The following is a 57,153-nucleotide window of genomic DNA, read 5'->3' as shown; positions in this document are numbered from 1 at the left end:
GCTTAATGAGCAAGCATCATGAAATAGCGCCAAAATAACAGGAAAAATTCCTGCTATTCTCTCAAAAAATGCTAAAATAAACGATTTTGCTCTCCATAAGCGGAAAATCTTCCGTTATTTCTCCTAAAAGGGACTCCATCGAGGAGATAACAGGAAAAATTCCGCTTAAGGGGGAGAGATGGTTGGATCGAATGAGACAAATCGGAAGCTTCCTACATTTTGTAGGAGGAATGTTCTAAGTTCTTCCTATGTTGTTTTGGTAGAGAATAAACAACTATCAACAATCATACTTTTCTTTACATCAAAGAAGTATATGAACCCCAGCTGGAATTTGGATTATCTGTTGCTATTTTAGCAGAAGCAGCTACACGGGAAGAAGTCGTAGATTCGGCTGTCTTAGAAGCCCTTACTTCCCCTGCATGTTTGAGCCAATCTCGCTAAATGATGTACTACCAACCGCCTAAATAGCTTCGTTGATATTATATAGCGCACTGGTGCCACTCATTTTATACGATGAATTTGTTACCCAACTACTAGTTCTTTCTTTTCATTTTTGTCGTTGCAGATTAAGGCTCAGATGGAGAACCTAAAATACCAAACCCTAGCCCAAACAACAGACTTGATGTAAGCGCAGATGATAGTAATTTTTTTTTGAAAAGCCCTCTTTGTTTCCATAATTTCCATTACATGTTAATTACAGTATAATATCAAAAATAAATCTAGTAATATTTATTTTTGAAAATTGAAACAAGAGGAGAAATGAAAGTATAGGGTGTTTGGGGATTATTCGAAACATGATTTTATTTTATGCTATACTAAGGGCTCTAAGAATTATCGGACTTTGAATGAACAAAGATTTGCTATAATTTTATCTTTAGCTCCAAGCCGTCCAAACTTCTATTTGAGTATATTTTTTGAGGTGGTTAAATGGGAAACTTATTTAATAAAAACATCGTGATTACTGGTGCTTCTTCAGGCATTGGTGAAAAAGTGGCTCTTTTAGCTGCGGAAATGGGTGCGAGACCGATCCTTCTCGCTCGATCTACAGAAAAATTAGCAGATATTTGTGAGAAGATAAATCAAAAATCAGCTGTTGATGCTGTCTATTATCAGTTAGACGTCAGTAATTATGAACAGGTGAAAGTTGTGTTTCAAAGAATTCTTCGAGAAGTGGGTCAGATCGATATTCTTTTAAATAATGCAGGCTTCGGTGTTTTTGATTCTTTTCATGAAGCTAGCTTTGAGGATATTGAACAGATGTTTCATGTCAATGTGTTGGGACTGATTGCTTGCACACAGGAGGTTCTTCCTTCCATGCTTGCGAAAAACAGCGGGCATATCATCAATGTCGCTTCACAAGCAGGAAAGCTTGCTACTCCCAAATCGAGTGGGTATGCCGCCACGAAGCATGCCGTTCTTGGGTTCACGAATAGCTTGCGAATGGAGTTATCAAAAACCAACATCTCCGTGTCTGCCGTTAATCCAGGTCCGATTGAAACGAACTTTTTTACGATTGCTGATAAATCAGGGGGGTATGTCGATAATGTGAAGAAGTTCATGCTCTCATCTGATTATGTCGCCGAAAAAATCGTTCAGCTTATGATTCGTCCTAAGAGGGAATTGAATTTGCCTAGATGGATGAATATGGGAAGCGTTTTGTATCATCTCTTTCCTAGTGTGGCGGATAAACTATTCGGGGGAGTGTTGAATAAAAAATAAGAAGACACCGATTAGAGTAGGTGTCTTCTCAACACAATGGTTAGCTGATTTCCACTGCTAATATTTTTTTAAAGGGGAGGTTTAAAATGTCCTCATCATTTACAACTTTTAAGTATCCTTCCATGGTATCTACTTTTTGAATCCATCCCCAGAATGTTGTAGGTCCATATTTCTCCGCATAGGTAATCGTAACTGCTCGTGTTTGTTCAATGGATCTAACGATGACATGATTCATTTCTTCAAGCTGATCAGGTTCTAGCAAAGGCAGGATAAACTCTTGTTGTTTTCGTTTTTCCTCTAATAATTGTTCTCGATGTTCAGGTAGCATCATTCGACTCGATTCCCATCGTAAATTATAGCCCTTGCTTAATTTATTTACTTTCATTTTCTTCACATCCTTATTTATAGTGGCCACCTATTTTTCTGGCCCGCTCAGAGGCTTGCCCTGCTTGCGTTAGGGAAGAGGCGCGGAAAATCGCTGTTCGTCCATATTTCTCCCATATTGTATCTAAAGCATGATTTAATTGTTCTCTGTCCAAATAGTTATCGAATAAATCGATTTGATAGCAGTCAGATGTCTGCAAATTGGTTAATGAAACGCCGAGGCTTCTTACGGGCTGTCGATCCCAATGCCTTAAAAACAATTCATAGGCAGCTTTAAAAATATCCATATCAAAATTAGTGGGGATGGGCAATGTTATCTGTCTATGGAAGCCAGTGGGGGCATCAAAATCAGCGCCTCTAACTCCGCAAGTTACGGTGATTCCCATATAGCCCTTATTTCTACATCTTCTAGCTACTTCGGTACAAAGCTCCAATAATACAATTTTAATTTCTTCGAGCTCAGTATAATCTCTTGGTAATGTCATATGATGACCAACTGCTTTTTGTTGGTCATGTGTTTTGACGGAAACAGGGGAGTGGTCAATTCCGTTTGCTGTTTGCCAAAGGACTTCTCCGTTAATCCCCCAGCGTTTTTTAAGGATATCAACAGGAAACGTGGCTAACTGTCCAATCGTAAAAATTCCCATGCCTTGTAAATTTATCGCCATTCTTTTTCCGACTCCGAACATTTTTCCAATCGGCAATTTCCAAAGCTTCTCCATATTGGTGTCATTGAGCTTAAATATGCCATTCTCATTATTCTTTGCAAAGTTATCGCAGGCCATTTTAGCAAGAATTTTATTTTTGCCGATGCCGATTCTCGCATATACCCCGATATCATTGAGAATCTGCTGCTGGAGTTGACGAGCAATTTCATATTCATCTCCTAAGATACTTAGACTTCCAGAAACGTCTAAAAACTGCTCGTCAATTGAAAAGGGTTCGACTAAGTCGGTAAATTGCTCAAGAATCTTACTAATAGCGATTGAGACATTTATATAATCTTGCATATGGGGTTTTACAACAACTAAATTGGGACATTTCATTTGTGCTTGCCATAATAACTCCGCCGTTTTAATCCCAAATTTCTTTGCAATAGGACACGCAGCGAGGATGATTCCTGATCTTCTTTCTGGATCACCAGCTACTACTAGCGGTTGATTCTCATAATCAGGATTTCTAACTTTTTCAACAGAAGCATAAAACGATTGAATATCTGCAAGAAAAATCACTTTATCCTTCATTAAGGTTCTCTTCCTTTCTAAAAAACGAACATACTTTCGTAATTATTATATACGAAAGTATGTTCGTTTATCACTAGAAAAAAATGGTTAATGAAAAAATCCTTTAAGGAAGACCATTATAAAAGGGGAAATGATTAAAAAAATCCTTAAGAAAAAAAGGTGATCTTTCTGAAGTGATGAAGCTTAATTTCTTAGATGTTACGAGTGAGGGTAAGTAGCTAAGCACCGAACTGTTTCAAGTGATGATCAAGATGTTTGTAAATGCCTTTTCCCCATTGTTCAGGGGTAAGTTTTCCGAAAAAAGGGTGGGGATGAGTCGTGCAGTTCTCTGGACCATTCAGTTGGAAAGCGATAATTTTTTGCTTGAGTCTTTCCTTTTCTGTTTCAAACTCTTTGTCATCGTCAATCAAAATAGTTGGAATGGTAGACATATTTTTGGTGAAGGGCTTGTCATTATAAAAAACAGTCTTCGCAAAGTTTCCCACCAGTATACCTAATAAGCCTCTAGGAGGAAGAGAATTCCCCATCGCAATATCTTGAAAGGATGAGCAATGTGCGAGCATTTGGGCCACATTCATTTTCCCCCATTGAGGTGTTGAATTTGGGTTTAAGTTGTCAATCCGATTTAAAATCTCCTCTGAATACAATTGGTTGAAGATATTTTTCATTTGAGTATGTCACTCCCTTCACGACTATAATTATAACATAATAATCTGATTTTTCTGTTAAAAATTATGATAAAGAAGCACACATCAAAAGGACATGTGCTTCTAACATTCAATTAGGCTCTACATGAACATTCACTTCATATACATGGTAGTCGTGAATTAGGACGTTTTCAATAGCGGTGGCAATATCATGAGCTTGTTTAATATCTAATGTTGAATTGACAAAAATGACGACATCTAGTACTTCGTTGTTTCCGTAATTTCTGCCTTTAATTTCTTTTAATCCTTTCACTCCGTAGATATTTGAAATGACATCTTGATATAGCTGCAGCTTTTTTTCATCAAAACCATCTGAAAGTTCATGGGCAGCCTGCTTAAAAATATCCCAAGCTGTTTTACAAATTAAAAGTCCAACGACGAAAGCGGTTAATACATCTAACCATGGCATATTTAATTGAGAACCAAAAATACCAATAGCTGTTCCAATACTGACCCATGCATCAGAAAGATTATCCTTTGCGGCAGCCATCACGGCTTTGCTATTAATTTTTGTCGCTAACTTTTTATTGTAGCGATAAACAAAATACATCGCTATGGCACTAAAAATCCCTGTATAGGCGGCGATAATGTCAGGTGATTGTGTCCCGCCTTCAAACAAGGAGGTGATAGCATCAACTAATACCTGAATCCCAACGGCAAGCATAATAAAGGATGCGATCATGGAGGCGATGGTTTCACTTTTCCAATGGCCATAGCGATGGTTCTTATCTGGTGGTTTTCGTGCCAGTTTAAGTCCAATGAGAACAGCAATAGAGGCGATGATATCGGTTGTATTATTTAGGCCGTCTGCTTTTAAAGCAGCAGAATCACTCATATGGCCAACCATTAATTTGATGATGGACAGAACAAGATAAGCAATAATGCTCATCATTGCTCCTCGTTCGCCTAACTTAAGATTATGATATTTTTCAGTATCCATTTTGTAACCTCTCAATACTTAATAAAACTAGAATAGCAATTAGTTCATGGGTGGGTCTACAGCAATCTTATTGGTGCATCCTATATTAATAGGTATAGAGAAAAAATGTTTCTCCAGGGAAAGTTGGTGTCTACTAGAATTTAGAATGTTACCTCTTCTAAAGCTTTGAGAACGTATATGGTGGAAGAAGAGGAGAGTTATGCTACAATATCAGCAGTGGAGGGGATGACAGAATGGAAATTACCATTACAGATATAGCAGCAAAGAAGATTGAAGAGAAGAAGGGACAGCAAGAAGGCTTCCTAAAGCTGAAATATGATACAGAAGGCTGCGGTTGTGTTGTTAGTGGTGTGACAGCACTTTGGTTAGTTGACGAAATTGATGAGGATGATCGTGAAATCGAAACATCCATCGGTTCGATCTATGTGGAAAAATCAAAAGAAGTATTTTTAAACGAAAATCTTAAAATTGATTTTTCTCCACTTTCAAATAGCTTTCAGTTAAAGAGCCCGAATGAATTTTTGAACCCGAGAATGAGTTTCTTAAATAAGCTTGGTTAATAGATGAATGAACAAAAAGGCGCTAAAGACAATGAAGTCTATAGCGCCTATAAAATTTATAGTAGCGGCTTTCAAACTTTATCAATCTGTGACGAGTCCTTTTCTGATTTAGCTGGCTCATCGTCTAAGAGGGAACGAGTAGATTTTTTAAATTCCCGTAATGTCTGCCCAAATGCTCTGCCTATTTCGGGCAATTTTTTTGGACCAAAAATAATTAAGGCGAGGATTAAAATGAGAATTAAACCTGGTACTCCAATATTTGATAGCATTCTTTCACCTCAAATGATAGTTAATTAAGTAAATTGCTTTTGATTATTCGCTTGCACTAATAGTCCGCCTTCTTGTAAATATTTAATCATGCCTTCCGTTGCGTGATAAGTCAGAGCCGCTGCTGTGGTTGTGGGGTTCGAAACTCCAAAATGAGGAAAGGCACTAGAACCACAAACAAATAAATTTTCGCAATCCCACATTTGAAGATATTTATTGACAGCACTTGTTTTAGGATCAGCTCCCATAATTGCTCCACCTGCATTGTGTTCGAAAGAAGAAACACCTGAAAAATGTTCTGTAATCGGATATTCATCTATGATATCAGCGCCCATTTCTTCAGCAATTTCTTTACACTTGCCAAGAACATACGTTAAAAGGTTTTTGTCATTTTCAGATACATCCCATGTCAGGCGAATAAGTGGGTCTCCAAGGTCATCTTTATATGTAGGATCAAGGTCAAGGTAATAGTCTTTATAAGGTAAGGTCGCTTTTTGAACTGATACAGTTAAGGAGCGATTGTGGTAATAGAGTGATTGTTTCTTATATTCTCGTCCCCATGAAGGTGTCCCCATTGGTGTGTTACTAGTCATAATTGGAGAGTTCCCATAAATAGACATCCTCATTTCAATCTGACCACCGTGTAGGAAATCAAGAGCAGAATGGTCGAAAATATCCCCCGTAAAATCTGTAATGGTTTCCCCTAAACAACCTGTGGATACATAACTATTGAATTTTTTATCTTTGAAAAATGCGCCGACTGCACCTGAAACATGGTGATCGGTGAAGTTTCTTCCGATAACCCCTTCGCCCGTTTCTGGATTATAAGGTACTCCGATTTGTGATAACAGCAACAAACGAACATTATTGAAAACAAAACTCGTTAACACGACAAGATCGGCAGGTTGTTCAAACTCTTCGCCTGTTTGAGTATCAACATAAATAACCCCGGTTGCTTTTTTTCCATCGTATAACACGCGAATAACACGAGCATGGTTACGTAATTCAAATTTCCCTGTTTTCTGAGCAGTTGGAATCACGGTAATCACGGGGTCTGCTTTTGCTCCGTATTCACACCCATTATAAACACAAAAAGCGCAATACTGACATGGATTTAACTTTTCCCCATCAGGATTTGTATATGATTGTGAGACCGTACCAGATGGCGTGACAAATGGTTTATATCCAAGTTTGCTGGTGGTTTCGTGAAACATTCGCATTGCTTCTGTTTTGACCAATGGGGGATTAGGATAGTCACTTGAACGTTCCGGATAATTCGGATCAGGTTCACCTGAAACTCCTGCCATTTTTTCAAACTTATCGTAATAGGGTTCAAGTTCCTCGTACGTGATTCCCCAATCTTGAAGAGACATGTTTTTAGGGATTTTATCTTCCCCATATCGCTCGACCGTTTTGGAACGGATTTCAAAATCATAGGGATAATAGCGATGTGTCTGCGCACCCCAGTGACTTCCGCCTCCGCCTGTTCCCGTACCCATTCTAATGGTCGCCTTATCACGTACAGGAATGGCTTCTTCACCCAAATTTCTTCGAAAAGTATATGTCTCCTTTGTTAACTTGCTTTCCATTTCTCCTCTTATGGTATATCTTAATTCATCGTGAGTATGCAAATAATCTTCTCTCGTCCGTTCGGAACCTTTTTCCAATCCGACGACATTAAACCCTGCCTTGGTTAGTTCAGCAGCGACAATTCCACCCATCCAACCAACTCCAACGGTTACTACGTCTACTTTGTTTAACTTTTTTGCCATGATAAATTCCCCCTGTTAATTAAGTTACATATGGTGGCTTAGACTCATCGGATCTTTTTTGACAAATTCTTTTGATTCTGCTGCATCAAGGTGAGACATATAAGCTCCAGGGAACTCTTTCATTTTCCAACCTTCTAGATTTTTATTTCCACCGTAAAGAGGGTCGCAAAAACAACCTTCAAGTGTTAATTGTCTTAATAGGGCAAAGAACGAAGCGGATGATATTAATTTCATTTCCACTTTGTCCCCTTCAAATTCTTGCAAAATTTCAATTTGCACTTCTTCATTCAATTTATTGAATGAGGCATCATGTTTTGCAAGACTTACTTCGTTTATCTTTCTCACACCTTGAATCATAATATCTCCACGAGTTAATGGTGTTTGCCCGTCTTTAAATGGTCTAGCCATATAATCATCCGCATTCCTTCCCCATGGTGATGCTAGTTGTTTATCGATATAGTAAGGAGCACCTAATCCAATGGCGCCGGGACCATGTTCGTCCTCGGGAAAAATCACTTCAGTTGCTGCTTGAAGAGTCTCGAAATCTTCTTTTCGGGTAAAAAAAAGCATCGCTTCATTGTGATTTGTTGTCATGTGATGAGAGTCAGTTGGTTGTGAGGTAGTAGGTGTTGAACCAGGTTTCATTCCAAAGATGCTGCCAATTGCACCCCCTAAAATAAGACCACCAACTGTTAAACCAGAACTACGTAGAAAGTTTCGCCTGGATTGATTATGGATTTGTTGATTTTCTTTTTCTGACATATGGACCCTCCTATTCGTTTAGTGAAAAATGGTCGCCCATTCATAAGCGAGCGTGAATATAGCAGTAGTTGCCATTAATCCAAAAATAAACAAAAAACATCGCTTTCCAAGCCAGCAGGAAAGAATAACGGTAATGCCAACTCCTATCCCTAAATAACTTAAACCTGGAAAGGAATGGGTCGTTAAAGATAGATAAAATGCTACATTCCCCGCAATAAAAATCCCTAGAATCATTTGATTTAAGAGTTTTAGCTCAGAAAGGGCATGATTTTCCAATGAATTTCCCCTCCTTTACAATTTGAAAACGATTACAATACGCAGTTGACAGAATAGTTACAATATTATTAAAATTATTGTAAGATTCAAAATACGGAAACTCAATATACAATTTTGGGAGAAGTGTACAGAAACGTACAAATTATCCATTTTTGTTGGTTAAAAATGGGGAAGGTGGGCCATATGGGAAATTATCATCCTGATAAACGCGTGAGAAGAACGAAGCAACATTTTAAAAATGTATTGTTTACATTAATGGAAAAAAAGAAATTTCGGGATATAACCATTTCTGAAATTGTCAGAGAAGCCAATTTTAATCGAGGTACTTTCTACGCCCATTATGATAAAAAAGAGGATTTATTAGATGAAATGATCGAGGAAGTTTTTCAAAAAGCAACAGAGGCCTATCGGGAACCATATTTGAATCAAACTATAATCGATTTTAACAAGGTACAACCAGAATCTATTAAATTCTTTGACCATTTTTTAGAGAATAAATCATTTTATACAGTAATGTTAAGTGAAAATGACTATTTTAGGGAAAGGTTAATCAAGCATTTGGAGCCCTTATTCAGACAAGATTTTGATTATACGGCTTCAATCGATGATGTGAAGATAGATATTCATCTATTTACGACTTACCGTATATATGGGGCTATTGGTTTGCTGCTAGAATGGATGGAAAATGATTTTGAACATACGCCGCTCTATATGGCTGATCAGCTACTTCGCATCTATCGTTCCTATACACCGAAAATCCATGTGAAGAGTCTAATTAGGAAGGGAGCCAATTTTTAATGAGTTTTTTTATAAGCGTGTTAAAAAATGGTTGACACAGATATTTTCTCTATGTCAACCATTCATCTATTTCGCATCTTCTGTCACAAACACATAGTCCTCTAAAAACTCATCTACTACTTTCGCATAGTCTTCTTTATTCTCATTCAATGATTGGGCATGAACCCCTTTTTCGGCGATAAAAAGCTTTTTTGGTCCTTGTTTTTGTTCGTAAAGAGCTTTTGTCATCGTCGGCAAAATAAAATCATCTTTTTTACTATGGATAAAAAGGATTGGCTTTTCGATGTTATCGATAACAGCAATAGGGGAAACATCCTTCAAAGAGTATCTTTGCCGCATTTTAATAAAGAGGTCAGCTACTGGCAAAAGAAGTTTTGCTGGCAATCGCAGTTCTGCTTTCAGCCGATAAGCGAGTTGTTGTTGGAAATCAGAAAAAGGACAATCGGCAATATAAAAATCAGCCGCATCTTCAATCATCCCTGCATACAGAAGCATCGTGGCAGCTCCCATTGATTCTCCATGAATGCCTAAAAGTAAATCAGGTCCTCGATCGAGCCTTAGCCAATCAACAATCGTTTTTAAATCAAATTTCTCGTAATAGCCGTAACTCGTTGTCTTTCCACCAGATTCACCATGCCGTCTATGATCATAAATTATGCCATTAAATCCTCTTTCCAAAAAAAGATTCATATACTTAATGGAATTGAATTTATTCTCTGTCACTCCATGACAAAAAATCACATATTTATTCGTACGGTGAGGCTCGACAACTAGCGCTTTTAAATGGTAGCCAAAGTGGGAGGGAATCAGAATCTCTCGTTTCGGTAACTGTTCAAAGGCATTTGTATCAAGTCTTCCAGCGGACTTTTCGCGGTCGAGGATAAATTCATCATCCTTCTTTTTCATATACATAATGCGATTGGAAAAATACAAGCCAACAGTCACAAAGGCAAATAGAAATGACACGATGAATCGCAATGCTCGTTTCATGCCCATCCCTCCAAAATCAGAATTGATATATGATCAATTTACTCCATTTTACCATTTTAGAAACATTGAAAACTAATTAACATTTAAAATTTTCCGGTCTTGTTGACCAAGTAGTAACGACGCCAATAAATTTCGGTCTTTTGAAGGGGGAATCATCATACATGAAATCTCGATTATTTCTTTGTATTGAAATGAATAAATACTGCATAAGAATGTTCCCCCATCTTTTTGTAAGCAAATTTCTAAATTTCTTCTAAGCAACTTAGAGCATTTTTTAGAATAAATTTTTGAGTTTGTTTAAATATATTTAAAATAGAAGGAATCCATTTTAGTTATCCAGAATATTACTAAATGACTAAAATTCAGGAGGTTACTATGGGACTATTAGATGGTTTGATGGGGAATGTATCAGAGGTTGATGTTCAGTCAGTAGAGAAAGAATTAGAGGTGATTGTTACCCCTAATGAACGAGTTGAAAAAGCTTATAAATTAATACGTGATTTAATTGTCTTTACCAATACTCGACTAATCTTAATTGATAAGCAAGGTATGACAGGTAAAAAAGTTGAATATCACTCTGTACCTTACAAAAGTATTACTCATTTTAGTGTAGAAACAGCAGGTACGTTTGATATGGATGCTGAATTGAAAATTTGGATCTCAAGCACAGCTAATCCAATATCAAAACAATTTAAAAAAGATAAAAGTATTTACGATGTGCAAAAGTCATTAGCTACCTATGTTGCAAGATAATTTAACCAGAGGTTTGGGTTATGCCAAGCTTCTTTTTCTTTAAGAGGCTAATAAAATAAGTCAACAATCAATTATTCGGTTAATCGATACTAGAAAAGAATCGTAATCTACTCAGCAAAACCACTGGATAGAAGTCCACATAATACATCAAGAGACTTGGCATAAAACCAAGTCTCTCATATTTCTATTGTTTCGAGTTCTGTCTTTTTGTAGGGTGAATGGCTTTTTCTAAGTCTTCTGCAGCAATGTTTTGTTTGACATTTTCAGCATGAGGTTGTCCTTTTTGACTATTCCCTTTTTCGCGCTTCTGACTCATACTTGATCCCTCCTTCTAATAACATCTTCCATAGAATGAGTTAAAAGTGAGGAGGTTATACGTTGTTTGACGTTCGAGGTGGCATAACGGAAAAACACAAGGGTTCGTGCTATACTATTTTTATGAAAAATGAGTGAGGGATAGACATGAAGAAAAAGAAACAGAAGACACAACCAAAACAAAAAAATGATGATAAACCAGTAACACTTGGGGATATGCTTAATGCTGACTTGCTGAAGCAATTAAAGGACCAAAAGCAGCAGTTAAAAGATGCAGAAGAAAAAAAGCAACTTGAAGAAGAGGAAAGAAAAAGAGAAGAGCGCCGCTTACGAGAAAAAAATAAATCGTTTGAAGAGTTACTAAATGAAAGCCCGATGGATTGGAAAAAATTCAAATAAAACCGGATACTCTAACGAAAACAGCCTCTTTCGAGATGAAGAGGCTATTTACTATTTATAACATCATGGATTGATATATTTCTCCGATAAGTCCTTTAAGCTGATGCATCCCTAAATCTCCATTCGTCATAATGATGGCACCTTTTTCTAGGTGTGGGTATGCGACCATCATACACTGAAATCCTACACCCCAACCCATAGAAGAAATTTCTATGTCTTTATCCGCTCCTTCAAGAAATACTCCTAATCCGGTCCAAGATTTTCCTATTTGAGGGGTTATCATCTCTTGAGCGAAATGTTTAGACAGACCTATTTTACTTTTGTCTTTTAGGGCATTTATTAATTCAAGAACTAATGTGGCTAAATCTAATGAAGTCGTCCATAATCCAGCAGCTGCCGGATAAGGATATATAGGATATTTTCTATCTACCAAATTACCGTATTTGTCATGCCCACAAGAAAATTCTTTTTTATCCATTTCTAACAAATCTGGCAACAAAAGAAAACTGTTATCCATTTCTAATGGATTAAATAAGTACTCAGTTGCAACTTGATGATATGGCTTTCTAGTCACATCTTCGATTAATAGCTGAATCACACAATAGCCAGCATCTGAGTAATGGAATTCACTTTCTGGCTCACACTGTATCTTAATAGGAACATTACAGTAAGGAGTTTTCCCCTCAAGCAATTCAAGCATTGAAGGAGTTCCTTTTTCTGAATCTAGTTCGGAAAAACTACTTTCAGGATCCTTGATTCCAGATTGATGGCTAAGCAAGTTTTTTAATGTTACTTTTTTATTTTTTGAGAATTCATTTTCTGGTATTTTCCAAGTTAAAAGGTACTCATTCACACTTTCATCTAATTTTAGTAACCCTTCCTCTACAAGCCTTAAAGCCATTATTCCAGTTAAGAATTTACTGATGGAGCAAGCACTGAATATTGAATCTTGATTTACATGTCTATTATTTTCGACTTCGATAAATCCAACATTTTCCATTCCGCTAATTTGGCTGTTTTCAATCAATGCAATACTTAATCCGTTTACATGATAATGCTTCATTCTTTCTTCAAGGTTTATGTTTTTTAATCTCATTTTTAACCTCCGTAGAAATATTATGAATAAAGTTTACACGAACAATAGTTCTGTATAAATGATTTTTGTTAAAAAAAGAAACAAAAATTCTCTACTAGATCAAAAATAGTATAGTGAACAACTCTCCGTCAATAGACTCAAGACTTTAGTCCTCGTTGTTAAAAAATGGAATTTTTGTTATCTTGAGTAGTGCGAGTGCATTAAAGGTGGAGGTAGTTTATGGATAAAGTAAAACCGCTTAAATTCTTAGTACTGATTCTATTTCTTTTAAATTTGGCTGGTTGTAGTTTAGTAGCTTTAGATAATAAAGATGATTTAGTCGTTCAACTGAAGGAAAAGTATGGAATTGATGTGGAAGTGACACATGCAAGTCACAATAATGGCCAATATACATATAAAGTTCAATATCCAGAAAAAGAAGTGGTATTCGGTGCCACAACAGATAAAAATGGGGATATGCTTTCAGATAGTTTGATTCCTGAATTAATGAGTATCAAGGTTGAAGAAATCCTTAAAGCAGAGTTTGAAAAAAACAGTATCGATGTAGAAGCCCATACCTATATGATGAGAACAAATAGCGCAAAAGAGACAAATATTGATATCACATTGGAAGAGTATCTGAATAATTATCAACCTGAATATCTATCAGGTAAGATGCTATTAAAAGAGCAGCCGAATGTCACGCTAGAAACAATTGAACATGTCTATCAGGCAGTCTACATGGAGTTAAAGGAGACTAATTTTCAAGCACATATTGTTATAGCAAATGATGATGAAACGTATGATATTTTAGCGGAAGCAATGAATGAAAGAGGAGATATTAATCAAGGTGAGATGTTTGAGTATGAACAAGATATCAGATTGATAAAAGCCTATATTGATCAAGATGGCTTCCATGTATTAGGGAATCAATAGGGGAGAATGGTGTGTTGTCTCCAAAAAGATATCGATCAGGAATATCTCGATTAAACACTTGAACAAGTTTTGTTTGGGTGTTTTTTGTTATGGAGCGTTTTAGGAAACGTTCAAGCGGCTGGTTTTAAAATCCACTTACTTTAACATATAATGAATGATAAAATAACTTGTTAGCTTTAATAATATATAGACTATGATATTAATAGAATTTGGTGGTGTGGATAAATTGAAGGGAAATAAAGTATGGGTTGTCGCAGCGATTGTTATCATCGGATGTTTCCTTCTTTATAAATTTCTTCCAGGACCAACTGAAACTGTGTCTGAGGAAGAAAACGTGAGTGTTGTATCAAATATGAATGATGAGCAAATAGAGGCTCAGGTAGATGAGCCTGATGGCGAGAAAGAGCAAGACGTAGATACTGAGGAAGAACAATCAGTGGCAGTGCAGATTAAAGAGAAGGTTAGGGAAATAATCGAAGGAGCGATTCGTTTTTTTAAAGATGATAAAAAAATCGTAGCGATTGGTGATTCACTTACTGAGGGTGTTGGAGATGAAACAGAAAGTGGCGGATATGTCGGAATTTTAAACCATACGTTTGAAGCTCAGAATATTAACATTTCGATTGAGAACTTAGGGAAGAGAGGCAATCGAACGGATCAATTATTACTCAGATTGGAAAATGAAGAGATTGCAGCATCGATTCGAAAAGCAGATATTGTCCTTATCACGATTGGAGCAAATGATATTATGAAAGTGGTTCGAAGTAATTACACGAATCTTAATATCGAACCATTTGAGGAAGAAAGAGTAGATTATGTTGAAAGGCTAAGGGCCATTTTTACGAAAATGAATGAGCTCAATCCAGACATGCATATCTATTTGATTGGTTTTTATAACCCATTTGAGCGTGTCTTTGGTGACATTGAACAATTAGAGATTATTCTTGATAATTGGAATCATGCAGGCGAATTAGTCACAGCGGAATTTGATAACGTATCTTACATTCCTACTAAAGATTTATTCACCAATTCAACGATCGACCTATTATCTGAAGATCATTTCCATCCTAATACAAGCGGTTATAAATTGATGGCTGAGCGTGTACTTGAGTCTTTGGATGACGTTGTTAATGAAGAAACAGATCTATCGAGTGAGGATACAGAAGAGTAGGTGAAAAAATGGGTGTACAGTTTAACAAAAAGCCATCATGGAAGCATTTATTTCTAGGTTTAGCTGGAGCGAATGGTATTTTATTAATCCTTTTCTTCGTTCTATTGCTTTGGCCAGTTTCTGATTCAGAGATGCCAGAGAAAGCTTTTATTGAAGAGGAGCCAGGGGCCGAGTTTACGGTCAACTCAAGCAAACAGAATTTGAATGAATTAGTGAATGAATATGTCGATAAATTTATGAACGATCAAGGGGATAAATATACTGTTGACTTTGGTGGTGAAAATGTTAGATTGCTAGGGTCAATCGATGCTTTTCAAACTGAAATTCCAATCTCCATCACCTTGGAGCCATTGGTACAGGAAAATGGCGACCTTGTTTTATATACTTCGGAAATGTCGCTTGGATTACTGCAATTGCCAGAAAAAAAGATTCTCGAATACGTGAAAAAAGAATTAGAAACACCAGATTGGGTGAATATTGACCCGAGTAGCCAATCGATTTATATCGGAGTGACAGAAATGGAAGTTAAAAGTAACTTCAAGGTCAAGGTTCAGAGCTTTGATTTAAAGAATGACCAGATCACATTCAGAATAAAAGTACCGAATAAAACGTTAGGGTTATAGAAGAGGACGGTTCTTGTGCTGCTGATGGAGAATTAGCAGCGAGAGAATCGTCTTTTTTCAGGATATCAGTTGGGGAATTGAGACTAAGCAAGAGAGTGCTAATAAATAGTCGGAGGAATTCCGCTTAATTAGGGAATTTCATTAAGAAGGGCTTTAATAGACGGAGAATTTCCGCCTATTAGACCCGAAATATTCAAAAAGAATGATATTTCACTTCATAAGCGGAAAATTTCCACTTCGAATAATTTTGCTAGCCACAAAAAGGAAACTCACTAATCCTGTTTTTATGCAAAAACGGTGACGCTCATTTTCGGAACGTATCATTTCATCGATGAGCTTGATATGTATGTGAGGGCACAATTTTTTGAATCAGGGCGACTTCTTCTATCGTCAATGGTAGAGAATTCACAGCTTTTACATTGTCTTTCAGCTGCTCAACGGAGCTTGCTCCAACAATGACAGATGCTACAGCAGGATTTGCTAGATTGTAACGTAAAGCAATCTCAGTTAAAGAACGAGAATGTGCAACTTTTTCCTGTAACTCTGAAATGCTCTGTTGGAGGTCTTCATAGCTATGTTCTAAATAACCGGATGCTGAAGCTTTTTCAAGACCTTTTTCACTTAATAGCCCCTTTGCGACAGATCCACGTGTGACGACACTGATATTATGTTTGTGAAGGAAGGGAAGCGCCTCTTCTTCAGGTTTACGATCAAGAATGCTATATTGCATCATGACCGAAACAATATTTGCTTTTTTTACATATTCTCGAATGACATTTGGACGGATGGAAGAAATCCCGTAATAACGAATGAATCCTTCTGTTCGTAATTCTTCGAAAGCTTCAATCGTTTCATCCATATGATCTTCAATCGTCCCGCCATGAAGTTGATACAAATCAATATAGTCAGTATCCAATCTCTTTAAACTTTGTTTGACTGCTTCTTTTATATACGTTTTTGAAGGGTCCCAGTTCCAGCCCTCTTTTTTCTCATTCCAACGATTTCCCACTTTTGTCGCAATAATAACTTGGTCACGTACATGCTTTAAAGCCTGACCGACAATTTCTTCATTTACCCCGAAGTCGTATAAATCAGCCGTATCAAAGTAGTTGATCCCTTCGTCCAGGGCGGCTTCTACTATTTTTTGAGCATGAGCTTTGTCTGTTCCAAGGGACATACATCCAAGACCTAATTCTGTCACTAGCAAATCCGATTTTCCTAATTTATTTTTCTTCATTCTTTTTCACCTCTCTCCCTATTTTATTAAAAGATGAAGGAAAAGAACAAACTATGTGTCTGACTTTTTACTTTCTTGCTTTTGAATGAATTGAATCCAGTCTTGAAGACGATCATAATGTTGATTGTATTCTTTTAATTTCGTTCGAATCTCCCATCCCTTGCCGACGAGAATTACGCCTTTTTCATGCACGTACACCTTCATTCATACTCCTCCAATTTAAGTATGCTACACTATATGTACCAATCATTTAGAATTAGAACTGGAGTGAACAATAATGAAAAGTCTAGAGGAAAAAACGATAAAGACTGAACCAATTTTTTCAGGAAGAATCATACGTGTCCAAGTGGATGAAGTACAGTTACCAAACGGAAAAACGTCAACGCGCGAAATTGTGAAGCATCCAGGTGCTGTAGCGATTCTACCCATCACAGACGATGGAAAAATCGTCATGGTGGAGCAATATCGTAAGCCAATGGACAAAGTGTTGGTGGAAGTCCCTGCTGGAAAGCTAGAAAAAGGGGAGGAACCTGCTTATACGGCAGAAAGAGAACTTGAGGAGGAAACGGGTTATGAGTGTCAATCTCTTGAGTGGCTCATTTCTTTTTATACGTCTCCCGGTTTTGCTGATGAAATTGTCCATTTATATGTAGCAAAAGGATTAACGAAAAAAGAAAATGCAGCAAGTCTCGATGAGGATGAGTTTGTTAATGTACTAGAAGTGACGTTGGAAGAGGCTATCGAATTAGTGAAGGAACAAAGGATTTATGATGCCAAAACGGCATACGCAATCCAATACTTACAACTTCAAGAGGCGTTGAAAAAGTGAACGATTATTTTGTCGATTTACATATCCATATCGGGAGAACGGAGACGGGAAGAGCAGTCAAAATTACCGGTGCGAAAACGTTAACGTTTTCCCATATTATCGCCCATGCGAGAGATTTAAAAGGATTGAATATGATTGGCATTATTGATTGCCATTCCCCTGAAGTACTCATGGAAATGGAAAGGCTTTTACAGGAAGGGAAATTGTGCGAGTTAGAAGAAGGTGGTCTTTTTTATGAAGGACTCACGATCATCCCAGGTTCTGAACTCGAAATATATGATGAAGGAACAAATGGGCCGATCCATGTTCTTTGTTATTTCCCCAACCTTAAAACGATGAAAACTTTTTCAGAGTGGCTTGAGGGCCATTTGAAAAATATCCATTTAAGTTCACAACGTGTCTATGTCACAGGACGAGTGCTACAAGAAAAAGTAAAGGAATTGAATGGTTTGTTCATCCCAGCGCATGTCTTCACTCCATTTAAAAGCTTGTATGGAAAAGGCGTAAAGGAATCGTTAAAAGAGGTATTTGAGCCTTCTTTAATTGATGGCATTGAACTGGGATTAAGTGCCGATACCGAGATGGCATACAAAATAAAGGAACTTCATAATTATCCGTTTTTAACGAATTCTGATGCTCATTCTTTAGGGAAAATCGCCAGAGAATATCAAAAAATTCGCATGAAAAACGCAACCTTTACTCATTTAGAAGAAGCGCTAAAAGGGAAGGGTGGTCAAAAAATAGTAGAAAATTACGGACTGGATCCTCTTTTAGGAAAATACCATCAAACAGTATGTGCGAAATGTTTTTCGAAAGCAGATGAAGATCAGAAAGAATGTCAACAATGTGGCCACGGAAAAGCGATTAAAGGGGTAGCAGAGAGAATTCAGGAGTTAAAAACAACAGATGAGCATCCGGTCAATCGTCCACCGTACATTCACCAAGTCCCACTGCAATTTATTCCTGGGCTTGGCCCTAAATGGTTTGAGAAACTACTAGCTCATTTTGGAACAGAAATGGCGATTTTGCACAGCGTGCCTGAATTTGCACTATATGAGGTAGTGCCTGAAAAAATCGCAAAGTTCATTATTCAAGCCAGAAAAGGAATGTTATCCCTTGATGCTGGTGGCGGGGGGAAATACGGAAAAGTTTCTGCAAACTAGAACTAGTTGATAGAGTAGATTTCTTATTATTAATAGATTCTCATGTCATATAGAGGCTAGGACAGGCATACATATTACTGTAAGTCTATTTAGAACTCTAGGAGGCCATGGCATGAAGAAAAAGAAGTACCAGGATATCATCTCTAATCATTTTCGCGAACATTCGTCCATATATTTGTTTGTGGTCGTCCTCTTTCTTATGGGAGTGATTTTTGGGGCCATAGTGGTAAATAGTTTAAGTCTAACGCAAAAAGAAGATTTATTTTATTATTTATCGCAGTTTTTCGGCCAAGTATCTGATGGAAAAGTGGCAGAGCCCTATGATTTGCTGTTACAGAGTTTTTTCCATAATAGTAAATTTGTTGGTTTGATGTGGATATTGGGAGTGTCCGTTATTGGACTACCAGTCATTCTTGTATTATTGTTTATTAAAGGAATGGTTGTCGGATTTACCGTAGGTTTTTTAGTTAATCAGATGAAATGGAATGGGTTTCTCCTTTCCTTTGTGTCGATATTGCCACAGAATCTAATCATCATTCCTATCTTTATTTTTGGAGCTACTTTATCGGTTGCATTTTCGATCAAAATGATTAGAAAGCAATTTATGAAGAAGATGGGACAACCGGTCTTACCGTTACTGGGTCGCTATGTCCTTGCCTATTTAGGGGCTCTTGTGATCTTAATGATGGCTGCAAGTGTGGAGGCCTATATATCCCCAGCCTTAATGAAGTTTGTAATAAATGCAGTTCAATAAAAGGCTTAGAAATGTTCAGATGATAATTATTATTATATAAAAATCATTTTCTTTACTTAATTGTAATGATTTTATTTTGAAATTACTCGGCTCTCTGTTATAATAAAATCGTGACAGTGGCGAGGAGGACAAACGTAATGGAAACAAGAATTGAGAGAATTAAGAAACATTTACATTCATCTAGCTATAAGCTAACACCTCAGCGTGAGGCTACAGTAAGAGTTTTGCTAGAACACGAAGAGGATCATTTAAGCGCTGAAGATGTTTACCTCCTTGTTAAAGAAAAGTCACCTGAAATTGGTCTAGCAACTGTTTATAGAACACTAGAGTTATTAACTGAATTGAAAATAGTAGATAAAATAAATTTTGGGGATGGCGTTTCCCGCTATGATTTAAGACAAGAAGGAGCAGCGCATTTCCATCATCATCTAGTCTGTATCGAATGTGGGGCAGTGGATGAAATTCAAGAAGATTTATTAGAAGATGTCGAAGCGGTTGTGGAACAAAGATGGAACTTTAAGATCAAAGATCATCGTCTAACCTTCCATGGCATTTGCTATCGTTGTCAAGATAATGAAGAATAGAACGAAAGCCTTTTTCAACTTAAGAAAAAGGCTTTTTTTACATTTGAGGGATTGTTGGAACAAACAAGTATGTATAACAGGTATATTTCTTGTCCTACTTGGCATATCTTTACTATGAGGATGGTTTTCTCTAGAAATTCGCAAAAAATGAAAGAGAGTTTCTAGAATAAACAACCATACATATATGATATGTTATGGAGGAAACGAAAAATGAAATCATGGATCAAACTAATATTAAATACATTTAAAGTATTTTTACTTTTCACGGCATGCACAATTCTTTTTTACTATGGTATTATGTGGGTAAACGAAGAATATCAGGATTATCACCGCTATGATGAGCCGAATGGTACGGCGATAAAAGTATCGGCGAATGTCAATGAACAAGAGCCATCGTGGTTCAATCGGTTAATTTTGTTTTATTTAGATGGGGAGTAATGTGAATGGAGCTTCAACTAAAGGACTTTATGCACTTTTTATTGGTCGAAAAGGGACTAGCCCAAAATACACTTATCTCATATGAACGAGATTTGAAAAGCTATATTAAATTTCTGCAAACAAATGAAGAGATTTCAAACTTTCAAGACGTTCAGAGAACGCAGATAGTTCAATTTTTAGGACATCTGAAAGAGCAGGGGAAATCATCAAAAACACTGGCACGCCATACGGCTTCAATTCGTGCTTTTCATCAATTTATGTTACGAGAACGTGTCGTTGACCATGACCCATCGGTTCATATCGATACACCAAGGCTTGAGAGGAGTCTTCCTAAAGTTCTCAGCATGAATGAGGTCGAGCGATTACTAGAATCACCTAAAGCCGACGACCATTATGGAAAAAGGGATAAAGCGATGCTTGAGCTCTTATATGCCACAGGGATTCGGGTGAGTGAATTAATCAACTTAAATATGGATGATGCTCATTTAACGATGGGGTTTGTTCGTTGCATTGGAAAGGGGAATAAGGAAAGAATCATTCCTCTAGGAAAAACGGCTACAAATGCCATTCAGCAATATTTAGATGAGGGCCGCCCACAATTTGTTTCTAAGAAACATAAAGATGATGCCTTGTTTTTAAATCATCACGGGAGAAGATTAACAAGACAAGGCTTTTGGAAAATTTTGAAGCGACTCACAAATGAGGCGGGGATTCAAAAAGAATTAACACCCCATACGTTACGTCATTCTTTTGCCACTCATTTATTGGAAAATGGGGCAGATTTGAGAGCTGTTCAAGAAATGCTCGGACATGCTGATATTTCAACAACACAAATTTATACCCATGTAACAAAGACGCGCTTGAAAGATGTATATAGTAAATTCCATCCACGAGCTTAATAGAATAAGAGCGTTATTGGGCGAAAGCTACTTATGAATTTATAGGTAGCTTTTTCTTGTTTTTTCTTGGTACTTTTTAGTAAACTATAGATGTCAGACTTCTGACAAATTAAAGTTGATTGTATTCTATGTTCATACAGGGAAATGTAAGCATCATAGATGTCCATAAAAAATTTAGGTTTATGTCTAGGGATGAAAGAGTGCCCAAGGAGGAGATTGAATGACTTATCAGTATAAACGAATTTTCTTAGTTGTGATGGATTCTGTAGGAATCGGTGAGGCTCCAGACGCTGAACAATTTGGTGATTTAGGGGCAGATACATTAGGTCATATTGCAGAAAAAATGAGCGGCCTAAACATGCCAAACATGGGAAAATTAGGTTTGAGCAATATTCGTGAAATTAAAGGAATAGAAAAGGCTGAGAAGCCACTTGCTTTTTATACAAAAATGCAAGAGGCGTCAAGTGGAAAAGATACAATGACAGGCCATTGGGAAATCATGGGTTTACATATTGATACCCCGTTTCGAGTATTCCCAGAAGGATTTCCTGAGGAATTAATTTCTAAGCTAGAATCAAGAACAGGCCGAAAGATCATCGGTAACAAACCGGCAAGTGGTACAGAAATTCTCGTCGAGCTAGGCGAAGAACATTTGAAAACAGGAAACTTAATTGTCTATACATCAGCAGATTCTGTGCTTCAAATTGCGGCACATGAAGAGATTGTGCCAATCGAAGAACAGTATGAAATTTGTAAAATTGCTCGTGAGCTAACGTTAGATGAGAAATATATGGTTGGACGTGTCATTGCTAGGCCGTTTGTAGGGGAACCGGGATCATTTAAAAGAACAGCAAATCGACATGATTATGCCCTGAAACCATTTGAACGTACGGTTATGAATGAATTGAAAGATGCTAATCTTGATGTGATTGCGATTGGGAAAATCTCCGATATTTATGATGGAGAAGGGGTAACTGAATCGTTACGAACAGTGTCCAATATGGATGGCATGGATAAGCTTGTGCAAACATTTGAGATGGATTTTACCGGTATAAGCTTCTTAAATTTAGTGGACTTTGATGCTCTTTTCGGCCATCGCAGAGATCCAGAAGGATATGGAAAGGCACTAGAAGAATATGATGCAAGACTTCCAGAGGTTTTTGCAAAAATGGAGGAAGATGATTTGCTCATCATCACAGCTGATCATGGGAATGACCCTATACATCACGGGACAGACCATACACGTGAATACGTCCCACTCCTCGTTTATGCGAAGAATTTAGAAGGAAAATCATTGCCGCTAAGAGAAACTTTTGCCGATATTGGGGCAACCGTTGCGGACAATTTTAATGTTAAGCTTCCAAAATACGGACAGAGCTTTCTTAGTGATTTAAAGTAATGGAGGAGAATTTGAATGGAATTTGAAAAAATTGTAGCTGCAGCTTCGTATTTACAAGAAAAGATTGACGTAAAACCTGTGGTAGGACTTATTCTTGGTTCTGGCTTAGGAGTTCTTGCAGATGAAATTGAAAACCCTGTCCGAACTCCATACGAGGAAATTCCGGATTTCCCTGTGTCAACAGTAGAAGGACATGCGGGCCAGCTCGTTTTTGGTCAATTAAATGGAGTACCCGTTGTCGCCATGCAAGGCCGCTTTCATTTTTATGAGGGCTACAGCTTTGAGCAGGTGACATTTCCAGTTCGTGTCATGAAAGAGTTAGGCGTCAAATCTCTAATTGTGACAAATGCTGCTGGCGGGGTTAATGAATCATTTTCTGCGGGGGATCTCATGCTAATTACTGATCACATAAATAATATGGGCTCTAATCCGTTAATCGGAAAAAATGATTCGAGATTAGGCGTAAGATTTCCTGATATGTCAGAAGCGTATTCAAAAGAATTTATTGAAAAAGCAAAATCAGTTGCTTCTGAGTTAAAGATCAAACTTCAAGAAGGTGTTTACGTTGGTAACACAGGTCCTACATATGAAACGCCTGCTGAAGTAAGAATGCTGCGAGTAATGGGCGGAGATGCTGTTGGAATGTCGACAGTACCAGAGGTAATTATAGCCCGTCACAGCGGTCTTAATGTACTAGGGATATCTTGTATTTCTAATATGGCATCAGGCATTTTGGATCAACCGTTGAATCATGAAGAAGTGATTGAAACAACGGAAAGGGTGAAAGAAAACTTCCTTCGCTTCGTTAAAGCGATGATCAAGGAATTGAAGTAATCTATTTCTGAAAAAAGTGGTGAATAGTCTATGAGAATGGTCGATTTAATTGAGAAAAAGAGAGACGGAGAAGAACTAACCACAGAAGAAATTCAGTTTATTATTAAAGGCTATACGGATGGTGAAATTCCAGATTATCAAGTTAGCGCATGGACAATGGCGATTTATTTTCAAGGCATGACGGAAAAAGAACGAGCAGATCTGACAATGGCTATGGTGCAATCTGGTGAACAAATTGATCTTTCTGGGATAGAAGGCGTTAAGGTCGATAAACATTCAACTGGAGGAGTTGGTGATACGACTACTCTCGTATTAGGTCCCCTTGTCGCCTCAGTTGGAGTTCCTGTGGCGAAAATGTCCGGACGTGGTCTCGGTCATACTGGAGGAACGATTGATAAATTAGAATCCATTTCGGGATTCCATGTTGAAATCACAAAAGAAGAATTTATTCGCTTAGTGAATAAGAATAAGCTTGCTGTCATCGGTCAAAGTGGCAATCTAACACCAGCAGATAAAAAACTGTATGCATTGCGAGATGTGACGGCGACAGTGGATAGCATTCCGCTTATTGCAAGTTCAATTATGAGTAAAAAAATCGCTGCTGGAGCAGATAGCATCGTCTTAGATGTAAAAACAGGTGCTGGGGCTTTCATGAAAACGATTGAAGATTCCCGTGAGCTAGCAAAAGCGATGGTTCGAATTGGGAATAATGTAGGCAGAAAGACGATGGCTGTTATTTCAGATATGAATCAACCACTTGGTTTTGCGATTGGCAATGCGTTAGAGGTGAAGGAAGCCATTGATACGTTAAAAGGTGAGGGACCTGAAGATTTAACAGAGCTGTGTCTTGCTCTTGGAAGCCAAATGGTTCTTTTAGCAAATAAAGCGAACAGCTTAGAAGAAGCAAGAGAAAAGCTTCAAAAAGTAATGGAAGATGGAAGTGCTCTTAAAGCATTTAAAACATTTTTAGAATCACAAGGAGGAGACCCTTCTGTTGTAGATGAACCATCAAAATTACCGCAGGCAAAGTTCACCTTTGAATTGGAAGCAAAAGCCGATGGCTATGTCACAGAAATGGTAGCCGATGAAATCGGAACTGCAGCCATGCTTCTCGGAGCAGGAAGAGCTACAAAAGAATCTGATATCGATTTAGCAGTAGGCTTTATGCTCAACAAAAAAATCGGAGACAAGGTGATTAAAGGCGAATCCCTTGTCACTATCTACAGCAATTTTGAAAACGTAAACGAAGTCAAAGAAATGCTCTATCGAAACATCAAAGTATCGGCAACAAAAGTAGAGGCACCAACATTAATTTATGAAGTAATTACCGAATAACATAACGTTAAATGTCATTAGAAAGACCCTAAACAAACTCGAAGAAAGTGAGCTTGTTTAGGGTCTTTTTGATCTTTTTCTAAGGGCAACGTTTTTTCTTGTATATTTTTAGTTTTAATGGTGAAAAATGGATTTATAAAGAATGGAGGGTTTATGTCATGAAAAGGTTTGTATCTATGTTTCTAATAGCAATACTAGTTACATCTTTGATTACCCCTGCTGTTTTAGCAGAAGAACAAACAGGTGTTAATTTAGCCGATGAGGCAAAATCAGCTATCTTAATTGAAAGAGATACTGGCACAGTACTTTATGATAAAAATAGTAATGAACAACTACCTCCTGCAAGCATGACGAAAATCATGACGATGCTCTTAATCATGGAGGCAATCGATAGTGGAAAGCTGAAAATGGACGAAAAAATCCGCACCAGTGAATACGCCGCTTCCATGGGCGGATCACAAGTATTTCTTGAACCAGGTGAAGAAATGACAACCGAAGAAATGCTAAGAGCAATTGCAATTGGTTCTGCGAATGATGCATCTGTTGCGGTAGCAGAGAGAATTGCTGGTTCTGAAGAAGCTTTTGTTGAAGAAATGAATAAAAAGGTTAAAGAGCTGGGGCTTAAAAATACATTATTTCAAAATACAACCGGCTTACCAGCAGATAATCATTATAGTACGGCTCATGATATGGCCATTATTGCGAAAGAGCTTTTGAAATATGATGGAATTACAAAGTTTACAGGTACATATGAATCTTACTTAAGAGAAAATTCGGAGAAGAAATTTTGGCTAGTGAATACCAACCGACTGGTTAAATTCTATCCTGGAGTTGATGGGTTAAAAACCGGATTTACGAGTGAAGCCAAATATTGTTTAACCGCAACGGCAGAGAAAAAAGGGATGCGAGTGATTGCGGTTGTATTTGGTGCACCAACTTCAAAAGCAAGGAATGCCCAAGTAACAAAAATGCTCGATTATGCCTTTAGTCAATATGAAACGCATCCATTATTTGAACGCAATGTCTCCATTGAAAAAGCGAAGGTGAGCAAAGGAGACATGAAAAAAGTGGATGCTGTTACGAGTGAACCGATCTCCATTTTAACGAAAAAAGGAGAAAAAGTTGAAGATGTAAAACAAGAAATTGTGATTAATGAGGATATTAAAGCGCCTCTTAAAAAAGGTGATGAAGTTGGTCACTTGAAATTGATGAAAGATGGTAAAACGCTAGTACAAAGTCCTCTAGTAGCAAGTAAGGATGTAAAAGAAGCTAGCTGGTGGGTATTATTCAAACGTTCCTTTGGAATGTTTACAAAGGCTGGTGATTAAGGAAATTTCAAATGTGTGAACACACGAGTGTTATAAAAAACATCATTTGTCGAATTGTCTAATATTCCAACTTTTTTTAGCGAATTGTTACTAGTTTTGTCCATAAGAAGGAAATCAAGGTTCACATAACGAATTGACTCACTATGAAAGACTAAGGAGGTTTGGAGTAGTGAGTCTAGACATTGAATTAGAAGTCAAGCAAGATGTTTTATGCATTCGTCTTAGTGGTGAGTTAGATCATCATTTTGCAGATGAATTGCGTAAACGAGCAACAAAGGCAATTGAAGAACATCAAATTCGTCATATTGTCTTGAATTTAGAATCTTTAACCTTTATGGATAGCTCAGGTCTGGGTGTGATTCTTGGTCGATATAAGCAAATTAAGCAAAAGCATGGTGAAATGGTCGTATGTGCAATTTCCCCTAGTGTCCAAAGGTTATTTGATATGTCAGGCTTATTTAAAATAATACGTCTAGAGCCGACAGAACAATTTGCTTTGGAAAGATTGGGGGTAGCATAATCAATGAAAAATGAAATGCATTTGCAGTTTAATGCTCTAAGTCAAAACGAATCATTCGCAAGGGTTACGGTTGCCGCTTTTATCGCACAATTAGATCCAACAATGGATGAATTAACAGAAATTAAAACCGTTGTATCAGAGGCTGTGACGAATGCGATTATACATGGATACGAAAATAATCCTGAAGGAATCGTCTATATTTCAGTAAAACTAGAAGATGATTTTATCGATATGTCGATCAAAGATACAGGATTAGGCATTGATAATATTGATGAAGCACGTCAGCCCCTTTTTACAACGAAGCCTGAGTTAGAACGATCAGGCATGGGCTTCACCATCATGGAAAACTTCATGGACGAAATTGAGATTTACTCAAAGCTAGGAGAAGGTACAGAGGTTCGATTAAGAAAGCATTTAACAAAGAGTAAAATGTTATGCAATTAAGGGAGTCTTGCCTATGGATGTGGAGGTAAAATCAGACAAAAGCAAAAATTTTTTAAAAGACCATGAAGTCAAGGAACTAATTAAGAGAAGTCAAGATGGTGATGGCGACGCCAGGGATATGATTGTCCAAAAAAATATGCGCCTCGTCTGGTCAGTCGTACAACGATTTCTTAATCGTGGGTATGAGCCAGATGATCTCTTTCAAATTGGCTGCATTGGATTATTAAAATCAGTGGATAAATTTGACCTATCGTATGATGTGAAGTTTTCCACCTATGCGGTACCAATGATCATTGGTGAAATCCAGCGATTTATTCGTGATGATGGGACGGTGAAGGTTAGTCGTTCCTTAAAAGAACTGAGTAATAAAATTCGCAAAGCGAAGGATGAACTTTCGAAAAATTTAGGGAGAATTCCAACCATTAATGAACTCTCAGAGTTTTTAGATATCCCAGCTGAGGATATCATTCTTGCGCAAGATGCGAATCGAACCCCGTCCTCCATTCATGAGACCGTCTATGAAAATGATGGGGATCCGATTACATTATTGGATCAAATTGACGATGGCAATGAAGGAAAGTGGTTTGACAAAATTGCTTTAAAGGAAGCGATTCGAGAACTCGATGAAAGGGAAAGATTAATTGTCTATCTTAGGTACTACAAAGATCAGACACAATCAGAAGTAGCAGAACGACTAGGAATATCCCAAGTACAAGTATCCAGACTCGAGAAAAAAATATTGCAGCAAATGAAAGACCATATGGACGTCTAGTCCATATGGTCTTTTTTCGCTCATCACCATTTTCCCACTTTTTGGTGTTCATGAAGGAAATAGCTGTTACTCATACTATTTATACAAGGAAATCAATGTGTGGGATGTGACTGTGATGGAAGAAACCATTTATATTCGAATGCGACATCGTGTTCAAATTCGACCGCACGATACGGTTTACTTAAGAGATGTAGCCCAAATTATTGCAGATGAGAAGATTTTCAAGCAGTTACAGCAACTACCGGTTTATCAAGAAAATGAACAAGATCACAACATTATTATAATCGATGTAATGAAGGTAATCGAAAGAATCACAGAGATTACGCATCATCTCGAGGTTCAGACGATAGGACCAGCGCAAACAATCGTGGAGGTTATCCATAAGAAAAAAGGAGTTTCAATCCCTTTTTTTATTTTGATTTGGTGTTTGTTATTCTTCGGTGCAGCCCTAGCGATTATGTATTTCCATGAAGATGTGGCGATGCGTGAAACACAACAGCGGCTTTATACGATTATTACTGGGAAGGTAGTAGAGAAACCATTGTTGTTCCAAATTCCATATTCCTTCGGTCTTGGTCTAGGAATGGTTCTCTTTTTCAATCACGTATTCCGCAAACGATTAAATGAAGAGCCCAGTCCTCTTGAAGTCGAAATGTTTAATTACCAGCAAGACTTGGATCGATATGTTAGCTTAACCGAGAACAAAGAAAGCATGAAGAGAATCGATGACGATTAAGATTGCCTTTATTATCTTTATCGGTCTTGCGGGAGGACTTGCGGTAGGTTCGGGGTTTGTTGCCTTTTTAACTGTGCTTGGGATTATTCCAAGACTCACACAATTAACAAAAACAATGAAAATGATTATAGGGTATCAATGGGCGGTTGTTTTTGGTGCGGTAGTAGGGGGATTTGTTAGTTTAAGGGACTGGACCATGCATTTTTCTCCTTACACATTAATCCCTCTAGGTGTTGCCGGCGGTGTTTTTGTCGGAATGATGGCTGCAGCTCTTACGGAGGTTCTCAATGTTTTTCCGATCTTAGCAAAGCGAATTGGCTTAGAGGAAAAGATCGTTATTCTCATGATGGCTTTTGTATTTGGAAAAATATTTGGTTCCTTGTATCAATGGTTATACTTTGTTGGAGATTAGGGTTACAACAGGCCGTAAGTATCTTCATATGAAAGGATAGGATCTATGGGTGAACGAAAGCGCATCATAATCATTACAGATGGGGATGAGTACGCAAGAAAAGCCGTGGAGCATGTGGCAAAGGAAATAGGGGGTCGTTGTATTTCCATGTCTCACGGGAATCCAACTGCCATTACCGGTTCTGAAATCGTTGCCTTAATTAAGAAAGCTCCTCATGAACCAATCCTTGTTATGTTTGATGATAGCGGCTTGGTCGGAGAAGGATATGGAGAAAGAGCGTTGAAATTTGTAGCGAAACATCCAGACATTGAAGTATTAGGTGTTTTAGCCGTGGCAGCAAAAACAAGGCAAGCAGAGTGGACAAGGATAGATGTTAGTGTCGATCGCTATGGAGAGTTAACACCATATGGGGTTGATAAATATGGAGAACCAGAACTGGAGATAGGAAGATTAAATGGAGATACCGTCTACAGCCTTGATGAACTCGATTTACCAGTAGTCGTGGGAATAGGGGATATTGGAAAAATGTCAGGAAAGGATTCATATGAAATCGGTGCACCGATCACCAAAAAAGCGATTGAAATAATCCTAGAAAGGAGCGGATTTCATGAACACTAAAGGTCCTACGGAGAATCTGAAATCAATCTCCACTAATCCTGAAGAAGTAGAAAAATATATGGAAGATAGGATAGGTCTAGGTGAAAGCTTTGATCTAGGTGTAAGAAAAATAAAAGTGTTAAATAAAGAAGTACAGTTTTACTATGTAAATGGGTTATGCGATACAGAATTTATCATCTATATATTAAAAGAGCTTGTAGACTTGAATGATAATGAAAAAAAGTCCGGAGATGTCTTTAAAATAATTGAAAATCGTCTCCTTCATCAATCCGTATCAGTTGTGAAATCGATGGACGAGTTAGTCGATCAGGTACTCTCTGGATTAATCATGGTTGTAATTGAGGGGGAAAATGAAGGTTTTGCAATTGATGTAAGGAGCTATCCAGGCAGACAACCAGAAGAACCAGCGACTGAGAAGGTAGTTAGAGGTTCAAAAGATGGGTTTGTCGAAAATATTATTATGAATACAGGACTTACCCGTCTTAGAATAAGGGATGAAAGACTGAGATTCGAAATCTTAAAGATTGGGGAGCGCTCCAAAACAGATGTGGCAATTGCTTACGTAAAGGATGTTGCAAATAAGGATCTTATTGATATCATCAAAAAAGAACTAAATGCCATTGACGTGGATGGTCTAACGATGGCTGATAAAGCAGTTGAAGAATATTTAGTGAAACAGGGTTACAACCCATATCCGCTCGTACGCTATACAGAAAGAGCAGATGTAGCAGCGACTCACTTATTAGAAGGTCATGTTTTGATTTATGTCGCAACATCTCCGAGTGTCATTATTACACCAACGACATTTTTTCATCATTTGCAGCATGCAGAAGAATACAGACAGTCTCCTACAGCGGGAACCTTCATTAGATGGTGTCGGTTCTTAGGGGTGTTCGCTTCATTATTTTTAGTGCCTCTATGGCTTATTTTTGTATTAGAACCATCGTTGTTACCAGAAAAGCTTAAATTTATAGGTCCAAATGAAGAATCGAATATCCCGATCATCTTGCAAATCTATTTCTCAGAACTCGGTTTAATGTTTTTGCGATTAGCAGCTATTCACACTCCAACACCATTAGCAACAGCAATGGGGTTAATTGCTGCGGTTTTAATCGGACAAATCGCTATTGATGTAGGTTTGTTTGTCCCTGAAGTTATCTTGTATGTAGCGGTTTCGGCCATGGGAACCTTTTCTACACCAAGTTATGAACTAAGTATGGCAAACAATATTATGAAACTGATCTTGCTAAGCTTAGTTGCTCTTTTCAAAATTCCCGGTTTTGTGATAGGAATGACGGTTTTAGTTGTGTTCTTAGCAAGTTTGCGCTCTTTAAGAAGTCCGTATCTGTGGCCGTTTATACCATTTAGTCCCAAGGCTTTCCTGCAAATTCTTATTCGTAGTTCAACACCTGGTTCCAAGATTAGACCAAGCATCGTAAGACCTAGAAATCGACAAAAGCAAGCAACGAATTCTTAATATGAAGTTTTTGCTAATCCCTAGTTTTGTTGTAGGAATTGAAGTTTCCCCTTTTATATGATAAAGTAATTTCTATTCGTAGGATTTCACAATATTAAGAAAGAACTAATTTATGCGCTAGAATGAGGGGATACATGATGTTTTTGCACGGGACTTCAAAAGTTAATGATAGTGGTCATTTAGAAATTGGTGGCGTCGATACAGTTGAAATCATAAAGGAGTTCGGTACTCCTGTATATGTATATGATGTAGCGCTAATAAGAGAACGAGCTCGCGGATTTCGAGAGACCTTTGAAAAATTAGGTGTGAATTCACAGGTTGCATATGCTAGCAAGGCATTTTCAACAATTGCGATGGTTCAGTTGGCTGAGCAGGAGGGGTTGTCTCTTGATGTTGTGTCTGGTGGGGAACTTTATACTGCCATTTGCGCAGAGTTTCCAGTGAAGAGAATTCATTTTCATGGAAATAACAAGAGCCGTGAAGAGTTGTTAATGGCTATCGAACATGAAATTGGGTGTATTGTCGTTGATAATTTTTACGAACTTCATATGTTAGAGGAGCTTTGCAACCAGAAGCGCGTAAAGATGGATATCCTTCTACGTGTGACACCTGGAATTGAGGCTCATACGCATGATTATATTTTAACAGGCCAAGAAGACTCAAAATTTGGCTTTGACTTGCAAAATGGTCAAGCAGACAATGCTGTTAAACAGGCACTTGAATCTAAAAGTTTGAATTTGTTGGGGATTCATTGTCATATTGGTTCTCAAATCTTTGAAACAACTGGCTTCATTTTAGCTGCAAGAAAGATCTTCTCAAAGCTACATCAATGGTATGAGACTTATCGTTTTGAGTCTGAGGTACTTAATCTTGGCGGCGGCTTTGGAATACGCTATACGGATGAAGATGCTCCAATTCCAGCAGCCCAGTATGTCGAGGAAATCATCTTAGAAGTTAAAGAGCAAGCTCAAGCACTTCATATGAAAGTACCAGAAATATGGATTGAACCAGGCCGTTCATTAGTTGGAGATGCAGGAACAACTCTATATCAAGTGGGTTCGCGAAAAGAAGTGCCGAACGTACGTAATTATTTGGCTGTAGATGGAGGAATGAGTGATAATATTCGTCCAGCTTTATATGAGGCAAAGTATGAAGCGATATTAGCAAACCGACCGCTAGATGAAGTAGAGGAAACGGTATCAATTGCAGGGAAATGCTGTGAATCTGGGGATATGTTAATTTGGGATTTACCGCTTCCAAAGGCTGGTAATAATGATGTTTTAGCTGTGTTCTGTACAGGAGCATATGGATATTCTATGGCGAATAACTATAATCGCATCCCAAGACCACCTGTCGTTTTTGTCGAAAATGGCAACGTCCAATTGATAGTCAGAAGAGAGACATTTGAAGATATTGTCCATTTAGATGTTCCATTATTGGAACGCATAAAAAAGTAAGTTGCCACTTGGCAACTTACTTTTTTAATTATTGCTTCCGCCGAAGAAACTCTTAATGGCGTCAATGACACTGACGAAGAATCGTTTTAAGCTTTCTAAAAAGCCTTGCCCATCTTCGCTTTCAAGAAATTTTGAGATCTTATCTTTTGCTTGATTGATTTGTTCTCCAACTTGGTTCCAGTCAATGTCTAGATCTTTCAGTTTATTAAATAACCCAATTAAACTAGCCATTTCTTCTTCAGTTAAGGTAATCCCAAGGTCTTTGGCAGCCTGTTCAATAATCGCACGTAAGTCTGCATCTGATTGAGGAGCATTTTTTGCTATTTCCTCTTTTATTTTGGCGATTAATGCTGCAGCATTTTCTTGACCAACGGATTCTCCAAGTTCTGCTGTTTCCACCATTTCTTCATTAGCAGCCTGTTTGACTTCTTCAGGTATTGTCGTATCTGCTGAAATTTCATATGCTTTAATGATGCCAGTTAAAGCAGCTGTTCCTGATACTGAAGTAGGTGCTGTAATATAGATGCTTGCATCCTTCACGCCAGCAGTAATCAGTGCGTTAATATACATTTCATCTGTTACCCAGTTAATGTTTTTCGTTTTTACTTCAAGACCTGATCCGCTTTTTCCAACTGTAATGGCGGAAGAAGAGATAGCCTTTGTACCAATTAATGATTTGGCAATGTAGTTGCCAAGATATTGGTGTTCTTCTGCATTAGAAACGGCAATGATTTGTGCATCTTCTGGTGCATCCATTTCAGCAAGCAAAAGGTTTTTTTGTTCGTCTGTTAAGTTCTCTCCGAGGGTGATAATCATGTCTCCTTCTACCATATCGGCAAATCCTTGCAGTGGTAGAATGAAGAAAGCACAGAGAAGAGCTATTGTGATATTAAGTTTTTTTAGCATGAAATTTCCTCCTAGTAAAAGGTTCCATTTTATTTTCTAGAGATAGCCTTCCCACACAATAGACGAATGAAGTTCTAAGAAAGTTTCACATTCCTCTAAAATAAAGGCTGTGTATAAATCAGCTCAAATGGTTTATTACTTAAAAAAATGGTTCTATATGGAATAAATATATTATAGACTACCAATAAATAGATGCAAACTTTTCTTTCATGTTAATTGAAGGATTGAAGAAATTCTATAAATCTTGTATGATAGTAACGATTAATCATGACTTTATATAGGCTAATTTTTTTGTGAGAAGAACCAAATTTTCTAAAACGTCATACACTACATTAGAAAAGAAACCAATTGTAGATGGAAGTGCCAACGGGTGCTAGGTGCACTACTAGTTTAAAAAGAGAAATAAATGGAAAAAATAGGAGTATATGTTTTTTCCATTAATGAGGGATCTAAATGTTAATTCGTTATAAAAAAGCTTTTGAAAAAATTGCTATGGGTTTGTTATCTTTTATGCCAAATGAAAAAGATTTAAAGAAACTACAAAACACCATGAAGCAATATGAAGTTTCGGATGATTGGCAGCTTTTTCTGTGGAAAGATGAGGATGTCATTGGGTTAATAGGAGTTTCAATAAACGATGATAAACATGTTGAAATACAACATATATCCGTAAATCCATCCCACCGCCATCAAGGAATTGGAAGAAGTATGGTGAAATCATTGAAGAGTATTTTCCCTGACATGGAACTGCAGGCAAATGATGAAACAGCTAAATTTATCGATAAATGTGATTTAGATGAGGAAATGAAAGAAGACAGTGAATAACTATTCGCTGTCTTTTGTTTGTTTGAATTTAAGTGCGTTTGCTCTTTCTTGAATAACTTCACTACGGTCGCGCAGCAAATGGCGGTGAACAATTTCATCATTTGATAAATCACTACTTACGCTCCAACTTAACCCCTTTTGTTCACATGCCTTTTTACATGATGCTATAAGTGAGGAATCGTTGATAGGGAAATTTATACTTGTATATTCTTGATGCTCTTCCATTTCGATAAGTCGTTTCTTTAATAAGAGCATAAATTCATTTTCAGCTAAGCCGTACGGTTCAAGATCGTGCTGTTGAAAGATAGTGATCGCCTTTTTCAATGTGCGTGCTGCTCCACTGAAATTTCCTCTGCGATGGTGATAATTTGAAACCGCAAGGAGAATGAAGCCTACTAAAACAGAATTTTTATTGCTTTTATCAACTTTTTTCCAATATTCCTCTAATACTTCGTGGCACTCAAAATAATCACGGTCACCGTGAAAGTGAACTAAGTACTCAATATACTCTTGCGGGTACATTCGTTTCCTCCTATGCCGTTTTACATCAGTTTACCTTAGATTGATACGATGGTCGACCAATAATTATGTAATAAAAATGCCCAGAATATCTCCGGGCACTTTATATAAAAGTTTTTTAAGCTTTTATTTTATAACCAAGCTGCACCAACAATAACGAGTAGAATAAACAACACCACGATTAACGCAAATCCTGAACCAAATCCATGTCCTGCAGACATATTCAATCCCTCCTACTTGTTTATCTTTGTATTACAGTACTATCGTATGTAGGGGTGAAACGATCTGTATAGGCATTTACCCTAAAAGAATGGGCACAGATGATGGAAGTTAGTGGAAAGCGCATGCTAGCACTAAATTTTTATTGGATATCCTTCGTTAATCCTCTATACTTATAATAGTATTTATACGAATCTATAATGAAAAGCTTTGGTGGAAAAAATATGGATCACTACAATGTGAAGATTGATGCATTTGAAGGACCACTTGATTTACTCCTTCATTTAATCAATCGTCTTGAAATTGATATTTATGATATTCCTGTTTCTGAAATTACGGAGCAGTACCTCTTTTATATACATACAATGAAAGAACTTCAGCTTGATGTAGCTAGTGAATATTTAGTTATGGCGGCAACTCTGTTAGCGATTAAAAGTAAAATGCTTCTCCCGAAACATGAGGAAACGTTAGAGGATGAGTTCGAATTTGAATTTGAAGAGGATCCGAGAGATGAATTAGTTGAACGCTTAATTGAATATCGAAAATATAAAGAAGCAGCATCTGACTTGAAGAATCTTGAATTAGAACGAGGTTTAATGTTTACGAAGCCCCCAAGTGATTTAGCTGATTATTCTACTGAGCCGGGAACGGAGAGAAAAGACCTGGATGTATCTCTTTATGATATGTTAGGAGCGCTGCAAAAACTTTTACGACGAAAAAAGCTGCAAAGACCTCTACCAACGAAAATCTCACGCCAAGAAATTCCGATTGAGCAAAGAATGGATGAAATATTAAAGGATTTAAAGCTAAATAAGGGGAGAAGAAGCTTTTTTGATTTGTTTCCGAGGCAGGAAAAGGATCATATCGTCATTACCTTTTTAGCCGTTTTAGAATTGATGAAGCGAAGAGAAATCATTGTTGAACAAGATAGTAATTTCTCAGAAATTTTTGTGATGGGGAAGGAGTAACATTTTTGGAAGTTGTTAATTGGAAAGGAATTGTTGAAAGTCTTCTTTTTGCCGCTGGTGATGAAGGCCTATCAATTAAACAAATTTCACAAGTATTAGAAATAGAAGAAGCATATGCAGGAGAAATTCTTCTGCAACTTACAGAAGATTATGAAGCGGATCAAAATCGTGGCATAACAGTCGTCCAATTCGCTGGGAATTATCAGCTGGCGACAAAGAAAGAAAACTCTACCTATTTAAAGAAACTTGTAGAGTCCCCAACGACAACGACTTTGTCTCAGGCTGCCCTTGAAACTTTGGCGATTATTGCCTATAAACAGCCGATAACAAGAGCGGAGATTGAGGAGATTAGAGGTGTCAAAACAGAGCGCCCAATTCATACTTTAGTCGGAAAAGTATTAATTAAAGAAGTGGGTCGAGCTGAAGGAACCGGACGAGCTATTTTATATGGAACAACGAAGGAATTCCTTGATTACTTTGGATTGAGAAGCATTGAGGAGCTTCCACCTCTTCCAGAGAAGGTTGATGAAGAGTATATTCAAGAAGAAGCTGATTTGTTTTTTGAGAAATTCCAAGAGACACTCGATACTTGATTTTCTGACACAGAATTATGAGAATATGGTAGAATAAGAGTAACATTAACTTGCTGTGACAACGATTAGACGATAAATCACGGGATAAACAGCTAAATAATGAACACAATCATCATGCAGGATTAAATCTTATAGAACAAAGGATGATTTTATGTTTATTACCGATTGTAAAGGGTATGAATTAGAAAAAACGAAATCAAATACTTCTGAGGATTTCTTTAATAAAAGTGAAGTTATCTTTAAAGATGAGGGAATCGAAAAGACGTTTCAAGTTTTATATTTACGGTATTTTGACGAGTTTTTTTCTGAATTTACCCCTTATCAAGAAGAACCAATTTATCAAGCCGATAAAAGGTCAGTTGATTTTAAGGATATCGTTGCGCTAGCGTGTCTTATTCAGAATCCAGAATTTCGTACTCGTAAGCGTGTTTACATTAATACAAAGGTTGAATTCTCATCGCTCTTTAAAGATCTGGATTTTAGAAAATTGGAATCTATTTTTGAATCATTAGCAAAAGGGCAAGGATTTGAGCTTCGTTCTTCAATGGAGTTTATCGAACAACCGCAATAAGCAGATTGGCAATAACGGATGGAATCACTTTTTTTCAAAAGGTTTCATTCTTACGAAAAAACTCGTCTTTCTAATATATTCATAGGGGTGTATGAATTGGCAAATACAATGGTCAAATCGCAACTTGAGGATGTCAGGAATTTTCTAGTAACGACTGTTAATACGCTCGAGGATTATCTTAATCAAACAACATTGTCTTCTCTTATGGAAGAGGAGCAAGGAAATGAAGCTTACTACAAAATGGTCTTGTCTAATGTTCGTAAGCTATTGGTTTATTGTGAAGAGGGCTTAGAAGCTTGTGTCGTCATACTACAAACGGATACCTTTCCAAAAGGGGCAGCAGAAAAAACACTTTATCGTATTTATCATCAATGTGTAGAAGAATTTTTCCAACCGAAAAGTGATGCATGGTTTGAAGACAGTCGTGCAGCCTACACGGGCCGTAATTCGATTAAGTTTCAAGAAAAAGTTCCGACAAGTGTCGTTAATCTATTAAAAGGATTAGAAGGAAGCTTCCAAAACATTCGAGAAGAACTCGAATATTACGAAACTGATTATCGTACCAAAATGATTCAATCTAAATAAATCATGATCGCATAATAACCAACCCTATTCTGAATGGAATAGGGTTTTTTCAGTTTCATTGATTCACACAAAAATTCGCCTAATCATACGATATGAAAGAAAATCAGTGGGTTGCATTTTTTTAAGAAAGGCTTTTTTCGTAAACGTGGTTGCTTTTGAAAAGCAATAAGAAACAAGATGCCTGATAGGGAGCGAAATGTGCCGTCGCACCCTATATGTTTAGCCATAACCGTGATATAAGGGTAAAAACCGGTTTCTAGGTTTTTACAAATAACCACAATCTATCCGAAAACAGCGAAAGAAATGAGGGTGAATAATGGGGAGATTTGAAGAGTATCTAAAAGAGGTCATGGAATGGAATGAGGAAATGAAGCATTTTTTACAATCGGAGCAAATTGAGCGAGATGATGAAATGTGGACAAAACTTGATGGACTAACAGAAATAATGGATTACATTCAGCAGCCAGGTCAACTAACGAGTGAGCAATTAATCACACTTCAATCGAAGGTAGAGGAACTTCATGACGACATGGAAGATTACTTTATCAAACGTCAAACACTTGGTTCTATCTATATGAAAGAACCTTTTGTAGAAATCGGAAAACATCAATTACCGCCACTTCCCTACGCTTATGACGCACTTGAGCCTGCTATCTCGGAAGAAATTATGAGACTCCACCATACCAAACATCATCAATCCTATGTGGATGGACTGAATAAAGCAGAGAATAAGCTGGATGAAGCACGAAGAAAGGGAGACTTTTCCCTTGTTAAGCATTGGTCTAGAGAGCTAGCTTTTCACGGATCAGGTCATTATTTACACACGATTTTTTGGAATAATATGAGTCCAAATGGTGGTGGGAAGCCCTCAGGTAAATTGCTTAAAGAAATAGAAAAATATTTTGGCAGCTTCGACTCTTTTAAAAACCATTTTACTGAAGCAGCAAATGCGGTTGAAGGAGTCGGTTGGGCCATTCTCGTATGGTCACCGAGAGCGAGACATCTTGAAATTCTTCAATCAGAGCGTCATATGTTGTTAACCCAGTGGGATACAATTCCTTTGTTGGTGCTAGATGTTTGGGAGCATGCTTATTATTTGCAATATAAAAACGAACGTGCTGACTATGTCAATAATTGGTGGGAAATCGTCAATTGGAACGATGTTGAACAGAGATTTTTGAAAGCCAAACCATTAGTGTGGAAACCATTTTAATCAATTAAAGCATGGAAGGCTCTTCTTTTGTTGAGTAGAGCCTTCAAATTTTCACTCACTTTTAGTTTTTAGTCATATCACACCTTGTCCCGCATAAACTTGTACAAACAAATAGTGCGAGGTTATGCATAATGAACATGAAGTGGAAGCTCATAATAATGACATTGATTTTATCGCTATTGCTAACGAATATTCCTCAGAAGATTGAAGCTTCTGTTTCGGTTAGTGCCAGAAATGCGATCTTAATGGAACAGGAATCTGGGAGGGTCTTATTCGAAAAAGATGCCCATGAAAAACGAAGAATCGCTAGTATTACAAAGATTATGACCGCCATTTTAGCAGTTGAGTCAGGTAAACTTAATGAAATGGTTACGATTAGTGAGCGAGCAGAGGGGACAGAAGGATCGTCTTTGTATTTGAAAAAAAATGAAAAGGTAAAGCTGGAAGATTTAGTATATGGTTTAATGCTTAGATCCGGAAATGACGCAGCTGTTGCTATAGCCGAACATGTAGGAGGAAGTCTAGAAGGTTTTGTTTTTCTAATGAATGAAAAGGCAAAGGAGATTGGGATGGCAAATTCGCATTTTGCCAATCCACACGGATTAGACGATTCAAATGAACATTATTCAACGGCCTATGATATGGCGATATTAACACGTTACGCCATGGAAAATGATACATACAGAAAAATTGCAGGAACAGAGGTCCATCGTGCACCAAATCCTACTGAAAAATGGGAAAGAGTATGGCGAAATAAAAATCGATTGCTAACGGGCCTTTACGACCACTCCACTGGAGGAAAAACGGGCTATACTAAACTAGCAAAGAGAACATTAGTAAGTACGGCTATGAAAGACGATATGAGCTTAATTGCTGTCACGTTGAATGGGCCAGATGATTGGAATGACCATATTAGCATGTTTGAGATGGCGTTTAAAAATTATGACATGGTTCAAGTCATCGAAGATGGAATCATTAAAGAAGTGGATGATGACTTTTATAAACAGAAAGTGTATTTGGAGCATGGCTACAGTTTTCCGGTGACCACAGATGAAAAAGAAAAATTCCAAGTGGAAATGAAACTGGAAAAACCAAAAAATGATTGGGATGAAATGAGGAATATTCCATCTGTCGTAGGAAAGGCCGTTATTCGTTTCGAGAATAAGCCCATTAAAGAACTACCAATTTATTACAAGGTTGCTGAAGAGGAACCACCCTCATTTTTTGAACGATTCAAAAGTCTTTTTACGGCGATGATGGGCGTGAATCGAAATGGTTAATTTAATTTGGGTATTTATGACCGTATTTGGTGTCGTTTTCGCTATTATTAATGGCACGATGAGCGAAGTTAATGAGGCTGTTTTTTCTGGGGCAAAGGAAGCGGTCACCTTATGTATCGGGTTAATTAGCATTCTCGTATTTTGGTTAGGGATGATGAGAATTGCTGAGGATGCAGGACTACTAAAAATTTTGGCTAAACTCTTTCGTCCACTCGTAAAAAGATTATTCCCAGAGATACCAAATGAACACCCTGCGATGGGATATATTCTTTCAAATATGATGGCGAATATGTTTGGGTTGGGAAATGCGGCAACTCCTTTAGGAATTAAAGCAATGGAAGAAATGCGTCAGCTAAACGGAGGGTCCACTGAGGCAAGTCGCTCTATGATTACATTTCTGGCAATCAATACATCTAGTCTTACCTTAATCCCTACAACAGTGATTGCCATCCGCATGAATTATAATTCGGCAAATCCTACTGATATTGTCGGGACAACCTTGATTGCGACCCTATGCTCAACGATAGGAGCGATATTGATTGACCGGTTCTTTTACTATCGAAGAAGTCGTAAAGGATGAATGATATATGGGCATTGTGTCTTTAATTTCATTATGGTTTATTCCCGTTTTAATAGCCTTTATTTTAATGTACGGCACATTTAAACGTGTTCCTACCTACGAGAGTTTCGTAGAAGGAGGAAAGGAAGGGATCCAAATTGCGGTCTCGATTATACCTTTTTTAGTCGGGATGCTAGTAGCCATTTCCGTTTTTCGAGCGTCTGGTGCCCTTGATTTTCTTATGGGCTTCATTCGTCCCGGACTTGAAGCTTTAGGAATTCCAGCCGACATTGCGCCACTTGCAATCATTCGCCCAATCTCAGGAACAGCAGCTCTTGGGATGACAAGTGATATCATGGCAACACATGGACCAGATTCATTCATTGGTCGTCTCGCCGCGACGATTCAAGGAAGTACAGACACGACATTTTACGTGTTAACCGTCTATTTCGGCGCAGTAGGAATCAAGAAAATGGGTGACGCTTTAAAAGTCGGTTTATTAGCAGACCTTGTAGGGATCGTTGCAGCAGTCATCGTCGTCACACTTGTATTTGGTTGATATGTTCTGAAGATACCTGTTAAAAATGGTATCTTTTTTTTGTTTTCTAAAAAGAGTTAATATAGATATCAATAAGGTTTACTTTGAAAATGACGTGACTTATGTCATAATTCAGTAGGAAGTATAAAAGAAAGAAACAACTAACTGAGGTGGCAGAAATGGAAAGATTGCAAAAAGTAATTGCCCACGCTGGTTTTGCTTCAAGAAGAAAAGCAGAACAGCTCATTATAGATGGCCAAGTAAAGGTAAATGGAAAAGTCGTGAAGGAATTAGGAATTAAAGTAACATCAGCAGATAAGGTAGAAGTAAATGGTATTCCAGTTGAGAGAGAGGAACCGGTTTATTTCCTATTTTATAAACCAAGAGGCGTGATCTCCAGTGTAAAAGACGACAAAGATCGAAAAGTAGTAACCGATTTTTTACCAGAGATTAAACAACGAGTATATCCTGTAGGACGACTAGACTATGATACGACAGGTGTTCTTTTGTTAACGAATGATGGAGAATTTGCCAATCTACTTATGCATCCTAAAAATGAGATTGAGAAAGTCTATGTGGCAAAGATTAAAGGGATTCCCTCTAGGGAGAAGGTCAGAAGTCTTGAAAAGGGTATTCGACTGGAAGATGGAAAAACAGCTCCAGCGAAAGCAAAAGTTATAAGTATTGATAAGAAAAAACAAACATCGATCATCGAGTTAACGATTCATGAAGGGAAAAACCGTCAAGTAAGAAGAATGTTCGAAGCGATTGGCCATCCGGTGATGAAGTTAAAACGAGAAAGGTACGGATTTTTGACATTACAAGGATTAGGTGTGGGAGACATGAGAGAGTTAACCCCTCATGAGGTAAAACAACTTCGTGCATTAGCTACAGCTACTTAAAAAGTAGGTCTTGATATCGGATCTAAGATGTGAATTAATTCACTAAATATATGGAAAAAGTCATAGAAGTGTCACACATATTCACACAGATAACAATGTCTATATGTTGAAAAATGTTATAATTATTTCAACTTGTGTTCATTTTACTTGCAATTCGGAGGGGAGAATACATATGAAAAAGCAGCGTTTAGTCATAAGAACCGTGATATTACTAGTTTTAGCAGCTGCTGTCGTCTATACTCTTTACGCTAATTTTACGAAGGATGAAATTCATAAAGTAGCTGAAGGGAAAAAAGCACCAGATTTCGTTCTGACTGATATGAACGGTGAACAACATCGCTTATCCGAATATGAAGGTCAAGGAGTTCTTTTAAACTTTTGGGCAACATGGTGTAAGCCATGTGAAAGAGAAATGCCTTATATGGATAAACAATATCAAGAGAACAAGGACGATGGCATTCAAGTTTTAGCTGTGAACATTGGTGAATCGAATGTAGTAATCAATGAGTTTATTAAAAAGCACGATTTAACATTTCCGATTTTAAAAGATAAAAATCAAGAAGTACAAACGGTTTATGGAATTGGCAATCTGCCAATCACGTTCCTTATTGCTCCAGATGGAAACGTCGTGAACATCCATGAGGGTGAAATCATTAATGAACAAGTCGTGATAGACATGATAAAAGAGATAAAACCATAGGGTACGAGGAGTTTTTATAATGAAGGAAGTAAAGTGTGAATGTGGTCATGTGAATCCACATGGTACAGTGCTTTGTGAATCATGTGGGATAACATTAATGGAAGAAAAAACACAGGGGAAGCTCCACGATATGAGGTATGAAGGGAGTGCACGTCGCTCTCAAACGTACAACAAAACGATGATCGATAAGATTTGGAACTTTTTCTCTTCAGTAAAAGTCGGTGTTTGGTTAATTGTTATTACACTAATTGCATCTGCAGTAGGAACCATTTTTCCTCAGGAAATGTATATTCCCAATATTATGACTACTGCTGAGTATTATGAAGATCAGTATGGTTGGTTAGGAAAACTCTATTATGATCTTGGGTTTCATAATTTATATAGCTCTTGGTGGTATTTAGTCTTAATTGCTTCCATCGGTGTTTCTTTAGTCATTTGCAGCATCGATAGAGCCGTTCCACTTTATAGAGCTTTAAAGAAACAAAGGGTTACCCGTCATGAAAGTTTTTTAAAGCGTCAACGTTTGTTTACGGTTTCTACTTCTGAGAATGTAGATGAGTCTTTTGCAAAGGTAAAAGAAAATTTAAAATTAAGACGTTATAAGATTCGTGAAGAAGACGGGAATATTCTCGCAGAAAAGGGACGCTTTTCAAGATGGGGTCCGTATGTGAACCACTGTGGGTTAATTATCTTCCTCTTAGGTGGAATGCTTCGTTTCGTTCCAGGAATGTACATTGATAGTATGCTCTGGTTAAGAGAAGGAGAAACAAAAGTAATTCCTGAAACGAACGGGGAGTATTACTTAGAAAACAAAGAATTTACGCTAGAGGTTTATGATAAGGAAAAAGATAATGAAGCTTTTAGTGAAGCAATTGAAAGTGCAGGGATGGTTCCGAAAAACTTTCAATCTGATGTCATCCTTTATAAGAAGGCAGATGATTCTCTCCCTGGTGAAGAAGCAGAATTAGAAGAAATAAAAGAACATAATATTCGTGTAAACCAACCTTTAAAATTCGATGGGTATGCTCTCTACCAAACAGAGTATAGACTTGGTGAATTATCAACGATGTCATTTACGCTTGTAAATAAGGTTAGTAAGGAAGAATTCGGCAGTCTTGAAATTGACTTGAACGAACCGCAGAAGAATTTTGATTTAGGCAACGGGTACTCAGTTGAAGTAATGAGTTATTTTCCAGACTTTGAATTTAACGATAGCGGAGAACCGACAACGAAATCACGGATTCCTAATAATCCAGCATTCGTATTTAAAATGTTCTCTCCTGAAAAGCCAGATGGTGAAATCAGTTTTGTAGCGATTCAGCAAAACTTAGAACCTTTTGGAGATAATGAATACCAACTTCGATTCTCAGGAATTGAAACAAATGATGTAACGGGCTTAACCGTTCGCAAGGATCTAACTCTTTGGTTATTTGCTGTAGGTGGCTTTATCTTCATGGTTGGGGTTGCTCAAGGCTCTTATTGGAACCATAGAAGAATCTGGTTGAGAAGAAAAGGCGATGAAATTTGGGTGGCTGCTCATACCAATAAAAACTGGTATGGAATAAAACGAGAAATTAGTACAATTCTAGAAGGTTCAGGGATAGATGAGCCAATAGATCAACTACAAGAAAAAGAAGACGCAAACTCCCAATTGAAAAAAGATCGTGAGAATGAGTAGTCATCATTCTCGAAGTAAGGAGGAATTAGGTTGGCTAATTTAAGTGCAAACCTTCTATTAATAGCATTCATTTTATACTTAGTTGCAATTCCCTTTTTCGGAGGCGCAATCAGACAGAAAAAAGGGTTGGATGAAACGAAATCCTTTGCAAAGTGGGCAAAAATAGGGATTGTCATTACCATCATTGGTTTTCTTGCCCAACTTGGATTTTTCATTACAAGATGGATCGTTGCTGGACATGCTCCATTAAGTAATCTATTTGAATACACCACTTTCTTCGGAATGTGTTTAGTAGCTGCGTTTATTTTAATCTACTTTATTTATAAAACCTCTATCTTAGGAATGTTTGTTTTACCGATTGCTCTTTTGATTATTGCATATGCGAGCATGTTCCCAAGAGAGATTTCTCCATTAATACCAGCATTACAGAGTCACTGGTTACAAGTTCACGTTTCAACAGTTGCTCTTGGAGAAGCTATCCTTGCTGTGAGTTTTGGTGCGGCACTAATCTATTTAGTTAAAGCGATTGATCATACAAAGCGAAGTAAAAGTACAATCTGGTTAGAAGTGATTATGTATTCGATCGTATCAGTTGTTGGTTTTATAGCCGTTACTTCTACGTTTGCTATTACCGATTATCAAGCATCTTACAGCTATATTGATAAAAATGGCGCAGAATCACAAATGGATTATACGATGCCGGCCGTTATCGGGCCTAATGAGTGGCAAGCGATTGAAGATGGAACATTTGAGCCATGGATTCAAGTACCTGGCATTATTAATGCGAAGAAATTAAATACAGTGGTTTGGTCATTAGCAGCTGGTTTAATCCTTTATATAGTGCTTAGACTTATTTTGAGAAAAACGATTGGTGCAGCCCTTCAGCCATTAACGAAAAATATTAAACTCGATTTAGTGGATGAAATTAGCTATCGTTCTGTATTGATTGGCTTTCCGGTATTCACTTTAGGTGGTCTAGTATTTGCAATGATCTGGGCTCAGATTGCTTGGACTCGCTTTTGGGGTTGGGATCCGAAAGAAGTTTGGGCACTCATCACATGGTTGTTCTATGCTGCCTTCTTGCATCTTCGTCTGGCAAAAGGCTGGCATGGTGAAAAATCAGCTTGGTTAGCGGTAATTGGTTTTGCCATCATCATGTTCAACTTAATTGCGGTAAATCTAGTCATTGCTGGATTACATTCATACGCAGGATAAGAAATTGCGATAAAATCTTATGTAATAGTTAAAATTTTTACCATATGCCTTCACTTTTTGTGGAGGCATTTTTCAAAAAAATCAATGTGGAAGATTTATCAATATATTCGATTTAAAGAAGCAAAGTGTCTAACTTTTCGACAATCGTTTATAATGAAAATAAGAATATATTTTTCATGCTAGGGGGAGCGGTAAATGGATAAAGAAGTAAGAATTTTAGTTGTCGATGATGAAGAAAGAATTAGACGTCTTTTGAAGATGTATTTAGAAAGAGAAGATTATTTAATTGATGAAGCAGAAGATGGCAATGAGGCATTGGCAAAAGCGATTGCAAATGACTATGATGTAATTCTTCTTGATTTAATGATGCCGGGTAAAGATGGAATTGAAGTATGTCGAGAATTAAGGGACAAGAAAGCAACTCCTGTTATCATGCTTACAGCAAAAGGAGAAGAGGTTAATCGTGTCCAAGGATTTGAAGTGGGTACAGACGATTATATTGTAAAGCCATTTAGTCCTCGTGAAGTGGTTCTTCGCGTAAAAGCTTTACTAAGAAGATCATCAAGTACTTCTTATTTACAAACGGAAACAACGACGAAAGATGTTATTGTCTTTCCTAGCTTAACTATCGATAATGACGCTCATCGTGTCATTGCTGAAGGAAAAGAAGTGAGTCTGACTCCAAAAGAATATGAACTTCTATATTTCTTAGCGAAAACACCAGATAAAGTATTTGATCGGGAACAGCTATTAAAGGAAGTATGGCATTATGAATTTTTCGGTGACTTACGTACAGTTGATACGCATGTGAAACGCTTACGTGAAAAGTTAAATAAAGTTTCAGAGGAAGCTGCTAGTATGATTGTGACGGTTTGGGGTGTTGGCTACAAGTTTGAGGTTGGCAATGAATGATGTTCTGGCGTAGCGTTGTTGGTAAACTGTGGTTTACCATTCTTTTTCTTGTAATATTCGTCCTGTTTATATTAACAGTGATGCTTCTAGAATATTTTGAAAACTATCATATTAATGAAACGGAAGACAGCCTGGAAAAAACAGCCACACGTATTTCTCACTTTTTAGAGGAGCAGGATGAAAATATTGGTCTTCAACTAGCATGGGAACTTCTTGATGATAAAACTGAAGCTATGATTATATTCGATGAAAATGATTATATTTCATCACCTACGATAGAAAAAAATGTTGGTTTACCCGTCAGTTATTTTTTAAACGATCCAGAGTTAGTCGATGTTTTTAAAGAAAGTAAAGAAGTTAAAAAAATGGCTACATTTCCAGTCTCTAATTATGATGAGGATTCACGATTATTAATTATCGGTGCTCCTATTCATATGGAAGGCAGGGAAAATGGTGCAGTATTCATCATGCAGTCTTTAGCTGTAATGGAGCAAACGTCAAATTCAACGAAGAAATTTATTTTGCTTGCTGCTGGTGTTGCTATCATTTTAACGACAATTTTTGCTTTCTTCTTAGCAACGAGGATTAATGCCCCGCTTCGAAAAATGAAGGAGGCTGCTTTTGAAATTGCACGAGGAAAGTTTGATACAAAGGTTCCGATTTTAACAAATGACGAAATTGGAGAACTTGCGACTGCTTTTAACCAGATGGGTAGACAATTAAAATTTAATCTAAATGCCCTTAGTCAGGAAAAAGAGCAACTATCGAGCATTCTTAGCAGTATGGTCGATGGAGTTATAACTTTTAATCGGGACGGAACTATCTTGATTACAAATCCTCCTGCTGAAAGATTTTTGCAGGACTGGTATTTTGAACAGGATGGGAAATCGAAAAGTACAGAAGAAGTACCTTTTGAAGTAATGGAACTTTTTAAACTAGCTGTTAATACGGAGCAGGAGCAAGTGGGTGAAATTTCTGTTCAGGGGCGCTTTTGGGTTATTATCGTAAGCCCGTTATATAATAATACTTTTATTCGCGGTGCTGTAGCTGTTGTACGGGATATGACAGAGGAGCGTCAACTTGATAAACTGCGACAAGATTTTATTGCTAACGTCTCTCATGAACTGAGGACTCCGATTTCCATGATGCAGGGCTACAGTGAAGCGATTGTCGATGGAATTGCCGAGTCTGAAGAAGAAAAGATGGAAATGGCAAAGGTCATATATGATGAATCGTTAAGGATGGGCCGACTAGTCAACGAATTATTGGATCTCGCTCGAATGGAAGCAGGACATATTCAGCTTGATATTAGTTTAATAGAAGTGAAGCCATATATGGAACGAATCATTCGCAAGTTTCATGGATTGGCGAAGGAAAAAGGGATTCATTTAAAAGGAGAATTCGATCAACTTGAATTTACTTATTATTTTGATGGCGATCGAATTGAGCAGGTTTTAACCAATTTAATTGATAATGCAATCAGGCATACTGAGGATAATGGAAATATTATTGTTTCAGGCCAGCTAGAAGAGAAGGGACTGCATGTCGAAGTATTTAATTCTGGTAAGGGAATTGCAGAAGAGGATCTTCCATTTGTCTTTGAACGTTTTTATAAAGGCGATAAGGCAAGAACGAGGGGACGTTCTGGAACCGGATTAGGTCTCGCCATCGCCCAAAATATTGTAGAGGGCCATAAAGGTCATATATCGGTCCATAGTAAAGATGGACACGGAACGACATTTTCCTTCTTTATCCCTCGAAATTTATAAAAACAACAAGAACCCTGCCGACTCATCTTGATTCACGAGGAACATCGAAAAGCGGAATCGGCTTGTTTAGCCCCGACAAGCACTGGAAGGTCAGAGGTTGAAGTCTGTCATTTTGACTTCAACAACTGACCTGAAGTGACCTCGAGGGGCTAGCCGCTGGAGCTAGCCAAATCGAAAAGCGGAGAGCGCTCGGAGCTAGACCGATCGAAAAGCGGAATCGGCTTGTTCATAATTAACATCTCCAAAAGGAAGGAGTTTTTTAAAACTCCTTCCTTTTTTAGTTGAAAAATACTATATTAGTGATATTGGTAACTAATTTCATAAGTTATTTTTTCTATTTGAATCAACCTAATCAAGATTAAGTGAAAAGGACAAGAATACATACATAATTTCACGAATATGGGTGTAACTTTTGTCGATAAAATAACGACTAATTGGTTGAACGGGGAGGGAAACCAATGGACTCCGTTTTTGATGAACTGTATTCAAAATATCATCATGACGTTTTTCAATTTATTTTTTATATGGTCAAAAATAGAGAACAAGCTGAAGATCTTGTTCAAGAGGTATATATAAGAGTATTGAAATCCTATGATCGTTTTGAGGGGAAAAGTAGTGAAAAAACATGGCTATTTTCGATTGCCAGAAATGTTGCCATTGATCATTTCCGTAAACAAAAGGGATGGAGGCAAAAAATTGCCGAGAAATTTGACTGGTCAACAGGTCAGATTAAGGATGAAAATCCTATTCCTGAAGAAATTGCCCTGCAAAATGAGGAAATCTCATTAATATATCAATGTTTAGAGCATTGCACCGTTGATCAAAGGATGGTTATTATTTTGCGTTATATTCAAGAATTGACCATTATTGAAACGGCTGAGGCGTTAGGCTGGACAGAAAGTAAGGTTAAGACGACACAGCATCGCGCATTAAAAGTATTGAAAAAGGAAATGGAAGAGAAAATGGCAAAGGAGGGGACAACGAGTGAGAAAATCAGAGTGGAGCGATGAACAGCTAGAAAAATTACTACGTGAAATGCCAAGGATCGAAGACAAACGGGATCCTCGAGATATTTATCAAAATATTTCGCTGAAAATGGCTAAGAAAAAGCAACGCTCCTGGATCATCCCTTCTGTTGCCACTGCTGCAGCAGTTTTAATATTAGCGGTACTTACTCCCAATCTTTTTAGTGGGAATTTCTCATCTGAGAGTTCGATGGAAAGTCGAAGCGTAAGTGAACAAGCGGATCAAGCTGAAATGAATATGATGGTAGAGGATAAACAAGAGCAAGAACAAGATAATCATGTTGAGGAAAAAATAGAAATAGCGAGCGAGGATAAAGTAGTAGAAGAAGGATCTGAGATATCTACTGATGATGGCATAGATGAAGTGTACACAGCATTATATGATGAAGATGTGGCAGATGAGAATGTCTTTATTTTTGCCATTCCAGATCGAGAGGGACAAAACATCGTTCCGATTACCGTACTTGTTCCAAAGGAAAAAGGTAAATCTCTATTTGAACAATACGTTGATACGATGCCAAAATTACTTGAAAATGAATGGGGCCTAAAAGAGTATTTCCCGCTAAAAGACGTAGAGTTATCAGTGGATGAAGATGGAATTTTAAAGGTGAATATTCCAAGTGGGCAAACTTTACAAGGCTCTTCAAATGAAATCGCATTTACTTCAGCACTTAAACGAACAGCTAAAACTCTAGGATTGAACGGAATTGAATTATATACGGATGATCAACCAGGAATTGAAATGGGAAATAGTGGGAATTTACAGACATTAGATCTGTCAGAAGACGCAAACTTTGCTTATTATTTTTATTACTCAGGAACGAATTCAAGGACCCCATATCTAGTCCCATATGGTGGTACGTTTAATAATGTCGAATCAGCCCTGGATGCGATGAAGGAAAATGTCAATACTCATCAATTAGAGGCTTCAATACCAGAGAATTTAGAGATAGAAGAAGTTCACTCGGAGGATAAGGAAATGTTAACCCTGCAGCTTAAAGAGAAATCAGAGGTTTCTGACACTCCTACCATCTTGCAAACCATCGAAGCAATATTACTAACAGCAAAAGAATTTGATTTTGAGAAAGTAAAAATAGAATACAATAATCTTGAAAGTATTGGAAAATTTACCTTTAACAAGGAAATAAATGTTCCTGTCGCACCAAATAAAATGGATTTACTGAACTAGGATCAGCTAATTAGCTGGTCTTTTTTAATTCTTAATAAAAATTTTTTGTATAAAAAAACGAAAGCTATCCAAATAATAACAAATGTGTCTCTGTAAAGTGGTAGTGCTTAGGGGGAAGAGGATTTCAGAGGTTTTTCATTTTACTCCGCTTAATTCGCAGTTCTAACAAAGTACATGCTGTCATATCGTGTAGGGAAAAGCTCAAATTAAGGAGGATACTAATGAGAGACTTTGCAAAACGTTTATTAATTGCTGGGATCATGGCCTTTTTTATAAGCCTGTTATTTATAGGAGGAAAAAATACGCAAGCGGAAACCATTGATATACAGGAAGCGGCGGCACATTGGATGTGGCCAGCGGATGGAGTCATAACAGATACATACGGAACGAGGAACGGAAAACATAAAGGGATTGATATTGCAGGTGGACTTGGAACACCGATTCATGTGGTAGACGAAGGGATTGTTACAAGGTCATATTACTCCAGTTCTTATGGGCATGTCGTATTCGTCAAGCACCCGAATCATTTTGAAACTGTGTATGCACATCTCAGTAAACGTAAAGTAAGTGAAGGACAAAAGGTAAAACAAGGAGAAATAATAGGAGATATGGGAAGTACGGGCCGCTCCTCTGGTGTGCATTTGCATTTTGAAGTACATAAACATGAATGGACAGTAAATAAAGAAAACTCTCTTAATCCTGTTGTTATTCTTGGAAAAGTTGATGTAGGAGAAACAGTTCAAGCTATGGTAGAGCAACGGAAAAATGGACAGGTTGCAGGAATAATGGAAGAAACAGACAAAGAGAATGTAGTTGTCGAGGAAAAACAGGAGAGTGAGACTACACAAGAAAATCAAACGATTGAAACAGCATCCATAGATGATTTGTCGAAATATTTACTTAGTAGCGATTTCGAATTATTGAAAGGGGAAGAAGAAGCAGATCGTGAGGAAAGTGGAGAAGCGGCATCAGAGGAAGTGATTCACATCGTTCAAAGCGGAGATACTTTATGGGACCTAGCTGAAAAATATGAATCATCTGTTGTTAGCATTATGGAATCAAATCAATTGACCGATGATGTCATTCTGCCAAATCAACAATTAATTATAGAGGAGCTTTCTGATGAACAATATATTGTTCAACCTGGAGACTCATTGGAAAGCATAGCCAAGGAAGCCAATTTAACGGTAGAAGATTTGAAGGAAATCAATCATTTGAGTAATGAAGTTATTCATCCACAACAAGTACTAACCATTAAGAAACCATAAAAAATCGGAGGATTTGCTCCTCCGATCCCAAATAATTATTAAAGGCTAATTTGATTCATTATTACGATATCATCTAGTTTTGAAAGCAATTCGAAAGCAGTAGATTCTAGTGGTTTATCAAAGGATAGAACCATACTGGCTTCACCACCTGCTTCCTTTCGACCTACTTGCATGGTCGCTATATTAATAGAATGATCGCCTAATATTTTCCCAACGCGGCCAATGACACCTGGGCGATCCATATGTTGTATATAGAGTAAATTTCCTTCAGGGTGAAAATCAATATTGAAATCATTCATATAGACAATTCGAGGACCGTAATGATCGATATAGGTACCTCTAAGGGTAAACTGTCTATTTTCAATTTTAGCAGTGACGGTAATACTGTTTGCATAGCCAAAAGAGTTCGTTGAAATTTTTTCACCGACGGTAATACCACGTTCTTTTGCGGTAAGAAGAGCGTTAACCTCATTTACATGGACGTCAATTCGGTTCTTAAAGAAACCGGATAAAAGTGCTTTTGTTAAGTAGGTTGTTTCAAGATCTGAGACACTTCCCGCATAAGTAATCGATAATTCATGAACACCTTCTTTTACACATTGAGATAAGATAGAGCCAATCTGCTTTGATAGATGGTGGAATGGGCGGATCTTATCATAAATATCCTTTGACATAGCTGGAAGATTGATCGAGTTTGTGACCGGTTTATCTTCAAAATACGTTCTTACTTCCTGTGCCACCTGTGTTGCCACGTTTAATTGTGCTTCTTTCGTAGAAGCTCCTAAATGTGGGGTCACGATCACATTATCGAATTTTAAAAGCGGGTGCTCTCCTGGTGGCTCCACTTCAAATACATCAAGGGCAGCACCTGCAACATGTCCATTTCCGATAAAGACAGCTAATGCTTGTTCATCGATGATCCCACCACGGGCACAATTTAGAAAATAAACACCTTTTTTCGTTTTTTCCAATGCTTGTTCATTGATTAGCCCTTTTGTTTCACTTGTTAGAGGGGTATGTACAGTGATAATATCAGCCTGTTCAAGTACTTCGTCAAGTGTACAGCTTTGGACATTTAGACTTTGTGCTCTTTCTTTGGTTAGGAAAGGATCAAAGACGAGTACTGTCATTCCGAAAACTTTTGCTCTTTTTGCAATTTCTGATCCGATTCTACCTAATCCAACGATTCCAAGTGCCTTTCCATATAATTCATTTCCAACAAAGGTATTTCTTTTCCATTCCATATTTTTAACAGAAGCATGTGCTTGAGGAATATTACGCATTAATGAGGCCATCATCGCAAAAGTATGCTCAGCAGTTGAAATCGTATTTCCATCTGGAGCATTGACGACAATAATTCCTCGTTTCGTTGCTGCATCAACATCTATATTATCAACACCGACACCTGCTCTGGCGATGATTTTTAGTTGGGGCATTTTTTCAAGGAGTTCTTCGGTCACTTTGGTTGCACTTCTTACAAGGATGGCGTCAATTTTTTCTAAGTCGACATCTGCATCTGTGACTTTTTTTTCAATTAATTGAGCGTCTGCATAGTCTAATAATGGCTGTAAGCCTTCTGCATTAATTGCATCAGCTACTAAAACTTGATACATTTGAACATCTCCCACTAATTATCAATTTTCTGATTATTTTACAAAACGAATATTAATCTGTCAATGAAGAATTAATGTTCGTATTAATATGAAAACGCTTTCTGTGGTAGATGACATAAATAAGTAAGAAAAACCTCCTACAAAATGTAAGGAGCTTCAGTTTGTCTCATTCGATTCAACCATCTCTCACCATTAAGCGGAATTTTTCCTGTTATTTTTTCATAACGATATTCTTACTGTTTGTACGAACATTAAGTCGAGGGAATTTGTAAATTCCTTGATATCAATAAAAAAATCGTAGGCCAACATTGAACCTACGATTTTTTACGTATTCATTATCTTTTGTTCAAAACGTCTGTTAGGACTGGAACAATTTGTTTTTTACGAGAAACAACCCCTTTTAATAGGGCTGAATGGTTTTCTAATTTCACATCATAGGCTTCTTCTACAGCATCAGCTGATTGACCTAAAGCGATAGCAGTTGAATCACTGTTTAAAATATCCGTGATCACAAAAACAAATAAATCTAAGCCTTTCTTGTCAATGACAGTTTGAAGTGCTGCTTCTAATTCAGTCTGTCTTGAAAGGACATCTTGAACATCAACTGTATTAACCTGTGCGACTTCAACCTTCCTTGTTCCCATTTGGAATTCTTTCGCATCTAGGGTGATTAATTGCTCAATCGATTTCTGGCTTAAATCAGCTCCCGCTTTAAGCATGTCTAAGCCATACTTCTCCACGTCTACTCCAGCGATTTGAGCTAGTTCACGTGCCGCTTGGATGTCTTCTTCTGTGCAAGTAGGGGATTTGAATAATAAAGAATCAGAAATGATTGCTGAAAGCATTAAACCTGCAATATTCTTTTCGATTTCTATGTTATTTTCTTTGTAAAGCTTTTTAAGAATAGTAGCAGTACATCCTACAGGCTCTGCACGATAGTATAAAGGTTCACTCGTTTCAAAATTAGCGATTCGATGGTGGTCAATTACTTCTAAAACACGTACTTCGTTGATGTCATTTGCACTTTGTTGACGTTCATTATGATCGACTAAAATAACTTGCTTCGTTTCTGAAGCGACAGTAGTAATAAGACGAGGTACCTCGTGATCAAATGTTTTAAGAGCATACTCCGTTTCACCGTTTATCTCGCCTAAGCGAACTGGCTCAGTATCTAGTCCAAGTTGATTTTTTAAATGAGAATATGCAATTGCAGAACAAATCGTATCCGTATCTGGATTTTTGTGACCGAAAATAAGAATTTTATCCATGTTTATCTCCTTTAACATAAAATGTTGATAGGTTTCTTTCTAAAGCGATTGGCCTATCTTTTTATGAAATTCCTATTATAATTTACCATAAAATCGTTGAAAATAACAAAAATAAGGAGTATAAGGTTAAGTTCTTCACAAAGAAGCTTTAGTACGCTATAATAATGATGTAATTAAATATTGGTCTATCTTCGGGGCAGGGTGTAATTCCCGACCGGCGGTAATGAGATATTTTTCTCTAAAGCCCGCGAGCCACTAATAAGCATGGAGTTGTATTCGAGAAGAAATGCTTCTTGAATATAGACAAATGCTTTGGCAGGATTTGGTGCAATTCCAAAGCCGACAGTATAGTCTGGATGGGAGAAGATGGAGGTTCTGCAAACGTTCAAATTTTGCTAGTTTGAATGTTTATTAAGCGTGCCGTAATTCTCCCTCAAGTTTACTTGGGGGAGTTTCTGTTTTATTGGGATAATAGGATGATGTTTAAAAAGTGAATACGTTTTATGGACATCATTGTATGATTCTAAATTAGGCAAGCTTAGTAATGCTGAACCTTTCTTCTTTAGGAGAGATGGATCCTAAAAAGGAGAGAGGAAAATGAAGAAGTACAATGTCAAAGCTTTAGTCTCAATTGGAATGTTGAGTAGTATCGGGTTTGTTCTGATGCTCTTAAACTTTCCGCTACCACCTTTTCCAAAGTTTTTAATGGTGGATTTTAGTGATATTCCTGCCTTAATTGCAGCGCTTATTTTTGGTCCAGTTGCAGGGGTATTGGTTGAATTATTTAAGAATGTTTTAGATTACATTTTGACAAGCAGTGATACTGGTATTCCAGTCGGGCATTTCTCGAATTTCGTCGCAGGCGTTCTATTCGTAGTACCTGCATATTACATCTATGAGAAACTGAAAACGAAAAAGGGAATGACATATGCCTTATTAACGTCAACCATTTTGATGGCTCTTGTTATGAGCGTATTGAATTATTTTATCTTTTTACCAGCTTACACGATGTTTATGGGATTCCCAGCGATGTCAGGGGAGGAAGCACGCCAAATGATTGTGGCAGGTATTCTTCCATTTAATATTCTAAAAGGAATCATGATTTCAATCGTATTCATGCTTCTCTTTACTAGAATGAGTACGTGGATTGGTAAACAGCGGCAGATTGCTTTTAAATAATGTTTCTTCGAAAATGAAGGAAATGCTTTTATATAAATTGAAAAAAACTCCTCTCTAATGTAAGAGAGGAGTTTTTTGTATTCTATTCAAACTTTAATGCATCTCCATCAAATGGTTCGTCAGCAACTTTAATGGAATCAGTTGGGCAACCTTCAAAGGCGTCCATCATATCGTCTATTAAAACATCTGGAATTTCAACGATTCCTTCGTTATCATCAAGTGTAACGAATGCGATGCCTTCATCATCGTAATCATAAATATCTGGTGCTGCTGCTCCGCAAGCCCCACATGCGATGCATGTTTCTTTGTCAACAATTGTGTATTTTGCCATGAAAAAACCTCCCAATGAATTAAACATTTATTTTTTACATTTCATAAAGTATCTGAAACGTATCCCTCATCCTTTATTGTAAAACTGTATGAGGAACATTTCAATAAAAAAATAATGAGAATGCTTATCATAACAACGTTTTCGAATGGAATATGATCCTTTCCTTCGTTTTCATGGTAAAATAAATGGAGAAACAAGTCGAATTATAGAAATACTTGTATCGTTGTTTATAGAATCTTTTAATCCATTATTTTCCAAAATATAGTAATAGGGTGATAGAATGCCAACTCCTTTTTTACATTTGGTCGTTCTTCTATGTTTACAAAGAATAAATAGTGAGAGAACGATTTACTCTTTATATCATCTCCTATGCGGAAAGAAATCTTCCCAAACGATCCAAG

At 37.4% G+C, this 57,153-nt stretch carries 65 protein-coding genes and 1 riboswitch (1 of these 66 only partly in view); of the genes, 46 read left to right on the top strand and 19 right to left on the bottom strand.

From position 1 onward, the window contains the following. Nucleotides 1-927: 927 nt before the first annotated feature. Complete coding sequence (locus BMSHG_RS10480) at nt 928-1,719, top strand: SDR family NAD(P)-dependent oxidoreductase (protein ID WP_019154404.1); 792 nt, start codon at nt 928-930, stop codon at nt 1,717-1,719. Between the two features lie 40 nt (nt 1,720-1,759). Here the strand turns inward: BMSHG_RS10480 and BMSHG_RS10475 are convergent, their stop codons facing one another. From BMSHG_RS10475 to BMSHG_RS10460, 4 genes are all read right to left on the bottom strand, one after another. Further along, the gene (locus tag BMSHG_RS10475; protein ID WP_019154403.1) at nt 1,760-2,104 is read right to left on the bottom strand and encodes a YolD-like family protein; all 345 of its coding nucleotides are present in this window, start codon (nt 2,102-2,104) and stop codon (nt 1,760-1,762) included. Nucleotides 2,105-2,117: 13 nt separating this feature from the next. Further along, nucleotides 2,118-3,347, bottom strand: a complete 1,230-nt coding sequence (locus BMSHG_RS10470; protein ID WP_019154402.1) for a DNA polymerase IV — start codon at nt 3,345-3,347, stop codon at nt 2,118-2,120. Nucleotides 3,348-3,565: 218 nt separating this feature from the next. Beyond that, complete coding sequence (locus tag BMSHG_RS10465) at nt 3,566-4,015, bottom strand: DUF1569 domain-containing protein (RefSeq protein WP_019154401.1); 450 nt, start codon at nt 4,013-4,015, stop codon at nt 3,566-3,568. A 109-nt stretch (nt 4,016-4,124) separates the two neighbouring features. Then, nucleotides 4,125-4,994 carry a cation diffusion facilitator family transporter gene (locus BMSHG_RS10460; RefSeq protein WP_019154400.1) on the bottom strand — a complete coding sequence of 290 codons (870 nt, stop codon included), beginning with the start codon at nt 4,992-4,994 and terminating at the stop codon, nt 4,125-4,127. A 233-nt stretch (nt 4,995-5,227) separates the two neighbouring features. Here BMSHG_RS10460 and BMSHG_RS10455 point away from each other — a divergent pair, with 233 nt between their 5' ends. Next, nucleotides 5,228-5,554, top strand: a complete 327-nt coding sequence (locus BMSHG_RS10455; protein WP_019154399.1) for an iron-sulfur cluster biosynthesis family protein — start codon at nt 5,228-5,230, stop codon at nt 5,552-5,554. A gap of 71 nt (nt 5,555-5,625) precedes the next feature. On the opposite strand, the gene BMSHG_RS10450 is transcribed toward BMSHG_RS10455, so the two are convergent. Genes BMSHG_RS10450 through BMSHG_RS10435 form a run of 4 tightly spaced genes read right to left on the bottom strand, consistent with a single transcriptional unit; the run spans nt 5,626 to nt 8,631 of the window. Continuing rightward, complete coding sequence (locus BMSHG_RS10450) at nt 5,626-5,823, bottom strand: twin-arginine translocase TatA/TatE family subunit (protein WP_019154398.1); 198 nt, start codon at nt 5,821-5,823, stop codon at nt 5,626-5,628. A gap of 24 nt (nt 5,824-5,847) precedes the next feature. Further along, nucleotides 5,848-7,593, bottom strand: a complete 1,746-nt coding sequence (locus BMSHG_RS10445) for a GMC family oxidoreductase (RefSeq protein ID WP_019154397.1) — start codon at nt 7,591-7,593, stop codon at nt 5,848-5,850. Nucleotides 7,594-7,617: 24 nt separating this feature from the next. After that, nucleotides 7,618-8,355 carry a gluconate 2-dehydrogenase subunit 3 family protein gene (locus BMSHG_RS10440; RefSeq protein ID WP_019154396.1) on the bottom strand — a complete coding sequence of 246 codons (738 nt, stop codon included), beginning with the start codon at nt 8,353-8,355 and terminating at the stop codon, nt 7,618-7,620. 18 nt (nt 8,356-8,373) lie between these two features. After that, entirely contained in the window at nt 8,374-8,631 is a 258-nt protein-coding gene (locus BMSHG_RS10435; RefSeq protein WP_019154395.1) for a hypothetical protein, read from the bottom strand. 183 nt (nt 8,632-8,814) lie between these two features. Here BMSHG_RS10435 and BMSHG_RS10430 point away from each other — a divergent pair, with 183 nt between their 5' ends. Further along, complete coding sequence (locus tag BMSHG_RS10430) at nt 8,815-9,429, top strand: TetR/AcrR family transcriptional regulator (RefSeq protein ID WP_019154394.1); 615 nt, start codon at nt 8,815-8,817, stop codon at nt 9,427-9,429. A gap of 66 nt (nt 9,430-9,495) precedes the next feature. On the opposite strand, the gene BMSHG_RS10425 is transcribed toward BMSHG_RS10430, so the two are convergent. After that, a complete protein-coding gene (locus tag BMSHG_RS10425) occupies nt 9,496-10,419 on the bottom strand; it encodes an alpha/beta hydrolase (protein WP_019154393.1) in 924 nt (307 codons plus the stop codon). 375 nt (nt 10,420-10,794) lie between these two features. On the opposite strand from BMSHG_RS10425, the gene BMSHG_RS10420 reads away from it, so the two are divergent. Beyond that, nucleotides 10,795-11,172, top strand: coding sequence for a PH domain-containing protein (locus BMSHG_RS10420; protein ID WP_019154392.1), 378 nt, complete (start codon nt 10,795-10,797; stop codon nt 11,170-11,172). Nucleotides 11,173-11,356: 184 nt separating this feature from the next. Here BMSHG_RS10420 and BMSHG_RS29275 read toward each other — a convergent pair whose 3' ends face one another. Then, nucleotides 11,357-11,488, bottom strand: coding sequence for a hypothetical protein (locus BMSHG_RS29275; RefSeq protein WP_019154391.1), 132 nt, complete (start codon nt 11,486-11,488; stop codon nt 11,357-11,359). Nucleotides 11,489-11,634: 146 nt separating this feature from the next. On the opposite strand from BMSHG_RS29275, the gene BMSHG_RS10410 reads away from it, so the two are divergent. After that, nucleotides 11,635-11,886: a YqkE family protein gene (locus BMSHG_RS10410; protein ID WP_019154390.1), complete on the top strand. Its 252-nt coding sequence runs from the start codon at nt 11,635-11,637 to the stop codon at nt 11,884-11,886. Nucleotides 11,887-11,941: 55 nt separating this feature from the next. On the opposite strand, the gene BMSHG_RS10405 is transcribed toward BMSHG_RS10410, so the two are convergent. Next, nucleotides 11,942-12,982: a serine hydrolase domain-containing protein gene (locus tag BMSHG_RS10405; RefSeq protein WP_019154389.1), complete on the bottom strand. Its 1,041-nt coding sequence runs from the start codon at nt 12,980-12,982 to the stop codon at nt 11,942-11,944. Nucleotides 12,983-13,201: 219 nt separating this feature from the next. Between BMSHG_RS10405 and BMSHG_RS10400 the strand changes: the two genes are divergently transcribed. The 3 genes from BMSHG_RS10400 to BMSHG_RS10390 all read left to right on the top strand — a co-directional run bounded on the left by BMSHG_RS10400 (nt 13,202) and on the right by BMSHG_RS10390 (nt 15,691). Next, nucleotides 13,202-13,897 (top strand): hypothetical protein, encoded by a 696-nt coding sequence (locus tag BMSHG_RS10400; protein WP_019154388.1) that lies wholly within the window; start codon nt 13,202-13,204, stop codon nt 13,895-13,897. A 226-nt stretch (nt 13,898-14,123) separates the two neighbouring features. Continuing rightward, nucleotides 14,124-15,068, top strand: a complete 945-nt coding sequence (locus tag BMSHG_RS10395; RefSeq protein WP_019154387.1) for an SGNH/GDSL hydrolase family protein — start codon at nt 14,124-14,126, stop codon at nt 15,066-15,068. 8 nt (nt 15,069-15,076) lie between these two features. Next, on the top strand, nt 15,077-15,691 hold the full coding sequence (locus BMSHG_RS10390) for a YpmS family protein (RefSeq protein ID WP_019154386.1): 615 nt from the start codon (nt 15,077-15,079) through the stop codon (nt 15,689-15,691). Nucleotides 15,692-16,016: 325 nt separating this feature from the next. Here the strand turns inward: BMSHG_RS10390 and BMSHG_RS10385 are convergent, their stop codons facing one another. After that, nucleotides 16,017-16,928: an aldo/keto reductase gene (locus BMSHG_RS10385; RefSeq protein WP_019154385.1), complete on the bottom strand. Its 912-nt coding sequence runs from the start codon at nt 16,926-16,928 to the stop codon at nt 16,017-16,019. A gap of 51 nt (nt 16,929-16,979) precedes the next feature. Further along, nucleotides 16,980-17,132, bottom strand: coding sequence for a Z-ring formation inhibitor MciZ (gene mciZ / locus BMSHG_RS27530; RefSeq protein ID WP_019154384.1), 153 nt, complete (start codon nt 17,130-17,132; stop codon nt 16,980-16,982). Between the two features lie 73 nt (nt 17,133-17,205). On the opposite strand from mciZ, the gene BMSHG_RS10375 reads away from it, so the two are divergent. The 18 genes from BMSHG_RS10375 (at nt 17,206) to lysA (ending at nt 32,927) form a co-directional block, all read left to right on the top strand. Further along, nucleotides 17,206-17,757 (top strand): NUDIX domain-containing protein, encoded by a 552-nt coding sequence (locus tag BMSHG_RS10375; protein WP_019154383.1) that lies wholly within the window; start codon nt 17,206-17,208, stop codon nt 17,755-17,757. Then, nucleotides 17,754-18,920 (top strand): endonuclease Q family protein, encoded by a 1,167-nt coding sequence (locus BMSHG_RS10370; RefSeq protein WP_019154382.1) that lies wholly within the window; start codon nt 17,754-17,756, stop codon nt 18,918-18,920. Before BMSHG_RS10375 ends, BMSHG_RS10370 begins: the two co-directional genes overlap by 4 nt. 112 nt (nt 18,921-19,032) lie before the next feature. Further along, nucleotides 19,033-19,674, top strand: a complete 642-nt coding sequence (gene spoIIM / locus BMSHG_RS10365; RefSeq protein WP_019154381.1) for a stage II sporulation protein M — start codon at nt 19,033-19,035, stop codon at nt 19,672-19,674. 137 nt (nt 19,675-19,811) lie between these two features. Then, nucleotides 19,812-20,258 (top strand): ferric iron uptake transcriptional regulator, encoded by a 447-nt coding sequence (gene fur / locus BMSHG_RS10360; RefSeq protein ID WP_019154380.1) that lies wholly within the window; start codon nt 19,812-19,814, stop codon nt 20,256-20,258. Between the two features lie 210 nt (nt 20,259-20,468). Beyond that, a complete protein-coding gene (locus BMSHG_RS10355) occupies nt 20,469-20,696 on the top strand; it encodes a YqzK family protein (protein ID WP_019154379.1) in 228 nt (75 codons plus the stop codon). 5 nt (nt 20,697-20,701) lie between these two features. Continuing rightward, nucleotides 20,702-21,595 (top strand): site-specific tyrosine recombinase XerD, encoded by an 894-nt coding sequence (gene xerD, locus BMSHG_RS10350; RefSeq protein ID WP_019154378.1) that lies wholly within the window; start codon nt 20,702-20,704, stop codon nt 21,593-21,595. Between the two features lie 220 nt (nt 21,596-21,815). Beyond that, complete coding sequence (deoB, locus tag BMSHG_RS10345; protein ID WP_019154377.1) at nt 21,816-22,994, top strand: phosphopentomutase; 1,179 nt, start codon at nt 21,816-21,818, stop codon at nt 22,992-22,994. A gap of 15 nt (nt 22,995-23,009) precedes the next feature. Further along, complete coding sequence (locus BMSHG_RS10340; RefSeq protein WP_019154376.1) at nt 23,010-23,828, top strand: purine-nucleoside phosphorylase; 819 nt, start codon at nt 23,010-23,012, stop codon at nt 23,826-23,828. 30 nt (nt 23,829-23,858) lie between these two features. Further along, entirely contained in the window at nt 23,859-25,163 is a 1,305-nt protein-coding gene (locus BMSHG_RS10335) for a pyrimidine-nucleoside phosphorylase (RefSeq protein ID WP_019154375.1), read from the top strand. Between the two features lie 158 nt (nt 25,164-25,321). Next, nucleotides 25,322-26,491, top strand: a complete 1,170-nt coding sequence (locus BMSHG_RS10330; protein ID WP_019154374.1) for a D-alanyl-D-alanine carboxypeptidase family protein — start codon at nt 25,322-25,324, stop codon at nt 26,489-26,491. A gap of 169 nt (nt 26,492-26,660) precedes the next feature. After that, entirely contained in the window at nt 26,661-27,011 is a 351-nt protein-coding gene (spoIIAA, locus tag BMSHG_RS10325; RefSeq protein WP_019154373.1) for an anti-sigma F factor antagonist, read from the top strand. Between the two features lie 3 nt (nt 27,012-27,014). After that, entirely contained in the window at nt 27,015-27,455 is a 441-nt protein-coding gene (gene spoIIAB, locus BMSHG_RS10320; protein WP_019154372.1) for an anti-sigma F factor, read from the top strand. Nucleotides 27,456-27,468: 13 nt separating this feature from the next. Then, complete coding sequence (gene sigF, locus BMSHG_RS10315; RefSeq protein WP_019154371.1) at nt 27,469-28,227, top strand: RNA polymerase sporulation sigma factor SigF; 759 nt, start codon at nt 27,469-27,471, stop codon at nt 28,225-28,227. 115 nt (nt 28,228-28,342) lie between these two features. Next, a complete protein-coding gene (locus BMSHG_RS10310) occupies nt 28,343-28,963 on the top strand; it encodes a stage V sporulation protein AA (protein WP_019154370.1) in 621 nt (206 codons plus the stop codon). Further along, a complete protein-coding gene (locus tag BMSHG_RS10305; RefSeq protein WP_019154369.1) occupies nt 28,953-29,375 on the top strand; it encodes a stage V sporulation protein AB in 423 nt (140 codons plus the stop codon). The genes BMSHG_RS10310 and BMSHG_RS10305 overlap by 11 nt, the downstream gene beginning before the upstream one ends. A gap of 45 nt (nt 29,376-29,420) precedes the next feature. Next, nucleotides 29,421-29,993, top strand: a complete 573-nt coding sequence (locus BMSHG_RS10300) for a stage V sporulation protein AE (protein ID WP_019154368.1) — start codon at nt 29,421-29,423, stop codon at nt 29,991-29,993. Beyond that, the gene (locus tag BMSHG_RS10295) at nt 29,983-31,470 is read left to right on the top strand and encodes a spore germination protein (protein ID WP_019154367.1); all 1,488 of its coding nucleotides are present in this window, start codon (nt 29,983-29,985) and stop codon (nt 31,468-31,470) included. The genes BMSHG_RS10300 and BMSHG_RS10295 overlap by 11 nt, the downstream gene beginning before the upstream one ends. A 137-nt stretch (nt 31,471-31,607) precedes the next feature. Next, a complete protein-coding gene (lysA, locus tag BMSHG_RS10290; protein WP_019154366.1) occupies nt 31,608-32,927 on the top strand; it encodes a diaminopimelate decarboxylase in 1,320 nt (439 codons plus the stop codon). A gap of 24 nt (nt 32,928-32,951) precedes the next feature. Here lysA and BMSHG_RS10285 read toward each other — a convergent pair whose 3' ends face one another. Beyond that, nucleotides 32,952-33,833: a DUF1002 domain-containing protein gene (locus BMSHG_RS10285; RefSeq protein ID WP_019154365.1), complete on the bottom strand. Its 882-nt coding sequence runs from the start codon at nt 33,831-33,833 to the stop codon at nt 32,952-32,954. Between the two features lie 453 nt (nt 33,834-34,286). Here BMSHG_RS10285 and BMSHG_RS10280 point away from each other — a divergent pair, with 453 nt between their 5' ends. Next, a complete protein-coding gene (locus BMSHG_RS10280; RefSeq protein ID WP_019154364.1) occupies nt 34,287-34,658 on the top strand; it encodes a GNAT family N-acetyltransferase in 372 nt (123 codons plus the stop codon). Here BMSHG_RS10280 and BMSHG_RS10275 read toward each other — a convergent pair whose 3' ends face one another. Both BMSHG_RS10275 and BMSHG_RS26080 read right to left on the bottom strand, forming a co-directional pair. Further along, nucleotides 34,659-35,180, bottom strand: a complete 522-nt coding sequence (locus BMSHG_RS10275; RefSeq protein ID WP_019154363.1) for a DUF309 domain-containing protein — start codon at nt 35,178-35,180, stop codon at nt 34,659-34,661. Nucleotides 35,181-35,308: 128 nt separating this feature from the next. Then, nucleotides 35,309-35,398, bottom strand: a complete 90-nt coding sequence (locus BMSHG_RS26080) for a YjcZ family sporulation protein (protein ID WP_019154362.1) — start codon at nt 35,396-35,398, stop codon at nt 35,309-35,311. Between the two features lie 222 nt (nt 35,399-35,620). Between BMSHG_RS26080 and BMSHG_RS10265 the strand changes: the two genes are divergently transcribed. The 17 genes from BMSHG_RS10265 (at nt 35,621) to BMSHG_RS27525 (ending at nt 52,361) form a co-directional block, all read left to right on the top strand. Then, the gene (locus BMSHG_RS10265) at nt 35,621-36,364 is read left to right on the top strand and encodes a segregation/condensation protein A (RefSeq protein ID WP_019154361.1); all 744 of its coding nucleotides are present in this window, start codon (nt 35,621-35,623) and stop codon (nt 36,362-36,364) included. A gap of 5 nt (nt 36,365-36,369) precedes the next feature. Further along, nucleotides 36,370-36,957: an SMC-Scp complex subunit ScpB gene (gene scpB, locus BMSHG_RS10260; protein WP_019154360.1), complete on the top strand. Its 588-nt coding sequence runs from the start codon at nt 36,370-36,372 to the stop codon at nt 36,955-36,957. A gap of 151 nt (nt 36,958-37,108) precedes the next feature. Beyond that, entirely contained in the window at nt 37,109-37,528 is a 420-nt protein-coding gene (locus tag BMSHG_RS10255; RefSeq protein WP_019154359.1) for a hypothetical protein, read from the top strand. 96 nt (nt 37,529-37,624) lie between these two features. Beyond that, complete coding sequence (locus tag BMSHG_RS10250) at nt 37,625-38,113, top strand: YpuI family protein (RefSeq protein ID WP_019154358.1); 489 nt, start codon at nt 37,625-37,627, stop codon at nt 38,111-38,113. Nucleotides 38,114-38,429: 316 nt separating this feature from the next. Then, complete coding sequence (locus tag BMSHG_RS10245) at nt 38,430-39,326, top strand: superoxide dismutase (RefSeq protein WP_019154357.1); 897 nt, start codon at nt 38,430-38,432, stop codon at nt 39,324-39,326. Nucleotides 39,327-39,484: 158 nt separating this feature from the next. Beyond that, nucleotides 39,485-40,606: a D-alanyl-D-alanine carboxypeptidase family protein gene (locus tag BMSHG_RS10240; protein WP_019154356.1), complete on the top strand. Its 1,122-nt coding sequence runs from the start codon at nt 39,485-39,487 to the stop codon at nt 40,604-40,606. Further along, a complete protein-coding gene (locus tag BMSHG_RS10235; RefSeq protein WP_019154355.1) occupies nt 40,599-41,186 on the top strand; it encodes a nucleoside recognition domain-containing protein in 588 nt (195 codons plus the stop codon). Before BMSHG_RS10240 ends, BMSHG_RS10235 begins: the two co-directional genes overlap by 8 nt. A gap of 7 nt (nt 41,187-41,193) precedes the next feature. Then, nucleotides 41,194-41,724, top strand: a complete 531-nt coding sequence (locus BMSHG_RS10230) for a spore maturation protein (RefSeq protein WP_019154354.1) — start codon at nt 41,194-41,196, stop codon at nt 41,722-41,724. Nucleotides 41,725-41,882: 158 nt separating this feature from the next. Then, complete coding sequence (gene rluB, locus BMSHG_RS10225; protein WP_019154353.1) at nt 41,883-42,605, top strand: 23S rRNA pseudouridine(2605) synthase RluB; 723 nt, start codon at nt 41,883-41,885, stop codon at nt 42,603-42,605. 172 nt (nt 42,606-42,777) lie between these two features. After that, on the top strand, nt 42,778-43,305 hold the full coding sequence (gene resA / locus BMSHG_RS10220) for a thiol-disulfide oxidoreductase ResA (RefSeq protein ID WP_019154352.1): 528 nt from the start codon (nt 42,778-42,780) through the stop codon (nt 43,303-43,305). A 19-nt stretch (nt 43,306-43,324) separates the two neighbouring features. Then, nucleotides 43,325-44,983 carry a cytochrome c biogenesis protein ResB gene (gene resB / locus BMSHG_RS10215; protein ID WP_019154351.1) on the top strand — a complete coding sequence of 553 codons (1,659 nt, stop codon included), beginning with the start codon at nt 43,325-43,327 and terminating at the stop codon, nt 44,981-44,983. 30 nt (nt 44,984-45,013) lie between these two features. After that, nucleotides 45,014-46,198: a c-type cytochrome biogenesis protein CcsB gene (ccsB, locus tag BMSHG_RS10210; RefSeq protein WP_019154350.1), complete on the top strand. Its 1,185-nt coding sequence runs from the start codon at nt 45,014-45,016 to the stop codon at nt 46,196-46,198. Nucleotides 46,199-46,393: 195 nt separating this feature from the next. Next, nucleotides 46,394-47,110 carry a response regulator transcription factor gene (locus BMSHG_RS10205; RefSeq protein WP_019154349.1) on the top strand — a complete coding sequence of 239 codons (717 nt, stop codon included), beginning with the start codon at nt 46,394-46,396 and terminating at the stop codon, nt 47,108-47,110. Then, nucleotides 47,107-48,879 carry an ATP-binding protein gene (locus BMSHG_RS10200; protein WP_019154348.1) on the top strand — a complete coding sequence of 591 codons (1,773 nt, stop codon included), beginning with the start codon at nt 47,107-47,109 and terminating at the stop codon, nt 48,877-48,879. The genes BMSHG_RS10205 and BMSHG_RS10200 overlap by 4 nt, the downstream gene beginning before the upstream one ends. Before the next feature lie 458 nt (nt 48,880-49,337). Beyond that, nucleotides 49,338-49,889, top strand: coding sequence for an RNA polymerase sigma factor SigX (gene sigX / locus BMSHG_RS10195; protein WP_019154347.1), 552 nt, complete (start codon nt 49,338-49,340; stop codon nt 49,887-49,889). Beyond that, nucleotides 49,864-51,093, top strand: coding sequence for a GerMN domain-containing protein (locus tag BMSHG_RS10190; RefSeq protein WP_019154346.1), 1,230 nt, complete (start codon nt 49,864-49,866; stop codon nt 51,091-51,093). The genes sigX and BMSHG_RS10190 overlap by 26 nt, the downstream gene beginning before the upstream one ends. Before the next feature lie 221 nt (nt 51,094-51,314). Next, nucleotides 51,315-52,361 (top strand): M23 family metallopeptidase, encoded by a 1,047-nt coding sequence (locus BMSHG_RS27525; protein ID WP_019154345.1) that lies wholly within the window; start codon nt 51,315-51,317, stop codon nt 52,359-52,361. 38 nt (nt 52,362-52,399) lie between these two features. On the opposite strand, the gene serA is transcribed toward BMSHG_RS27525, so the two are convergent. Beyond that, a complete protein-coding gene (gene serA / locus BMSHG_RS10180; RefSeq protein ID WP_019154344.1) occupies nt 52,400-53,974 on the bottom strand; it encodes a phosphoglycerate dehydrogenase in 1,575 nt (524 codons plus the stop codon). Nucleotides 53,975-54,309: 335 nt separating this feature from the next. Beyond that, nucleotides 54,310-55,242 (bottom strand): manganese-dependent inorganic pyrophosphatase, encoded by a 933-nt coding sequence (locus BMSHG_RS10175; protein ID WP_019154343.1) that lies wholly within the window; start codon nt 55,240-55,242, stop codon nt 54,310-54,312. Between the two features lie 183 nt (nt 55,243-55,425). Then, nucleotides 55,426-55,614: riboswitch (FMN riboswitch) on the top strand. Between the two features lie 225 nt (nt 55,615-55,839). On the opposite strand from BMSHG_RS10175, the gene BMSHG_RS10170 reads away from it, so the two are divergent. Continuing rightward, entirely contained in the window at nt 55,840-56,421 is a 582-nt protein-coding gene (locus BMSHG_RS10170; RefSeq protein WP_019154342.1) for an ECF transporter S component, read from the top strand. Nucleotides 56,422-56,503: 82 nt separating this feature from the next. On the opposite strand, the gene BMSHG_RS10165 is transcribed toward BMSHG_RS10170, so the two are convergent. Continuing rightward, nucleotides 56,504-56,752 carry a ferredoxin gene (locus BMSHG_RS10165; RefSeq protein ID WP_019154341.1) on the bottom strand — a complete coding sequence of 83 codons (249 nt, stop codon included), beginning with the start codon at nt 56,750-56,752 and terminating at the stop codon, nt 56,504-56,506. Between the two features lie 280 nt (nt 56,753-57,032). On the opposite strand from BMSHG_RS10165, the gene BMSHG_RS10160 reads away from it, so the two are divergent. Then, a protein-coding gene (locus tag BMSHG_RS10160) for a helix-turn-helix domain-containing protein (RefSeq protein ID WP_019154340.1) crosses the window boundary here: on the top strand, nt 57,033-57,153 show its 5' end (the start). 941 nt of this gene lie beyond the right edge of the window; the window shows 121 of its 1,062 coding nt (coding positions 1-121); its start codon is at nt 57,033-57,035; the stop codon falls past the right edge of the window.

The sequence above is a fragment of the Robertmurraya massiliosenegalensis JC6 genome, assembly GCF_000311725.1.
Classification (GTDB): domain Bacteria; phylum Bacillota; class Bacilli; order Bacillales; family Cytobacillaceae; genus Robertmurraya; species Robertmurraya massiliosenegalensis.
This window is presented reverse-complemented; position numbering and strand designations above follow the sequence as displayed.

Coding starts and splice junctions, on each gene's coding strand:
- BMSHG_RS10265 (WP_019154361.1), top strand. CDS start 35,621: ATGGATCACTACAATGTGAAGATTGATGCATTTGAAGGACCACTTGAT.
- BMSHG_RS10295 (WP_019154367.1), top strand. CDS start 29,983: ATGAACACTAAAGGTCCTACGGAGAATCTGAAATCAATCTCCACTAAT.
- BMSHG_RS10450 (WP_019154398.1), bottom strand. CDS start 5,823: ATGCTATCAAATATTGGAGTACCAGGTTTAATTCTCATTTTAATCCTC.
- BMSHG_RS10465 (WP_019154401.1), bottom strand. CDS start 4,015: ATGAAAAATATCTTCAACCAATTGTATTCAGAGGAGATTTTAAATCGG.
- BMSHG_RS10460 (WP_019154400.1), bottom strand. CDS start 4,994: ATGGATACTGAAAAATATCATAATCTTAAGTTAGGCGAACGAGGAGCA.
- BMSHG_RS10275 (WP_019154363.1), bottom strand. CDS start 35,180: ATGTACCCGCAAGAGTATATTGAGTACTTAGTTCACTTTCACGGTGAC.
- deoB (WP_019154377.1), top strand. CDS start 21,816: ATGACTTATCAGTATAAACGAATTTTCTTAGTTGTGATGGATTCTGTA.
- BMSHG_RS10310 (WP_019154370.1), top strand. CDS start 28,343: ATGGAAGAAACCATTTATATTCGAATGCGACATCGTGTTCAAATTCGA.
- BMSHG_RS10440 (WP_019154396.1), bottom strand. CDS start 8,355: ATGTCAGAAAAAGAAAATCAACAAATCCATAATCAATCCAGGCGAAAC.
- BMSHG_RS10475 (WP_019154403.1), bottom strand. CDS start 2,104: ATGAAAGTAAATAAATTAAGCAAGGGCTATAATTTACGATGGGAATCG.
- serA (WP_019154344.1), bottom strand. CDS start 53,974: ATGTATCAAGTTTTAGTAGCTGATGCAATTAATGCAGAAGGCTTACAG.
- resA (WP_019154352.1), top strand. CDS start 42,778: ATGAAAAAGCAGCGTTTAGTCATAAGAACCGTGATATTACTAGTTTTA.
- BMSHG_RS10420 (WP_019154392.1), top strand. CDS start 10,795: ATGGGACTATTAGATGGTTTGATGGGGAATGTATCAGAGGTTGATGTT.
- BMSHG_RS10165 (WP_019154341.1), bottom strand. CDS start 56,752: ATGGCAAAATACACAATTGTTGACAAAGAAACATGCATCGCATGTGGG.
- BMSHG_RS27525 (WP_019154345.1), top strand. CDS start 51,315: ATGAGAGACTTTGCAAAACGTTTATTAATTGCTGGGATCATGGCCTTT.
- BMSHG_RS10330 (WP_019154374.1), top strand. CDS start 25,322: ATGAAAAGGTTTGTATCTATGTTTCTAATAGCAATACTAGTTACATCT.
- BMSHG_RS10405 (WP_019154389.1), bottom strand. CDS start 12,982: ATGAGATTAAAAAACATAAACCTTGAAGAAAGAATGAAGCATTATCAT.
- BMSHG_RS10400 (WP_019154388.1), top strand. CDS start 13,202: ATGGATAAAGTAAAACCGCTTAAATTCTTAGTACTGATTCTATTTCTT.
- rluB (WP_019154353.1), top strand. CDS start 41,883: ATGGAAAGATTGCAAAAAGTAATTGCCCACGCTGGTTTTGCTTCAAGA.
- BMSHG_RS10375 (WP_019154383.1), top strand. CDS start 17,206: ATGAAAAGTCTAGAGGAAAAAACGATAAAGACTGAACCAATTTTTTCA.
- BMSHG_RS10480 (WP_019154404.1), top strand. CDS start 928: ATGGGAAACTTATTTAATAAAAACATCGTGATTACTGGTGCTTCTTCA.
- sigF (WP_019154371.1), top strand. CDS start 27,469: ATGGATGTGGAGGTAAAATCAGACAAAAGCAAAAATTTTTTAAAAGAC.
- BMSHG_RS10240 (WP_019154356.1), top strand. CDS start 39,485: ATGACATTGATTTTATCGCTATTGCTAACGAATATTCCTCAGAAGATT.
- fur (WP_019154380.1), top strand. CDS start 19,812: ATGGAAACAAGAATTGAGAGAATTAAGAAACATTTACATTCATCTAGC.
- spoIIAB (WP_019154372.1), top strand. CDS start 27,015: ATGAAAAATGAAATGCATTTGCAGTTTAATGCTCTAAGTCAAAACGAA.
- BMSHG_RS10445 (WP_019154397.1), bottom strand. CDS start 7,593: ATGGCAAAAAAGTTAAACAAAGTAGACGTAGTAACCGTTGGAGTTGGT.
- BMSHG_RS10205 (WP_019154349.1), top strand. CDS start 46,394: ATGGATAAAGAAGTAAGAATTTTAGTTGTCGATGATGAAGAAAGAATT.
- mciZ (WP_019154384.1), bottom strand. CDS start 17,132: ATGAAGGTGTACGTGCATGAAAAAGGCGTAATTCTCGTCGGCAAGGGA.
- spoIIM (WP_019154381.1), top strand. CDS start 19,033: ATGAAGAAAAAGAAGTACCAGGATATCATCTCTAATCATTTTCGCGAA.
- BMSHG_RS10230 (WP_019154354.1), top strand. CDS start 41,194: ATGGGCATTGTGTCTTTAATTTCATTATGGTTTATTCCCGTTTTAATA.
- BMSHG_RS10245 (WP_019154357.1), top strand. CDS start 38,430: ATGGGGAGATTTGAAGAGTATCTAAAAGAGGTCATGGAATGGAATGAG.
- BMSHG_RS10200 (WP_019154348.1), top strand. CDS start 47,107: ATGATGTTCTGGCGTAGCGTTGTTGGTAAACTGTGGTTTACCATTCTT.
- lysA (WP_019154366.1), top strand. CDS start 31,608: ATGTTTTTGCACGGGACTTCAAAAGTTAATGATAGTGGTCATTTAGAA.
- BMSHG_RS10255 (WP_019154359.1), top strand. CDS start 37,109: ATGTTTATTACCGATTGTAAAGGGTATGAATTAGAAAAAACGAAATCA.
- BMSHG_RS10170 (WP_019154342.1), top strand. CDS start 55,840: ATGAAGAAGTACAATGTCAAAGCTTTAGTCTCAATTGGAATGTTGAGT.
- BMSHG_RS10305 (WP_019154369.1), top strand. CDS start 28,953: ATGACGATTAAGATTGCCTTTATTATCTTTATCGGTCTTGCGGGAGGA.
- BMSHG_RS29275 (WP_019154391.1), bottom strand. CDS start 11,488: ATGAGTCAGAAGCGCGAAAAAGGGAATAGTCAAAAAGGACAACCTCAT.
- xerD (WP_019154378.1), top strand. CDS start 20,702: ATGGAGCTTCAACTAAAGGACTTTATGCACTTTTTATTGGTCGAAAAG.
- BMSHG_RS10410 (WP_019154390.1), top strand. CDS start 11,635: ATGAAGAAAAAGAAACAGAAGACACAACCAAAACAAAAAAATGATGAT.
- BMSHG_RS10285 (WP_019154365.1), bottom strand. CDS start 33,833: ATGCTAAAAAAACTTAATATCACAATAGCTCTTCTCTGTGCTTTCTTC.
- BMSHG_RS10355 (WP_019154379.1), top strand. CDS start 20,469: ATGAAATCATGGATCAAACTAATATTAAATACATTTAAAGTATTTTTA.
- BMSHG_RS10390 (WP_019154386.1), top strand. CDS start 15,077: ATGGGTGTACAGTTTAACAAAAAGCCATCATGGAAGCATTTATTTCTA.
- sigX (WP_019154347.1), top strand. CDS start 49,338: ATGGACTCCGTTTTTGATGAACTGTATTCAAAATATCATCATGACGTT.
- BMSHG_RS10335 (WP_019154375.1), top strand. CDS start 23,859: ATGAGAATGGTCGATTTAATTGAGAAAAAGAGAGACGGAGAAGAACTA.
- BMSHG_RS10470 (WP_019154402.1), bottom strand. CDS start 3,347: ATGAAGGATAAAGTGATTTTTCTTGCAGATATTCAATCGTTTTATGCT.
- BMSHG_RS10300 (WP_019154368.1), top strand. CDS start 29,421: ATGGGTGAACGAAAGCGCATCATAATCATTACAGATGGGGATGAGTAC.
- BMSHG_RS10235 (WP_019154355.1), top strand. CDS start 40,599: ATGGTTAATTTAATTTGGGTATTTATGACCGTATTTGGTGTCGTTTTC.
- BMSHG_RS10385 (WP_019154385.1), bottom strand. CDS start 16,928: ATGAAGAAAAATAAATTAGGAAAATCGGATTTGCTAGTGACAGAATTA.
- BMSHG_RS10175 (WP_019154343.1), bottom strand. CDS start 55,242: ATGGATAAAATTCTTATTTTCGGTCACAAAAATCCAGATACGGATACG.
- BMSHG_RS10340 (WP_019154376.1), top strand. CDS start 23,010: ATGGAATTTGAAAAAATTGTAGCTGCAGCTTCGTATTTACAAGAAAAG.
- BMSHG_RS10455 (WP_019154399.1), top strand. CDS start 5,228: ATGGAAATTACCATTACAGATATAGCAGCAAAGAAGATTGAAGAGAAG.
- BMSHG_RS10430 (WP_019154394.1), top strand. CDS start 8,815: ATGGGAAATTATCATCCTGATAAACGCGTGAGAAGAACGAAGCAACAT.
- BMSHG_RS10425 (WP_019154393.1), bottom strand. CDS start 10,419: ATGAAACGAGCATTGCGATTCATCGTGTCATTTCTATTTGCCTTTGTG.
- resB (WP_019154351.1), top strand. CDS start 43,325: ATGAAGGAAGTAAAGTGTGAATGTGGTCATGTGAATCCACATGGTACA.
- BMSHG_RS10280 (WP_019154364.1), top strand. CDS start 34,287: ATGTTAATTCGTTATAAAAAAGCTTTTGAAAAAATTGCTATGGGTTTG.
- BMSHG_RS26080 (WP_019154362.1), bottom strand. CDS start 35,398: ATGTCTGCAGGACATGGATTTGGTTCAGGATTTGCGTTAATCGTGGTG.